Source organism: uncultured Serinicoccus sp. (genome assembly GCF_947500995.1).
Lineage (GTDB): Bacteria > Actinomycetota > Actinomycetes > Actinomycetales > Dermatophilaceae > Ornithinicoccus.
The window spans coordinates 398585-455068 of record NZ_CANMUA010000002.1 but is presented as its reverse complement, the minus strand read 5'-3'; the positions used below and the strand labels follow the sequence as shown (position 1 = coordinate 455068).

At 73.2% G+C, this 56484-nt stretch carries 51 protein-coding genes (2 of these 51 only partly in view); 34 read left to right on the top strand and 17 right to left on the bottom strand.

What is annotated here, in order from left to right; all coding sequences use genetic code 11:
* The 6 genes from Q0967_RS05060 to Q0967_RS05035 form a co-directional block, all read left to right on the top strand.
* On the top strand, positions 1-556 hold the 3' portion of the coding sequence (locus tag Q0967_RS05060; RefSeq protein ID WP_174964972.1) for a heme-copper oxidase subunit III. It extends 41 nt beyond the left edge of the window; only the last 556 of its 597 coding nucleotides appear in the window; its start codon lies off the left edge, out of view; its stop codon occupies positions 554-556.
* Between the two features lie 56 nt (positions 557-612).
* Positions 613-1416 (top strand): c-type cytochrome, encoded by an 804-nt coding sequence (locus tag Q0967_RS05055; RefSeq protein WP_298885408.1) that lies wholly within the window; start codon positions 613-615, stop codon positions 1414-1416.
* Positions 1417-1419: 3 nt separating this feature from the next.
* Positions 1420-2508 carry a ubiquinol-cytochrome c reductase iron-sulfur subunit gene (locus tag Q0967_RS05050; protein ID WP_299449360.1) on the top strand — a complete coding sequence of 363 codons (1089 nt, stop codon included), beginning with the start codon at positions 1420-1422 and terminating at the stop codon, positions 2506-2508.
* Positions 2509-2510: 2 nt separating this feature from the next.
* Positions 2511-4319, top strand: a complete 1809-nt coding sequence (locus Q0967_RS05045) for a ubiquinol-cytochrome c reductase cytochrome b subunit (RefSeq protein ID WP_299449357.1) — start codon at positions 2511-2513, stop codon at positions 4317-4319.
* A 103-nt stretch (positions 4320-4422) separates the two neighbouring features.
* Positions 4423-4758 (top strand): metallopeptidase family protein, encoded by a 336-nt coding sequence (locus tag Q0967_RS05040; protein WP_298885402.1) that lies wholly within the window; start codon positions 4423-4425, stop codon positions 4756-4758.
* Positions 4759-4781: 23 nt separating this feature from the next.
* Positions 4782-5063, top strand: coding sequence for an Lrp/AsnC family transcriptional regulator (locus tag Q0967_RS05035; protein ID WP_298885400.1), 282 nt, complete (start codon positions 4782-4784; stop codon positions 5061-5063).
* Positions 5064-5073: 10 nt separating this feature from the next.
* Here the strand turns inward: Q0967_RS05035 and Q0967_RS05030 are convergent, their stop codons facing one another.
* A complete protein-coding gene (locus tag Q0967_RS05030) occupies positions 5074-6897 on the bottom strand; it encodes a DEDD exonuclease domain-containing protein (RefSeq protein ID WP_299449353.1) in 1824 nt (607 codons plus the stop codon).
* An 86-nt stretch (positions 6898-6983) separates the two neighbouring features.
* Between Q0967_RS05030 and Q0967_RS05025 the strand changes: the two genes are divergently transcribed.
* Positions 6984-7361 carry a hypothetical protein gene (locus Q0967_RS05025; protein WP_299449351.1) on the top strand — a complete coding sequence of 126 codons (378 nt, stop codon included), beginning with the start codon at positions 6984-6986 and terminating at the stop codon, positions 7359-7361.
* 26 nt (positions 7362-7387) lie between these two features.
* Here the strand turns inward: Q0967_RS05025 and Q0967_RS05020 are convergent, their stop codons facing one another.
* Positions 7388-9172 (bottom strand): long-chain fatty acid--CoA ligase, encoded by a 1785-nt coding sequence (locus Q0967_RS05020; RefSeq protein WP_299449348.1) that lies wholly within the window; start codon positions 9170-9172, stop codon positions 7388-7390.
* 82 nt (positions 9173-9254) lie between these two features.
* On the opposite strand from Q0967_RS05020, the gene Q0967_RS05015 reads away from it, so the two are divergent.
* Both Q0967_RS05015 and Q0967_RS17400 read left to right on the top strand, forming a co-directional pair.
* Positions 9255-10211, top strand: a complete 957-nt coding sequence (locus Q0967_RS05015; protein WP_298885392.1) for an ROK family glucokinase — start codon at positions 9255-9257, stop codon at positions 10209-10211.
* On the top strand, positions 10208-11968 hold the full coding sequence (locus tag Q0967_RS17400) for an ROK family glucokinase (protein WP_367181610.1): 1761 nt from the start codon (positions 10208-10210) through the stop codon (positions 11966-11968). The genes Q0967_RS05015 and Q0967_RS17400 overlap by 4 nt, the downstream gene beginning before the upstream one ends.
* Before the next feature lie 52 nt (positions 11969-12020).
* Here the strand turns inward: Q0967_RS17400 and Q0967_RS05000 are convergent, their stop codons facing one another.
* Complete coding sequence (locus tag Q0967_RS05000; protein WP_299449345.1) at positions 12021-12503, bottom strand: hypothetical protein; 483 nt, start codon at positions 12501-12503, stop codon at positions 12021-12023.
* Between the two features lie 120 nt (positions 12504-12623).
* On the opposite strand from Q0967_RS05000, the gene Q0967_RS04995 reads away from it, so the two are divergent.
* The 4 genes from Q0967_RS04995 to Q0967_RS04980 are packed head-to-tail and all read left to right on the top strand — an operon-like array spanning position 12624 to position 16587.
* Entirely contained in the window at positions 12624-13514 is an 891-nt protein-coding gene (locus tag Q0967_RS04995; RefSeq protein ID WP_298885382.1) for a 1-acyl-sn-glycerol-3-phosphate acyltransferase, read from the top strand.
* A 43-nt stretch (positions 13515-13557) separates the two neighbouring features.
* The gene (locus Q0967_RS04990) at positions 13558-14925 is read left to right on the top strand and encodes a class II 3-deoxy-7-phosphoheptulonate synthase (protein ID WP_201023248.1); all 1368 of its coding nucleotides are present in this window, start codon (positions 13558-13560) and stop codon (positions 14923-14925) included.
* Position 14926: 1 nt separating this feature from the next.
* Positions 14927-15997, top strand: coding sequence for a low specificity L-threonine aldolase (locus Q0967_RS04985; RefSeq protein ID WP_299449338.1), 1071 nt, complete (start codon positions 14927-14929; stop codon positions 15995-15997).
* Positions 15994-16587 (top strand): molybdopterin-dependent oxidoreductase, encoded by a 594-nt coding sequence (locus tag Q0967_RS04980; RefSeq protein WP_298885378.1) that lies wholly within the window; start codon positions 15994-15996, stop codon positions 16585-16587. Before Q0967_RS04985 ends, Q0967_RS04980 begins: the two co-directional genes overlap by 4 nt.
* Positions 16588-16626: 39 nt before the next feature.
* Here Q0967_RS04980 and pknB read toward each other — a convergent pair whose 3' ends face one another.
* Both pknB and Q0967_RS04970 read right to left on the bottom strand, forming a co-directional pair.
* A complete protein-coding gene (pknB, locus tag Q0967_RS04975; RefSeq protein WP_299449334.1) occupies positions 16627-18588 on the bottom strand; it encodes a Stk1 family PASTA domain-containing Ser/Thr kinase in 1962 nt (653 codons plus the stop codon).
* Positions 18589-18657: 69 nt separating this feature from the next.
* Entirely contained in the window at positions 18658-19932 is a 1275-nt protein-coding gene (locus Q0967_RS04970) for a LysM peptidoglycan-binding domain-containing protein (RefSeq protein ID WP_299449331.1), read from the bottom strand.
* Between the two features lie 206 nt (positions 19933-20138).
* On the opposite strand from Q0967_RS04970, the gene Q0967_RS04965 reads away from it, so the two are divergent.
* Positions 20139-20444 carry an Rv2175c family DNA-binding protein gene (locus tag Q0967_RS04965; protein WP_058891518.1) on the top strand — a complete coding sequence of 102 codons (306 nt, stop codon included), beginning with the start codon at positions 20139-20141 and terminating at the stop codon, positions 20442-20444.
* 24 nt (positions 20445-20468) lie between these two features.
* Here the strand turns inward: Q0967_RS04965 and Q0967_RS04960 are convergent, their stop codons facing one another.
* Entirely contained in the window at positions 20469-21551 is a 1083-nt protein-coding gene (locus Q0967_RS04960; protein ID WP_299449328.1) for a polyprenyl synthetase family protein, read from the bottom strand.
* Between the two features lie 337 nt (positions 21552-21888).
* Here Q0967_RS04960 and Q0967_RS04955 point away from each other — a divergent pair, with 337 nt between their 5' ends.
* The 9 genes from Q0967_RS04955 to Q0967_RS04915 all read left to right on the top strand — a co-directional run bounded on the left by Q0967_RS04955 (position 21889) and on the right by Q0967_RS04915 (position 31848).
* Positions 21889-22293, top strand: a complete 405-nt coding sequence (locus Q0967_RS04955) for a DUF6504 family protein (protein WP_299449325.1) — start codon at positions 21889-21891, stop codon at positions 22291-22293.
* A 139-nt stretch (positions 22294-22432) separates the two neighbouring features.
* Positions 22433-22876, top strand: coding sequence for an SAV_6107 family HEPN domain-containing protein (locus Q0967_RS04950; protein ID WP_299449322.1), 444 nt, complete (start codon positions 22433-22435; stop codon positions 22874-22876).
* A gap of 23 nt (positions 22877-22899) precedes the next feature.
* A complete protein-coding gene (locus Q0967_RS04945; protein ID WP_299449319.1) occupies positions 22900-26928 on the top strand; it encodes a DNA polymerase III subunit alpha in 4029 nt (1342 codons plus the stop codon).
* 74 nt (positions 26929-27002) lie between these two features.
* The gene (gene dinB, locus Q0967_RS04940; protein ID WP_299449316.1) at positions 27003-28205 is read left to right on the top strand and encodes a DNA polymerase IV; all 1203 of its coding nucleotides are present in this window, start codon (positions 27003-27005) and stop codon (positions 28203-28205) included.
* A 113-nt stretch (positions 28206-28318) separates the two neighbouring features.
* Positions 28319-28744 (top strand): DUF3040 domain-containing protein, encoded by a 426-nt coding sequence (locus Q0967_RS04935; protein WP_298746081.1) that lies wholly within the window; start codon positions 28319-28321, stop codon positions 28742-28744.
* Entirely contained in the window at positions 28714-29352 is a 639-nt protein-coding gene (sigK, locus tag Q0967_RS04930; protein ID WP_298746083.1) for an ECF RNA polymerase sigma factor SigK, read from the top strand. Before Q0967_RS04935 ends, sigK begins: the two co-directional genes overlap by 31 nt.
* Positions 29353-30159 (top strand): anti-sigma factor, encoded by an 807-nt coding sequence (locus tag Q0967_RS04925; RefSeq protein ID WP_298746085.1) that lies wholly within the window; start codon positions 29353-29355, stop codon positions 30157-30159. It begins immediately after the preceding gene.
* A 128-nt stretch (positions 30160-30287) separates the two neighbouring features.
* Positions 30288-31052, top strand: coding sequence for a CHRD domain-containing protein (locus Q0967_RS04920; RefSeq protein WP_298746086.1), 765 nt, complete (start codon positions 30288-30290; stop codon positions 31050-31052).
* A gap of 1 nt (position 31053) precedes the next feature.
* A complete protein-coding gene (locus Q0967_RS04915; protein ID WP_298746088.1) occupies positions 31054-31848 on the top strand; it encodes a class F sortase in 795 nt (264 codons plus the stop codon).
* A 61-nt stretch (positions 31849-31909) separates the two neighbouring features.
* Here Q0967_RS04915 and Q0967_RS04910 read toward each other — a convergent pair whose 3' ends face one another.
* Both Q0967_RS04910 and Q0967_RS04905 read right to left on the bottom strand, forming a co-directional pair.
* Positions 31910-32398, bottom strand: a complete 489-nt coding sequence (locus tag Q0967_RS04910) for a DUF456 domain-containing protein (RefSeq protein ID WP_298746090.1) — start codon at positions 32396-32398, stop codon at positions 31910-31912.
* An 82-nt stretch (positions 32399-32480) separates the two neighbouring features.
* Entirely contained in the window at positions 32481-32696 is a 216-nt protein-coding gene (locus Q0967_RS04905; protein WP_058891508.1) for a hypothetical protein, read from the bottom strand.
* 197 nt (positions 32697-32893) lie between these two features.
* On the opposite strand from Q0967_RS04905, the gene Q0967_RS04900 reads away from it, so the two are divergent.
* From Q0967_RS04900 to Q0967_RS04890, 3 genes are all read left to right on the top strand, one after another.
* Positions 32894-35005, top strand: coding sequence for a type IIA DNA topoisomerase subunit B (locus Q0967_RS04900; RefSeq protein ID WP_298746095.1), 2112 nt, complete (start codon positions 32894-32896; stop codon positions 35003-35005).
* Positions 35006-35231: 226 nt separating this feature from the next.
* Entirely contained in the window at positions 35232-37493 is a 2262-nt protein-coding gene (locus Q0967_RS04895; RefSeq protein WP_299449308.1) for a DEAD/DEAH box helicase, read from the top strand.
* Between the two features lie 66 nt (positions 37494-37559).
* Positions 37560-39125 (top strand): NAD(P)/FAD-dependent oxidoreductase, encoded by a 1566-nt coding sequence (locus Q0967_RS04890; RefSeq protein WP_298746099.1) that lies wholly within the window; start codon positions 37560-37562, stop codon positions 39123-39125.
* Here the strand turns inward: Q0967_RS04890 and Q0967_RS04885 are convergent.
* The 3 genes from Q0967_RS04885 to Q0967_RS04875 are packed head-to-tail and all read right to left on the bottom strand — an operon-like array spanning position 39070 to position 41308.
* Entirely contained in the window at positions 39070-39288 is a 219-nt protein-coding gene (locus tag Q0967_RS04885) for a methionine/alanine import family NSS transporter small subunit (RefSeq protein WP_298746101.1), read from the bottom strand. The two genes, Q0967_RS04890 and Q0967_RS04885, sit on opposite strands and share 56 nt — an antisense overlap.
* Positions 39285-40832: a sodium-dependent transporter gene (locus Q0967_RS04880; RefSeq protein WP_298746103.1), complete on the bottom strand. Its 1548-nt coding sequence runs from the start codon at positions 40830-40832 to the stop codon at positions 39285-39287. The genes Q0967_RS04885 and Q0967_RS04880 overlap by 4 nt, the downstream gene beginning before the upstream one ends.
* Positions 40833-40864: 32 nt before the next feature.
* A complete protein-coding gene (locus Q0967_RS04875) occupies positions 40865-41308 on the bottom strand; it encodes a type II 3-dehydroquinate dehydratase (protein ID WP_298746105.1) in 444 nt (147 codons plus the stop codon).
* Between the two features lie 53 nt (positions 41309-41361).
* On the opposite strand from Q0967_RS04875, the gene Q0967_RS04870 reads away from it, so the two are divergent.
* The 7 genes from Q0967_RS04870 to Q0967_RS04840 all read left to right on the top strand — a co-directional run bounded on the left by Q0967_RS04870 (position 41362) and on the right by Q0967_RS04840 (position 49467).
* Positions 41362-42108, top strand: a complete 747-nt coding sequence (locus Q0967_RS04870) for a DUF429 domain-containing protein (protein ID WP_298746107.1) — start codon at positions 41362-41364, stop codon at positions 42106-42108.
* Positions 42109-42211: 103 nt separating this feature from the next.
* Entirely contained in the window at positions 42212-43699 is a 1488-nt protein-coding gene (locus tag Q0967_RS04865; protein WP_298746109.1) for an aldehyde dehydrogenase family protein, read from the top strand.
* 134 nt (positions 43700-43833) lie between these two features.
* Positions 43834-45129, top strand: coding sequence for an extracellular solute-binding protein (locus tag Q0967_RS04860; RefSeq protein WP_299449301.1), 1296 nt, complete (start codon positions 43834-43836; stop codon positions 45127-45129).
* Position 45130: 1 nt separating this feature from the next.
* A complete protein-coding gene (locus Q0967_RS04855) occupies positions 45131-46105 on the top strand; it encodes a carbohydrate ABC transporter permease (protein WP_298746114.1) in 975 nt (324 codons plus the stop codon).
* Entirely contained in the window at positions 46102-47001 is a 900-nt protein-coding gene (locus tag Q0967_RS04850; RefSeq protein ID WP_298746116.1) for a carbohydrate ABC transporter permease, read from the top strand. Before Q0967_RS04855 ends, Q0967_RS04850 begins: the two co-directional genes overlap by 4 nt.
* Positions 46998-48410, top strand: a complete 1413-nt coding sequence (locus tag Q0967_RS04845; RefSeq protein ID WP_298746118.1) for a GH1 family beta-glucosidase — start codon at positions 46998-47000, stop codon at positions 48408-48410. The genes Q0967_RS04850 and Q0967_RS04845 overlap by 4 nt, the downstream gene beginning before the upstream one ends.
* Positions 48411-48459: 49 nt before the next feature.
* The gene (locus Q0967_RS04840) at positions 48460-49467 is read left to right on the top strand and encodes a LacI family DNA-binding transcriptional regulator (RefSeq protein ID WP_298746120.1); all 1008 of its coding nucleotides are present in this window, start codon (positions 48460-48462) and stop codon (positions 49465-49467) included.
* Between the two features lie 43 nt (positions 49468-49510).
* Here Q0967_RS04840 and Q0967_RS04835 read toward each other — a convergent pair whose 3' ends face one another.
* From Q0967_RS04835 to Q0967_RS04810, 6 genes are all read right to left on the bottom strand, one after another.
* Complete coding sequence (locus Q0967_RS04835) at positions 49511-50323, bottom strand: helical backbone metal receptor (protein ID WP_298746122.1); 813 nt, start codon at positions 50321-50323, stop codon at positions 49511-49513.
* Entirely contained in the window at positions 50320-51714 is a 1395-nt protein-coding gene (locus Q0967_RS04830; protein WP_298746124.1) for a UTP--glucose-1-phosphate uridylyltransferase, read from the bottom strand. Before Q0967_RS04830 ends, Q0967_RS04835 begins: the two co-directional genes overlap by 4 nt.
* A 9-nt stretch (positions 51715-51723) precedes the next feature.
* Positions 51724-52602 (bottom strand): DUF1295 domain-containing protein, encoded by an 879-nt coding sequence (locus Q0967_RS04825; RefSeq protein ID WP_298746126.1) that lies wholly within the window; start codon positions 52600-52602, stop codon positions 51724-51726.
* A gap of 71 nt (positions 52603-52673) precedes the next feature.
* Entirely contained in the window at positions 52674-53612 is a 939-nt protein-coding gene (locus tag Q0967_RS04820; RefSeq protein WP_298746128.1) for a carbohydrate ABC transporter permease, read from the bottom strand.
* Complete coding sequence (locus Q0967_RS04815) at positions 53609-54589, bottom strand: carbohydrate ABC transporter permease (RefSeq protein ID WP_298746130.1); 981 nt, start codon at positions 54587-54589, stop codon at positions 53609-53611. The genes Q0967_RS04820 and Q0967_RS04815 overlap by 4 nt, the downstream gene beginning before the upstream one ends.
* An 84-nt stretch (positions 54590-54673) precedes the next feature.
* Positions 54674-56020, bottom strand: coding sequence for an ABC transporter substrate-binding protein (locus Q0967_RS04810; protein ID WP_298746132.1), 1347 nt, complete (start codon positions 56018-56020; stop codon positions 54674-54676).
* A 338-nt stretch (positions 56021-56358) separates the two neighbouring features.
* Between Q0967_RS04810 and icmF the strand changes: the two genes are divergently transcribed.
* Positions 56359-56484 carry the beginning of a fused isobutyryl-CoA mutase/GTPase IcmF gene (gene icmF, locus Q0967_RS04805; RefSeq protein WP_298747108.1) on the top strand. It continues 3072 nt past the right edge of the window, so only the first 126 of its 3198 coding nucleotides appear in the window; it begins with the start codon at positions 56359-56361; the stop codon falls past the right edge of the window.

The window sequence follows — 56484 nt, the reverse complement described above, 5'->3', positions numbered from 1 at the left end:
CATGTTCTTCGCCGGGCTGTTCGCGATGTACTTCACCATCCGCTCGGTCTCTCCCGACCTGTGGGCCGAGCGCACCGAGTACCTCGACGTCACCTTCGCCACCATCAACACGATGATCCTCGTCATCTCCTCCGTGTGGTGCCAGTTCGGGGTGTGGAAGGCCGAGCGGGGCATCCCGCACCGCACCGGCAGCCTGTTCCACATCGGCAACCCGCTGGGGGACACCGGCTGGGGCATGCGCGAGTGGTACACCCTCACCTATCTCTTCGGCGCGACCTTCATCGCCGGGCAGGTCTGGGAGTACGCCACGCTGACCATGGAGGGCCTGACCCCCACCGCCGACCCCTACGGCTCGGTCTTCTTCATCACCACGGGATTCCACGGCCTGCACGTGACCGGCGGGCTCATCGCCTTCCTCCTCATCATCGGCCGCAGCTTCACCGCCAAGCGCTACACCCACGCGCAGGCCACCGGCGCGGTGGTCACCTCCTACTACTGGCACTTCGTCGACGTCGTGTGGATCGCGTTGTTCGCGGTCATCTACCTGCTGCAATGAGACGTCCGCACCTCCGCCCCCGTCCCGCCGTCCCCGAACCCCGGAAGGACCGCCGAGTGAGCTCCCTCGCCGCCCGCCGTCGCAGCCCGCTGGCGCTGCTCATGCTCCTGTTCCTGGGCCTGACCTTCACGGGCACCGCCTACGCCGCCCTGCAGACCGGCGCGGCACCGGGGACCTCGGCCGAGGGTGCCTCCCAGGAGCAGCTCGGCGAGGGCCGTCAACTCTTCCTTGCCAACTGCGCCTCCTGCCACGGCGCCAACGCCGAGGGCAACGGCGAGGCGGGCCCCTCCCTCTACGGCGTGGGCGCCGCCGCGGTGGACTTCCAGGTGGCCACCGGCCGGATGCCGCTGCCGGCGCCGGGCGTCCAGGCCGAGCGCAACATCTCCCAGGTGCACTTCAGCGACGAGCAGATCGAGGCCCTCGCCGTCTACGTCGACTCCCTCGCCCCGGGTCCCGACGTCCCGGAGGAGCAGTGGCTCGACGCCTCCCAGGGCGACGCTGCCAACGGTGGGGCGGTCTACCGCACCAACTGCGCCATGTGCCACAACTCCTCGGGCACCGGAGGTGCCCTGACCAGGGGCAAGTACGCCCCGACCCTCATGGGCGTGGATGCGCAGCACATCTACGAGGCCATGCTCACCGGCCCGCAGTCCATGCCGGTGTTCAACGACCAGAACATCACCCCCGAGGAGAAGCGAGACGTGATCGCCTTCCTCAAGAGCATCGAGGACGGTGCCAACGACCAGGGCGGCCACACGCTGGGCAGCCTGGGTCCGGCCGGCGACGCCCTCTTCGCGTGGACCATCGGCATCCTGGCCTTCATCGGCGCTGCCGTGTGGCTCGGACGAAAGGCGGCCTGAGGTATGGCGAACCCCCACCACGACGACACCGCACCCGCCATGCGCGACGACGCGGCCGCCCCGGCCAGGTCCGAGACGTTCCAGAACCCGGGTCTTCCTCCGCACGTGCCCCGGCGCGCCGACGGGGACCCCAAGGCCGCCAAGCGCGCCGAGATCCAGGTCGTCGTGCTCTTCACCCTGTCGGCGCTGGCGTCCATCGCGTTCGTCGTCGCCTACTTCGTCATCGACCCGGACCTCAAGGGCTACCTCCTCGGTATCGGTGAGATCAACCTCTTCCACCTCGCGATCGGCGTCACCATGGGGGTGTCGCTCCTCGGTATCGGCCTGGGTGCCATCCACTGGGCCAAGACGCTCATGCCGGACGAGGAGGTGGTGGAGCAGCGCCACCCCCAGGTCTCCGGAGACGACGACCGCGAGGCGGTGGCGCAGACCCTGTCGCACGGCTGGCGCAGCTCCCAGCTCAACCGGCGCTCGGCCCTCCTCGGGTCGGCCGGGGGAGCGCTGGGGCTCTTCGCGCTCCCGATCGTCCTCCCGGTCATCGCCGGGCTGGGCCCGCGTCCGCAAGGGCTCTACACCACCAACTGGGCGGAGGGCACCCTGCTGCGGATCGACCCCTCGGGTGCGGCGATCCGGGCGGGAGACGTCACCCAGGGCTCGGTGTTCCACGTCATGCCGGACGGCTGGGTGGGCCACGAGGCGGTCGAGGAGCACGGGGCCGAGGAGGCGATGATCGCCAAGGCCAAGGACCAGGTGATCGTGGTCCGCCTCGACCCCTCCCTCATCAAGAGCCAGAAGCAGCGCGAGTGGGGCTACGAGGGCATCGTGGCCTACTCCAAGGTGTGCACGCACGTGGGGTGCCCCGTGGCGCTGTACGAGCAGCAGACGCACCACCTGCTGTGCCCGTGCCACCAGTCGACCTTCGACATGACCGACGACTGCAACGTCATCTTCGGGCCGGCCAAGCGGGCCCTGCCTCAGCTGCCGATCACGGTCGACGGCGATGGATACATCGTGGCCGCGGGACCGTTCCGCGAGCCCGTCGGACCGAGCTTCTGGGAGCGCGAGCGCCCGGGCTTGATGGGAGTTGAGTAGTCATGACGACGCACGTTCCCCAGGGCGCCGGTCACCTGCGCACCGATGAGACCCCGCCGGAGCGTCCGGCCAGCCAGACCGACCAGTCCTCGCCGGACGCCAAGTTCCCCGGCGCGCTGGTCTGGGCCGACGAACGGGTGGGGGCGGCCAAGGGCCTGCGCTTCGCCCTGAAGAAGGTCTTCCCCGACCACTGGAGCTTCCTGCTCGGCGAGATCGCGATGTACTCGATGATCATCGCGCTCATCACCGGGACGTTCCTGACGCTCTGGTACGTCCCCAGCATGGGCCACGTGGTCTACGACGGCGACTACGTCCCGCTCAAGGGCGTCGGCATGTCCGAGGCCTACGCCTCCACCCTCGACATCAGCTTCGAGGTCAAGGGCGGACTGCTCATCCGGCAGCTGCACCACTGGTCGGCGCTGTTCTTCATCGTCGGCATCGCGCTGCACGCCGCGCGCGTCTTCTTCACCGGTGCCTTCCGCAAGCCGCGGGAGATCAACTGGCTCATCGGTGTCGTCCTGTCGCTGCTGGCGATCATCGAGGGCTTCGCCGGCTACTCGCTCCCGGACGACCTGCTCTCCGGCACCGGCATCCGGGCGATGAACGGCTTCATGATGTCGGCGCCCGTCATCGGCACCTGGATGACCTTCTTCGTCTTCGGCGGTGAGTTCCCCGGTGAGGCCATCATCCCGCGCCTCTACATCGCGCACGTGCTGCTGATCCCCGCGATCCTCGTCGGGCTCTTCGTGCTGCACCTGGCTCTCGTCGTGGTCCACAAGCACACCCAGTACCCCGGCCCGGGACGGACCAACGACAACGTCGTCGGCTTCCCGATCATGCCGGTCTACGCCGCCAAGGCCGGTGGGTTCTTCTTCGTCGTCTTCGGCATCACCGCGCTGGTCTCGGCTCTCGTGCAGATCAACGGGGTGTGGGTCTACGGGCCCTACGACCCGACCCAGGTGACGGCGGGCAGCCAGCCGGACTTCTACATGTGGTTCTCCGACGGTGCCCTGCGTCTGCTCCCAGGCTGGTTGGAGTTCACCCTGTTCGGGACCGTCTGGAGCTTCAACATCTTCCTCGGGTCGCTGGTCCTGCTGCCCCTCGTGTGGGTGGTCCTGGGTGCCTACCCGTTCCTCGAGGCCTGGGTCACCGGCGACAAGCGCGAGCACCACATCCTGCAGCGCCCGCGCAACGCCCCGACCCGGACGGCGATCGGTGCCGCGGCCATCTCGATGTACCTCGTCCTGGCGCTGGCGTGCGTCAACGACATCCTGGCCATCAAGCTGGGGTTGTCGATCAACGACCTGACGATCCTCTTCCGGACCATGTTCTTCGTGCTCCCGGTCCTGGTGTTCGTCGTCACCAAGCGGCTGTGCCTGTCGTTGCAGCGCCACGACCGCGAGCGGGTCCTGCACGGCAACGAGACCGGGCGCATCGTCCGCACCCCGGAGGGCCGGTTCTTCGAGGCGCACGAGCCGCTGGACGAGTTCGAGCGCTGGGCCCTCGTGGACTACGACACGCCGACGCCGCTGGGTCTCACCCAGGGCCCGGACGTCGACAGCCGCGGCGTCGCCCGTCGGCGCGGCCCGCTCGCGGGCGCGCAGGCGGCGGTGTCCTCCTTCTTCTACAAGGACGCGGTCACGGCGGTGACGCCGGCCGAGCTGGCGGCGGCCCACCACCACGGCGAGCACGACGCGCTGGAGTCGCCATCGATCCCGCAGCTGGGCGCGCCGGTCAACGACAGCACCGGTGACGACGACTTCTCCGAGGGGCACGGCTCCGCGGTCCAGGCACCTACGCACCATCACTGAGCACCAGCCCGAGCGACCGCGCCCTGCCCCGGAGACGGACGGCGGGGCGCCGTCGCGTCCGGGGTCCGAGCACGCCGCGTCCCAGCAGGGGGACCCGCTGGACATGTCGGTGGAGGAGTTCGAGGAGGCCGTCGGGGACTCGCTGGACCTCGTCCCCCCGCCGTTGATGGCCCGGCTCGACAACGTCGTCTTCCTCGTCGAGGACGAGCCCCCACCCGAGGAGCCGGACCTGCTGGGTCTCTACGACGGCGTCCCGCTCACCGAGCGTGACTGGGGCGCCCAGCTGCCGGACCGCATCTTCGTCTACCGGGGTCCGCTGCTGCGCATGTGCGCCGACCGCGAGGAGCTGCTGGACGAGATCGCGGTGACGGTGGTGCACGAGATCGCGCACCACTTCGGGATCGACGACTCCCGTCTGCACGAGCTCGGGTGGGGCTGACCGTTGGGGGCTACAGTGAGCAGGTGATTTCTGCCATCGTCATGATCAAGGCCGAGGTCGGTCGCATCCCCGAGGTCGCCCAGGAGATCGCCGAGATCGACGGGATCCGGGAGGTCTACTCCGTCACCGGGGACGTGGACCTCATCGCGATCGCGCGGGTGCAGCAGCACGAGGACTTCGCCGATGTCATCGCCGACCGTCTCAACAAGGTGGGCGGGGTGCTGGAGACCACCACCCACATCTCCTTCCGCGCCTACTCCTCCTCCGACCTCGAGGCGGGCTTCTCCCTGGGTCTGGAGCACTGAGGCCGACCGCTCAGCCGGGGAGTGCGCCGACCGGTCGGTCGAACGGTCGGGCCTCGCGCCCCGCAGCGGGCTCGGTGGTCGACCAGGACGCCGCACCGGGCTCGAGCAGGGCGCGGCTCGCGCCTGCACCCCCCACGGGGCAGGTCCACTCGCCCTCGAGGTCGACCAGCCGCACACCCGGGGCCTCGAGCCAGCGCAGCACCAGCTCGGTCTCCTCCGCCAGCGCCGCGGGCGCGTCCGAGCCCTCGGGCCGGGAGACCACCTCCGCGGTCTCGCGTAGTGCCTCGACGTAGGGCATGGGGTCCGCGCCACGCGGGCTCAGGGAGGCGCCGGCGAGTCGTCCGTAGCGGACGCAGACCAGTTCCCAGCCTCCCTCCTCGCGCCGTCGGGCGGCGACCACCTCGGAGGAGCGCGACAGCGGTCTGAGCCGCTGGCCCCGCGCCGCGGCCCGCACCAGGGCCATCATCCGGTCCCGCAGCGTGCGAGCCTCCTCGAAGCGTTCCTGCCCGGCCAGCTCGTCCAGCCGCGCGCGCAGGGCGGCCACGACGTCGGTCGTGCTGCCGACCAGCGCCCGTGCCGCCTGCTGGACCACCTGCGCGTAGTCGTCCCTGCTCTGCGCCCCGACGCACGGCCCCCCGCACCGGCCGATCTCCAGCAGCACGCAGGCGCTCGAGCCGGGAGAGCGCTCGGAGAGGCGGCGGGTGCACTGCCGCAGGGGGACGACCTCGTGCAGCGCCGTGACGGCAGCCTCGGCGGTCCGGCGCGAGCCGAACGGCCCGGCATACTGCGCGCGGTCGTCCCGGACCGAGCGGACGACGGACAACCGGGGGAACGGCTCGTCGGTCAAGCGCACCCACACGGCCTTCTCCGGGTGCCGTGACCGACGGTTGTAGCGCGGCTTGTGCTCGGCGATGAGCCGCAGCTCGCGGACCGAGGCCTCCAGGGCGGTGGCGCACACGATGGGGGTCAGGGAGTCGGCGAGTCCCACCATCTCCGTCATCCGTCGTCGGCCCTCCGAGGCCGTGAAGTAGCTGAGCGTGCGGCGCCGCAGGTCGCTGGCGGTGCCGACGTAGAGCGGCACGCCTGCGCGATCGCGGAAGACGTAGACGCCGGGGGCCGACGGCATGGCCTCCGCCAGCACGCGCTTGCGCCGTTGTGCCGGGCTGACCCGCGAGCTGTAGGACTGCAGCTCCTCCAGGGTGTGCACCCCGAGGTTGCCCACCCGCTCGACCAACCCGTGCAGGACGTCGACGGTGGCCCGGGCGTCGTGCAGTGCCCGGTGGTCGGGCGTGGTGGCGGACCCGAACAACCGGGCCAGGCTGGCCAGCTTGTGGTTGGGGGCCTCGTCCTTGTGCACGAGCTGGCGGGCCAGGCGGACGGTGTCGAGCACGGGGAAGGAGGGCCACGGGTGCCCGGTCTCGGTGGCGGCGGCCTTGAGGAAGGAGACGTCGAAGCCGGCGTTGTGCGCCACCAGGACGCTGCCCCGGGCGAACTCCAGGAACTGGGGGAGGACGACCGAGATGGGCGGGGCCTGCACCACCATGGCGTTGGTGATGCCGGTCAGGACCGTGATGAACCCCGGGATGGGCGTGGCGGGGCGCACGAGGGTCTGGAACTCCCCGAGGACCTGCCCGCCCCGCACCTTGACGGCACCCACCTCGGTGATCTGCGACCCCGCGGGCGATCCGCCGGTGGTCTCGAGGTCGACCACCACGAAGGTGACCTCCGACAGGGGGGTGCCGAGGTCGCCGAAGGTCTCCTGCGTGTAGGTCCCCGGGCCTCCCGGGTCGGAGGAGCGGCCCGAGGGGCCACGCCCCGTGTCCAGCGTCTGCATACCGCCGAGGCTAGGTGGGGCCACCGACAGACCGGGGGAGGACGTCGCCACGGGGTATGTCGGTGCCCGCCCCTAGCGTCGTCGGCATGAAGGAGGTGGACCCTGTGAACCCGTACCCGACCACACCACCGCCCCCGCACGACCGGGCGGTCACGCTCATCGACTGCCAGACGTGCCCGGTCCGCGGCCGCCACTGTGGGGACTGCTTCGTGCCGGTCCTCGGTCGTCTCTGGCTCGACGACCCGGCGCCTGCGTCAGCCCCCGGGTCGGCCCCCGGTGCCGACCCGGCGGCGCAGGAGCCACCGGCCGGGGACCAGCCGGTCCAGCAGCACGGGACCGCACGACTGGACACGGACGAGCTGGCCGCCGTCGGTGCCTTCGTCCGTGCCGGGCTGGTCACGCCCGCCGAGGCGCGCGACGCCCGGGCCGCCCTCAGCCCGTCCCGGCGCGCGGCGGCGGGCTGAGGTCGGGGTGGTCGTCCGGGCCGACGTCATCGTGGGCGGTAGATCGCCTCGATCTGCTCGGCGTGCGACGCGGCCACGACGTGTCGGCGCAGCTTCAGCGACGGGGTGAGCGTCCCGGCCTCGACGGTGAAGTCCTCGGCCAGCACGGTGAAGGCGCGGATCGACTCGGCGCGGCTGACCGTGGCGTTGGCCCCGTCCACCGCGGCCTGGATCTCCTGCCGCAGGAGGGGATGCGCGACGACCTCCTCGGGCGGCAGCCCGCCGAGGCCCCGGTGCTCCAGCCAGTCGGGCAGCAGGTCGGCGTCCAGCGTCACCAGCGCCGCGACGAAGGGCCGGGCCTCCCCGACGACCATGCAGTGCGAGACGAGCGGATGGCTCCGCAGCCGGTCCTCCCAGGGGCCAGGGACGACGTTCTTGCCACCGGCGGTGACGATGACCTCCTTGCTGCGGCCGGTGATGCGCAGGAACCCGTCTGCGTCCAGCTCGCCCAGGTCCCCGGTCCGCAGCCACCCTTCCCGCAGGACCGCCTCGGTGCCCGCCGGGTCGTGGCGGTAGCCGCGGAACACCCCCACGCCCTGGACGAGGATCTCGCCGCTGTCGTCGACCCGCACCGCGACCCCGGGCAGGGGCCGCCCGACGGTCCCGATGCGCAGCTGGTCGGGGGTGTTGACGGTGGCGGGTGCCGTGGTCTCGGTCAGGCCGTACCCCTCGAGCACGACGATGCCCGCGCCCCGGAAGACGTGCCCGAGCCGTGCCCCCAACGCGGCCCCGCCGGAGATGGCATAGCGCACCCGGCCGCCCAGCGAGGCGCGCAGGCGGCTCAGGACCAGGCGGTCGGCGACGGCGTGCTGCAGCCGCAGGCCGGGTCCGACCGACCCGGTGTCCACCGCCCGGCTGTGGGTCTCGGCGACCCGGGCCGCCCACCGGAAGACAGCGGCCCGCCCCGAGGCCTGCGCCCGCTGCTCGGCGGCGGCGTAGATCTTCTCGAAGACCCGCGGCACCGCCAGCACGAAGGTCGGGCCGAAGCCGGCCAGGTCCTCCAGCAGGGTGCGGGCGTCCGGGCTGTGCCCCAGGCGCACGCCCGCCCGCAGGCAGACCACCTGGATGAACCGGGCGAAGACGTGCGCCAGCGGGAGGAAGAGGAGGTTCGCGGCGCCCGGGGCCTCGACGACGATGCTGAGCCGTTCGCAGGCGTTGTCGGCCAGAGCGATGAAGTTGCCGTGGGTCAGCTCGCAGCCCCGGGGCGCCCCGGTCGTCCCGGAGGTGTAGATGATCGTGGCGAGATCTCCGCGGTCGACGCTGGTGCGGCGGGCCTCCAGCTCGGCGTCCGCGACCTCGAGCCCTGCTGCGGCCAGCTCCTCCAGCGACCCCGACTCGATCTGCCACACGTCGCGCAGCTCTGGCAGGTCGTCGCGGCAGCGGGTGACGACGGCTCGCATCGCGGCGTCCTCGACGATGATGGCGACCGCTCCTGAGTCCTGGCAGATCCACCTCACCTGGTCGGCGGAGCTGGTCTCGTAGACGGGCACCGGCACCGCTCCGGCGCTCCACAGCGCCAGGTCGGTCACGGTCCACTCCAGGCGCGTCCTGCTCATCAGCGCCACCCGGTCACCCGGGCGGATGCCGGCGGCGAGGAAGCCCTTGGCCAGGCGGTCGACCCGCCGCTGCAGCTCGATCGCGGTGACGTCGTGCCAGGTGTCCCCGTCCCGGGTCGAGGCCAGGACGCGGGACGGCTCCCGGTGCGCCCACCCGAGCAGGTAGTCCACGAGGTTTCCGGTCCCGGACCCGGTCGCCAGGGGAGGGACGGACACCTCGGACACGACAGCAGCTCCCCTTCACGGATCGGCTTCACTCGGGCGGGCTCACCCTACCCTCGCCCGATAAGGTGAACGGGTGAGGACCTGCGTCGGCGTGGACATCGGAGGCACCAAGATCGCGGCCAGCGCGGTCCAGGACGGCACCATCCTGGAGCAGGCGCTGCGCGAGACCCCGGCGCAGGCGCCGGACGACATCGTGACCGCCGTCGCCGACCTGCTGCGCGAGCTGGCGGAGCAGCTGGGCCCGGACCGCCCGATCGAGGCGGTCGGGGTGGCGTGCGCCGGCTTCATCGACCGCTCCGGTGACCTCGTCGTCTTCGCCCCCAACCTCGCCTGGCGCGACGAGCCGCTGCGGGAGCGGCTGGAGCAGGCCACCGGCCTGCCGGTCGTGCTGGAGAACGACGCCAACGCGGCCGCCTGGGGAGAGTTCCGCTTCGGCGCCGCCCGCGACGCCGAGGAGATGGTGCTCATCACCCTGGGTACCGGCGTCGGCGGGGGCATCGTCGTGGACGGTGAGCTCGTCAGGGGCACGCACGGGATGGCGGCCGAGGTGGGCCACATGCGGATGGTCCCGGACGGCCACCGGTGCGGGTGCGGCAACAAGGGCTGCTGGGAGGTGTATGCCTCCGGCAGCGCCCTGGTGCGGGAGGCGCGCGACCTGGTGGCCGGCGGCAGCCCGCACGCCGGCGCGTTGTCGGACGCCTGCGGGGGTGACCCGGCCGCCCTCACCGGGGTCATGGTGACCCAGGTGGCCCAGGGCGGGGACCCGGCGGCCCAGGAGCTCCTCGAGGACGTCGGTCGCTGGGCCGGGGAGGGACTGGCGTCCCTCGCCGCCATCCTCGACCCCGGGCTGCTCGTCATCGGCGGTGGGGTCTCGGCGGCCGGCGACCTCCTCCTGCAGCCGGCCCGGCGCGCCTTCGCCCGCCACCTCACCGGACGGGGACATCGCGACATCACCCCGGTGGTGCTGGCCGAGCTCGGCAACGAGGCAGGGATGATCGGGGCGGCAGACCTCGCCTCGCGCCGGGTGTGAGCGACCCGACCGAGGCCCCCGCGCTCCCGGCCGTCGGTGTCGACGTCGGGGGGACCCACGTCAAGGCAGGCCTGGTCGACGCGCAGGGCCGGGTGACGTCCGAGGCCTACCGCCGGACCCCCGCGCGCACGGCCGCGGCCGCCGTCGTGGAGGGCCTCGTCGTCGAGGTGGTGCAGGAGCTCCTGCAGCAGGTGCCGCCCGGGGTCCGCGCCCGCGTGCCGGTCGGGGTGGGGGCGGCCGGCTTCGTGGACGCCGACCGGGGCCGCGTGGTCTTCGCGCCGCACCTGTCCTGGCGGGACGAGCCGCTGCGGGACACCCTGGCAGCACGGCTCGGGCGCCCGGTGGTGCTCGACAACGACGCGCACGCCGCGGCCTGGGCCGAGCACCGGTTCGGGGCCGGTCAGGGGGAGAGCCACCTGGTCGTGCTGACCCTGGGGACCGGCATCGGCGGTGCCATCCTCACCCACGGCCGGCTGCAGCGCGGGCGCCACGGGCTGGCCGGGGAGTTCGGGCACCAGCAGCTGGTCCCCGGGGGGCTGCCGTGCGAGTGCGGCAACCAGGGGTGCTGGGAGCAGTACGCCTCGGGCCGGGCGCTCGCCCGGCTGGCCCAGGAGGCGCTGCGGGTCGGAGGTCCGGCCGCCGCGGGGCTGCGGGACGCCTGTCCGGGTGGGGGACCGTCCGGGATCACCGGGGAGCACGTCTGGCGGGCCGCGCGCGACGGGGACCCCACGAGCCGGACGATCCTGGCCGAGGTCGGGCGGTGGCTGGGGACGGGTCTGGCCGGTGTCGTGGGCTCCCTCGACCCGGGCACCGTCGTCGTCGGGGGTGGCGTCAGCGGGGCCGGTGACCTCCTGCTCGACCCGGCGCGCGAGACCCTCGCCGGCAGCCTCGTCGGCCGCGGCCACCGGCCGGTCCCACCCGTCCTGGCGGCACGGCTGGGGCAGCGGGCCGGTGTCGTCGGGGCGGCCGACCTGGCCCGCCGCCGCGACCGGGCGACCTTCCCGCGCCGGGCGGGGGGGCCGGTGACCCCGCATACCGGGTCCTCCGGTGGGGTGGGGGAGGATGAACTCATGCCCTTCCTGCGTGTCGCCAGCTACAACCTGCGCGGACTCAAGGACAGCGCGGACGCGGCCGCCGCCGTCGTCCGCGCGATCCGCCCTGACGTCCTGCTGCTGCAGGAGCTGCCCCGTCACCCGGGCTCGGAGTACGCCATCAGCTCCTTCGCCCGCAGCTGCGACCTGCTCTGGTCCGGCCGCACCAGGCTGCTCAGCGGCACCGGCCTCATGACGTCCCTGCGGGTGACCGCGGCCGACTCGGTGGACCGCCGGCTGCGCGTCGGGCTGCGGGAGAACCCGCGCAGCTACACCACGACCCGGGTCCGGCTGCCGGAGGGACCGCAGCTGGACGTCGTGTCCGTCCACCTGTCCCTGCGGGCCGAGCAGCGGGAGCAGCACACCGGCACGGTCCTGGCCGAGCTCGCCGCGTCGCGGGCCGGCTCCGAGGACGTCCCCCTCGTGCTGGGCGGCGACCTCAACGAGGAGCGCGACGGGGCGGCGTGGCGGATGCTGGCCGACGGGCTGCAGGAGGTCAGCGCCGACCGGCCGACGTTCCCCGCCCACCAGCCGCACCGCCACATCGACGCGGTGTTCGCCCGGGGCCACCGGGATGCCCAGCCCGGGGACCCCGCCCTGCTGGAGGGTATGCCGGTGCGCGAGGCCAGCGACCACCTGCCGGTCTGGGTGGATCTCGAGGTCTGAGGAGGGCCCCGACACGGGTCAGTCGGGCGCGAGGTGCGGCGTCCGGCGCGGCTCAGACCCGGGCGCCGTCGTCCCCGTCGAAGGGCGGCCGGCGCCGCGGCTGGCGCAGCACCAGCAGGACGAACCCCCCGATGGCCAGGAGCGCCCCCACGCCCGCGAAGACGGGGTGCAGCAGGGGCACGACCGCCGCGAGCACCACGAGCAGCGGGCCGACGACCAGACCGACGACGATGCCCCAGAAATGCAGGTCACCGGCCGGCAGGGGCTCCGGCGGCGGGGGAACGAAGTGCTCGTCGTCCTCCATCTCCGGTGGCTCGTAGGACCGGTGGTCGGTCGCCATGCCCTCCGGGGTCCGCGGGCCGAGGTGAGTGGGGCGCCCGGACGTCGGCTCGGGGTCCGGGGCGGAGGGCCAGGGCGGGTTGACCGCCCCCCGGTGCTGGGCGTCGGCCTCACCGCGCAGGCCCGCCACGATCTCGCGGAAGACCCGGTCCACGTCGGGGTCGACGGGGCCGTCCTCGGGGCTGCGGTGGCTCACCGCACCAGTCTCGCACGGTGCCCGGGTCGGTCCGACGCGGCGCGGGCCTCCCGGGGGTAGAGTCAGCGCGCAGACCGGCGCCCGCGGCGCGGCGGACGACACGGCCGAAGGAGGACCCCGATGATCTACTGGATCCTCAAGCACCTGGTGGTCGGCCCGCCGTTGAAGGCTGTCTTCCGACCCTGGATCGAGGGCAGGCATCACCTCCCCGAGACGGGCGCGGCGATCCTGGCGAGCAACCACCTGTCGTTCTCCGACTCGATCTTCCTCCCGCTCCTCGTGGACCGCCGGATCACCTTCCCCGCCAAGATGGAGTACTTCACCGGCACCGGCGTGAAGGGCTGGCTCACCCGCCTGTTCTTCACCTCCACCGGCCAGATCCCGATCGACCGCTCCGGGGGCTCGGCGTCCATGGCCGCGTTGGAGCAGGGCCTGCACGTGCTGCGCCGCGGCGAGCTGTTCGGCATCTACCCCGAGGGCACCCGCAGCCCCGACGGCCGTCTCTACCGTGGCAAGACCGGCATGGCCAGGCTCGCGCTGGAGGCCGGCGTCCCGATCATCCCGTGCGCCATGATCGACACCGACAAGGCGCAGCCGACGGGGCAGAAGATCCCCAACGTGGTCCAGGTGGGGGTGCGCGTCGGGCGCCCGCTCTCCTGGCCCGAGCACGCCGGGCGCAGCGAGGACCACGCGGTGCTGCGGCAGATCACCGACGAGGTCATGGCCGAGCTGCAGCGGCTCTCCGGCCAGGTCTACGTCGACGAGTACGCCGCCAGCGTCAAGGAGCGGCTCGCCGCCCGCGCCCGGTCCGGGGTCGAGCAGGCCCGGGTCGGCCTGGAGCAGGCCACGGAACGGGCCAGGGAGGGCCTGGAGCACGCGGGCGAGAAGGCCCGGGAGGGACTGGGCCAGGCCCGTGAGGACATCGCCGGGGCCACCGGGAAGGCGAAGGAGAGCCTCGCCGAGCGACGGGCGCGGCGGCATACCGAGCACGAGGACGCCCCCGAGGCATGACGCGGCGTCAGAACCACCACCCGCCGTCTCCTACCATGGAGCGGTGAGCACCGACCTGACCGGCCTGGCCACCTCCGGGGGCCCCGACATCGACTGGCCCGACCTGCCCGCGCGTCAGCAGCCGACCTGGCACGACCCCGCGGCCCTCGCCCAGACCCTCTCGGTGCTCGGGACCTATCCGCCGCTCGTCTTCGCCGGTGAGTGCGACCAGCTGCGCTCGCGGATGGCCGACGTCGCCGCCGGGCGGGCCTTCACGCTGCAGGGCGGCGACTGCGCCGAGACGCTGGCCGACGTGACCGGGCCCAACATCCGGGACCGCATCAAGACGATCCTGCAGATGGCCGTCGTCCTCACCTACGGGGCGGGGACGCCGATCGTCAAGGTCGGGCGGATGGCCGGGCAGTTCGCCAAGCCGCGCAGCTCGGACACCGAGACGCGCGACGGCGTCACCCTGCCGGCCTACCGCGGGGACATGGTCAACGGCTTCGAGTTCACGCCGCAGGCGCGGCGCCCCGACCCCGAGCGGCTGCTGCGCTGCTACCACGCGAGCTCGGCCACCCTCAACCTCGTGCGCGGGTTCACCAGCGGCGGCTTCGCCGACCTGCGCAGCGTGCACGCCTGGAACAAGGGCTTCCTCACCGGGCCCGCGCAGGCGCGGTACGAGGTCATGGCCGGGCAGATCGACCGGGCGGTCCGCTTCCTCGAGGCCTCGGGCGTCGCCGACGCCGAGGAGATGCGCCGGGTCGAGTTCTACTCCGCGCACGAGGCGCTGGTCCTCGACTACGAGCGACCCATGGTGCGCCGCGACCACCGCACCGGGCTGCTCTACGACACCTCCAGCCACCTCGTGTGGGTGGGCGAGCGCACCCGTGACCTGGACGGCGCGCACATCGACTTCGTCTCCCGGATCCAGAACCCGGTCGCGGTCAAGCTCGGCCCGACCGCCGACCGCGACACCGTGCTCGCCCTCATGGACCGGATCGACCCCGAGCGCACCCCGGGACGCCTCACCTTCATCACCCGGATGGGTGCCGGGACGATCCGGGACGTGCTCCCGTCGCTGCTCACCTCCCTCGGCGAGGACGCCCGACGGGTGGCGTGGGTGTGCGACCCGATGCACGGCAACACCTTCACCTCGCCCAGCGGCTTCAAGACCCGCCGCTTCGAGGACGTCGTGGACGAGGTGCGCGGGTTCTTCGCCGCGCACGCGGAAGCGGGCACCCACCCCGGTGGCATCCACGTGGAGCTGACCGGCAACGACGTCACCGAGTGCGTCGGCGGCACCACCCCGGTCGACCTCGACGACCTCGGGCTGCGCTACGAGACCCTGTGCGACCCCCGGCTCAACCACCAGCAGAGCCTGGAGCTGGCCTTCCTCGTCGCCGAGATGCTGGAGCGGGGCGGTCGCTGAGATGGGTGGGTCCGCCGTCGGCCAGACCGCCGACCTGCGCTCGGACACGCTGACCCGGCCCACGACGGGGATGCGGGCGGCCATGGTCGAGGCCGAGGTCGGGGACGACGTCTACGCCGAGGACCCGACCGTCGCCGCCCTGGAGGAGCAGGTGGCCACGCTGCTGGGGCACGAGGCGGCGCTCTTCATGCCGACCGGGTCGATGGCCAACCAGATCGGGCTGCGCCTGCACGCCGGTCCCGGGTCGGAGGTCATCAGCGACCACCTCGCCCACGTCCTGCGGGCCGAGCTCGGGGCCGCGGCGGCGTTCTCGGGCATCACGACGCGCAGCTGGGTCGCCGACCGGGGGCGGCTGGACGTCGACACCGCGCTCGCGGTCATGGTGCCCGACGGGGGCGCCTACCAGGTGAGCACCGCGTGCGTCGTCGTCGAGAACACCCACAACTTCGGCGGGGGCACGGTGCAGCCGCTGGAGGACCTGCGCCGCCTGCGGGAAGGGACCCGGGCGGCCGGGGTCGGGGTGCACCTCGACGGGGCCCGCCTCTGGAACGCCCACGTGGCCACCGGGGTGGCCCTCGCGGACTACGGCGCCTGCGCCGACACGGTCTCGGTATGCCTGTCCAAGGGGCTCGGCGCGCCGGTCGGCTCGATGCTCGTCGGGTCGGCGGACCGCATCGCGCAGGCGCGGATCCTGCGCAAGCGGATGGGGGGCGGCATGCGCCAGGTCGGCCTCCTGGCCGCGGCCGGACGCTACGCCCTGGACCACCAGCTCGACCGGCTGGCCGAGGACCACCGCCGCACCGCGGCCGTGGCACGGGCGCTGGGCGGTGCCGCTCCCGACGTCGTCGACCCGGAGCAGGTGCACACCAACATCCTCGTGCTCGACGTGGGGGCGGCCGGGTGGGCCGCCGCCGACTTCGTCGCTGCCGCCGGGGAGCGCGGGGTGCTCGGCTACCCCACCGACGCCCGGCACGCGCGCTACGTCTGGCACCTCGACGTCGACGACCCGATGACCCAGCATGCCGAGGACGTCCTGCTCGAGCTGCTGGACCGGGGCGGCGTCGCTCCGTGACCGACGCCGGGGGCGAGCCAGGCAGCCCGCTGCCCCCCGGGCAGCGGGCGACGCGGACCTGGCGGCCCTCGCACTACGGCCGGGTGCCGCGCCTGGACCCCGAGGCCTGGACCCTGCGGATCGCCGGCGACACCGCCGACGGCGGGGTGACCGTGCTGACGTGGGACGACCTGGCCGGGCTGCCCTTCGTCGAGGTGTCGGCGAGCCTGCACTGCGTCGACCGGCACAGCGTCCCGGACCTGCGGTGGGGTGGGGTGCGGATGCGCGACGTCCTCGCCCTGGCCCCGCCGCACCCGGACGCCGGTCACGTCCTGCTCGCCGCCGCCCGGGGGTATGCCGCCGGGGTCCTCCTCGAGGACCTGCACCACCCCGACGCCCTCGTCGCGCACAGCGTGCACGGGGACCCGCTCACCGCCGAGCACGGCTGGCCCGCCCGGGCGGTGCTGCCGCACCTCTACGGCTTCAAGGGCCCGAAGTGGCTCGTCGAGGTGACCTACCACCGGCAGCCGCAGCAGGGGTGGTGGGAGTCGCACGGATACCACCCCCGGGCCCGGGTGGACCGCGAGGAACGCTGGGCGCACCAGGGCTGACCGTCGGGTCGGTCCGCGGACCGCCACCGGCCCGGGGCGTCAGACGACGGCGAGCACGACCACGGTGCCCCGGGGCACCTGCTCGCCGGGTTCGACGGACTGCTCGCGGACCGTCCCGAAGAAACCGCCCCGGACGTTGTCGCGCTCCACGACCAGACCCAGCTCGACGAGCTCCTCCTCGGCCGCGGTGAACTGGCGCCCCACGACCTGCGGGACGCTCACCAGCTCAGGACCCTTCGACACGACGACGGTGACGGTGCTGCCGCGCTCGACCGTGCCCGAGGTGGGGGCCTGGCTCACCACCGACCCCTCGGGCACCTCCTCGTCGAAGACCCGCTCGGGGGCCACGGTCACGGTCAGTCCGGCGTCGACGAGCGCTGCCGTGGCCTCCTGCTCGGTGCGCCCGGCGACCTGCGGCACGGACACCGGGGCGGGCCCGTCGCTGACGACGACCGCGACCTCGCCCCCGGGGGGCAACGGTTCGCCGGCCGCCGGGGTGCTGCTGAGGATGCGTCCCTCCGGCTCGCTCTCGTCGTGCTGGCGGGTCTGCTCCCCGAGCGCGAGGTTGGCGCCGGCGAGCGCCTCCTGCGCCGACTCGACGCTCAACCCGGCCAGCGGCGGCACGGCATACCGCTCCGGTCCCTGGGAGACGACCACCGGCACGTCGGTCCCGTGGCGCACCTGCTGCCCGACCTCCCGCTCGGCGGAGATGACGACCCCGGAGGGGACCTGCTCGGAATAGGCGTAGCTGATGACGGGGTCGAGCTGCTCGGCGTCGAGCACGGCGCGGGCCTGCTCCTCGGAGAGGTCCACGACGGCGGGCATGGGGGAGTGGACCCCCGGCCCGTCCAGCAGCCACCACGCGGCGTACCCGGCTCCGCTGAGCAGCGCGACCAGGAGCAGCGACAGCACGACCCCGCCGCGACGTCGGGAGGGGCGCGGCTGCGCCGGTGCGCGGGTCGGCGTGGTGGGACGGGGCGGTCGGTTGCCGGTGGTGCGGGCGTAGTGCCCCTCGGTGGGGTCCGGCCGGGTGACCGGCAGGTGCCGGGTGGAGTCGCCGACCCCCGCCACGACCTGGGTGAGGTCCGCGTCGGCGGCGTCCCCGGCGGCCGGCGCGAGGGGCGCGGGCGCCGCGTCCAGCTGCGTGTCGTCGAGCTCGCGCAGGCACTCCCGCATCTGCGCCAGCAGGTCCGCGGCGTCGCGGGGCCGGGCGGCGCGGTCGGTCGCGGCCGCCCGGCGCACCAGGGCGTCGACCGGCGCCGGGACGGTCCCGGTGACCTCGCGCGGGGAGGGGATGCTGCCGTGGACGTGCTCGTAGGCGACCCGTAGCGGGTCGCCGCCGGGGAACGCCTTGCGGCCGGTGAGCAGCTCGAAGAGCAGCAGGCCGACGGCATACACGTCGGTCCGGGCGTCGACGGCGTCCTGCTCGACCTGCTCGGGGGCGAGATAGGCGGCCGTCCCCCACAGCAGCTCCGAGCTCGCCTGCCGACCCGCGGCGGAGACCGCCCGGGCGAGCCCGAAGTCGGCGACCTTGACCCCGCTCTCGCGCCCCCCGGCCAGCAGGACGTTCTCCGGCTTGATGTCGCGGTGCACGAGTCCGCGCCGGTGCGCCTCGGCCAGGGCCTCGGCGACGGGGAGCAGCAGGGCCATGGCCCGGCGGGTGGACATCGGCGCGTGGGCGGTGATGACGTCGCGCAGCGTGGGGCCCTCCACGAGCTCCATCGCCAGGAAGACGACCTCCCCGTCCTCGCCCTGGTCGTAGACCCCGACGACGTGCGGGTGCGACAACCGGGCCGCGGCCCGGGCCTCCGCCACGAAGCGCCGCACGAACGCGTCGTCCTCGGCGAGGTCGGGGCGCATGACCTTGAGCGCCACCGGACGGTCCAGGCGCAGGTCGCGGGCGCGGTAGACGGTCGCCATGCCGCCGCGGGCGAGCCCGCCCTCCACCCGGTACCGACCGTCGATGACGCGGTCGAGGAGGGTGGAGGTCGGGGCGGTCACGCCCTCGAGTCTACGGAGCGCGGCCGTCCGACCGTGGGACGTGCGCCGTCGGTATGCCCGTGCCCGGGCTCAGAGGGTCCGCTGGAAGTGCTTGATGTTGCGGACGTACTGCCGGGTGTCGGCGAACAGACCGTGCTGGCGCACGCTGGCCAGGCCCTGGTAGTAGCCCCCGATGGCCTCGTCGGTGCTGTCGGCCGAGCGCAGCAGGGTGCGCATGATGACCACGCCGGCGGTGACGTTGTCCTCGGGGTCCAGCAGGTTGAGCTCGCGCCCCACCAGACCGGAGGCCCACTGGCCCGAGCTCGGGATGACCTGCATGGCGCCGATCGCGTTGGCGGGGGAGACCGCCCGGTGGTTCCAGCCCGACTCCTGGTAGGACATCGCCAGCATGAGGGTGGGGTCCACCCCGTGGCGCTCGCTGGTCCGGACGATGAGGTCGCGCACCGCCGACCGGCTGGGGACGTCGACCTCGGCGAGGTAGTCCCGGTTGGCGGCGGCCGACCGGGCGATGCCGTCGCTGTAGCGGTAGTGCAGGAAGGTGTCCGGCACCTTCTCGCCGGCCCGGTGGTCCCCGATGGTGGACTCGTCGTACGGACGGTCCAGGGCCTTCGGTGCGGTGGTCCCGACGCGGGCGGCCGCGCTGGACCCGCCGAGACGGAGCTTCTGGCCCGGGTAGATGAGCCGGGTGTCGTCCAGGCCGTTGGCCCGCGCGATGTCGGCGACGGTGACGCCGTGCCGTGCGGCGATCCCGGTGAGGGTGTCACCCGCCCGCACCGTGACGCTGCGGGTCTCGGACGAGGAGGTCTGGGGGGCTGTCGTGGCGGGCGCCGAGGTGCCGCCGGAGGGCCGCTGCTCCGCGGCGGCGCCGGGCAGGCGCAGGACCTGGCCGGGGTAGATGAGCCTGCTGTTGGCGATGGCGTTGGCCGCCACGAGGTCCTTGATGCTCACGCCGTGACGCACCGCGAGGTGGGAGAGGGTGTCGCCCGGCCGCACCGTGACCGTGCCCTGGGACGGGGCCTTGGTCGCGGGCGCCGAGGACGAGTCGGGGGCGGGTGCCGGGGCGGACGGGGCCGCCCCTGCGCCGGAGGGGATCCGCAGCGTGGTCCCGGGCATGATCCACCGGCCGCCGTCGGGCAGGTCGTTGGCGCGGACGATGGCCCGGGCGCTGACGTCGTAGCGCGCGGCGAGGTCGTAGACGGTGTCACCGGGGGCGACGGTGTGCCTGGTGTCCTTCTGGGTGCGCACCACCGTGTCCAGCGGTGCGGTGGCGTGCACGCCGGTGGGCGCGACGTAGGCCAGGGACGGCAGGTCGCCCGGGGGCAGGGCGGCGAAGAGGGGGCTCACGTCGTTCCTCCAGTGACGGCTGTGAAGCAAGGGGTGTGGGACGCTCGCGGGACGTGGGGGGACAAGGTGACCCGTGAGGCATGAGGGACAGTACCTTGCGAATCGGACCACCGCCACCCTTTCGGCGTGTCGCGCCATGTGATTGACTAGGAGATGTGGTAAGTGACAGCGATGTAATTTCTGAGTGGTGGACCATCCCCGAGGTGATGGAGCGCACCGGCGTCAGCCTGCAGCAGGCCCGGCGCTGGGTGCAGGAGCGTGATGTCGTCGGGCTGCGACGCGGCCCGGACGCGGTGCTCATGGTCCCGGCCGGCTTCTTCGTCGACGACGGCCCCCTCCCGGCCCTGCGCGGCACCATCACCGTGCTCGCCGACGGGGGCCAGAGCGATGAGGAGATCGTCTCCTGGCTCCACGCGCCGGACGACTCGCTGCCGGGCGGCAGCGCGCTGGCCTCCCTGCACGCCGGGGCGAAGACGGAGGTGCGCCGCCGCGCGCAGGAACAGGCGTTCTGACGTCGCCGGTGGTCTCCGGCCGGCTCAGGTGGAGCGCCGGGTGCAGACCGCCACGAGCTCGGTCAGCGCCTCCCGCCCCTCCTGGGTCAGGTCCGGGGCACCGCTGATCTCCTCCAGGGCGCGCTCCGCACCCCGGTCGACCATCTGCTCGGTGCGCCCCAGGGCGCCGGAGCCCACGAGGACCTCCCGCACCCGGTCCACGGCGTCCTCGTCGAGGTCCGGGTCGCCGAGCGCGTCCTCGACGAGCTGCGCCCCGGAGGGGTCGGCCAGGGCGAGGGCGTGGGCCACGAGCACCGTGTGCTTGCCCTCCCGCAGGTCGTCGCCGGCCGGCTTCCCGGTCTGCTCGGGGTCGCCGAAGACGCCCAGGACGTCGTCACGCAGCTGGAAGGCCTCTCCGAGGGCGGCACCGAAGCGACCGAGGGACCGCCGGGTCTGCCCGTCGACCTGCGCGGCGTCCGCGCCGATGAGCAGCGGCTGCTGGACGGAGTAACGGGCGCTCTTGTAGCGGATCACCGTGAGGCACCGTTCGAGGCGTTGCTCGAGGTCGAGGTCGCGCCAGCCGCGGGCGCCCTCCAGCATGTCGAGGAACTGGCCGCCCATGAGCTGGGTGCGCATGCGGTCGAACTCGGGCCGCGCCCGGTCCAGGGCGTCCTGGGGGAGTCCGCTGGTGGTGAAGACCTCGTCCGTCCAGTTGAGGCACAGGTCGCCGGCCAGGATGGCGGCGGCGTGGCCGAAGGAGTCCGGGTCGCCGGACCAGCGCTGCTCCTGGTGGTACCTCGCGAACCGGCGGTGGGCGGTCGGGTGGCCGCGCCGGAGGTCGCTGTGGTCCATGACGTCGTCGTGCAGCAGGGCCGCGGCCTGGAAGATCTCCATGGCGCTCGCGGCCCGCACGGCGGCCGGGTCGTCCGGTCCGCCGAGGGCACGCCAGCCCCAGTAGAGGAAGGTGGCGCGCAGGCGCTTGCCACCGCTCAGCAGCTCGGCGATCGCCTCCAGCAACGGGGTCATCGGCGGTCCCAGCTCGTCGAGGACGGCACGCTGCCGCGCGAGCTGCTCGTCCAGAGCCTGCTGCACGCGGGGGCGCAGGTCCACGCGGTCCAGGGCCTGCATCACGGATCCTCGTCCCTCGACAGGTCTCTCGGCGGGTGCCGGGAGGGCGGTACGTCCCGGCGGCGCGGGCCGACTCCGAGCCTATCCGTTGCCGGGCGCGGCCCGGGCCGCCCCCTCCTGCGGCCCGGGCCCCCCGGCTCTCATCGTCGTGCGCGGTCCGCCGGCCGCGCAGAAGTTGTCCACAGGGGCGCCAGGGCCGGTGGTGCGGGGGGAGGGGGTTGAGTCCGTCGGTGGCGAGTCGTACATTTGTTCCATCACCAGGATCGAACACAAGTTCGATCGAAGGTCGTCCCGCACGACCACACGCACGACCACACGCACGGAGGAGGTGCCGGCCATGAGCAGGAGCTACCACGAGCCGGTCGAGGTCAGGCTGGGCAGGGCGCAGGAGCACGGCGTGCGGATCGAGACGGCGCTGCCGGCCGGCGCGGGCGACGACCGGGAGGCGCCGGACGACCTCGACCCGCAGGTCCCTGCCGTGTTCCTGTGGCGCGGGCGGCTCCATCTCGTCCGGGCGGTGCTGGGGCAGTGGAGCCTGCGGGTGGCGTGGTGGCGGACGGAGGACCGGGACGGTGCCCCCGCCGCCGGCCCCGACCGGCCCGGCCCCGACGACGGTCCGGGCGATGAGCAGCTGGAGCGGGTCGTCTGGCGGGTCGAGGCCGGCGCGGGCCGCTCGGCAGGGACGGGGGTCTACGACCTCGTCCAGGGCGAGCGGTGGTGGCTGGAGCGGGTCGCCGACTGACGCGGCACCGCGCGGGGCGGCCGGCGCGGAGCAGGGGCAGGAGCAGGGCCGCGGAACCACGAGGACCACCAGGACCACGAGGACCACGAGGACCACGAGGACCACCAGGACCACCAGGACCACGAGAGGACACGACAGGATGACGACCATCGAGACCGGGGCCAGCGCAGGCGCGGTGCTGGACCTGCTGGAGCGCTCGCGCGGGGTGCTGCTGCAGGCCTGCCACAGCGGGACGGCGGCGGAGCGCTACACGCAGGCCCACCTGTCCGCGCTGCGTGCCGGGGCCGCGTTGCTGGCCGCCCGCACGACGCCTGCGCCCGGCCGGCGCGGCCGCCCCCGCAGCGTCTGGGAGATGCTTCCCCCCGTCGCTCCGGAGCTGACCGAGTGGGCCGCGTTCTTCGCCGCGTCCGGGCGCCGCCGGGTGGCGCTGGAGCGGGGAGCGGCCCGGGCCGCGGTGACGACCCGGGAGGCCGACGACATGGTGCGGGCGGGGGAGCGCTTCCTCGAGCTGGTGCGGGCCTCGCTCCACCTGCCGTGCGAGGCCTCGCTGCACTCCGAGCTGACTCCACTGGGCCACGGGTGAGACCGGCCGTGTCGACAGGACCGGTGACGGGAGGTGACGACTTCGTCCACCTGCACGTCGCGTCCAGCGCCTCCATGCGCTACGGCGCCTCCCACCCGGCCGACCTGGTGCGCCGTGCGGCCGAGCTGGGCCAGTCCGCGCTGGCCCTGACCGACCGCGACGGGCTCTACGGCGCGATCCGCTTCGTCCGGGCCTGCACCGAGGCGGGGATCGCCCCCGTGCTGGGGGTCGACCTCGCCCTGGCGGGGTCGCCCTCGCCGCCGGGCGCCGGACGGGGCGCCGCCGCTCCGGCACCCACCCCGTACGTCACCGGGCTGCGCCCGACGGCTCCGTGGGCGCCGGACCGGGTGGCGCCCGGCCGGGGGTGGGGGGAGGGTCTGGACGTCCGACCGGACCGGCGTGCTCCGCGGACCCCGGTCAAGGGGGGCTCGCTCGTCGACGACCAGCAGCCCCGGGTGGTGCTGCTGGCGCGCGGTCAGCGCGGCGGTGCCGAGGCGGGGGTGGGCTGGGCCAGGTTGTGCCGGCTGGTGACGCACACCCATCTGTCCGGCGAGCGCTCGGTGCCGCGGGTCACCCCCGAGCTCATCGCCCGGGCGGCGGCCGGGACGGCCGGGGCCTGTCCGGTCGTCCTGCTGCTGGGGCCGGACTCCGACGTCGGCAGGGCGCTGCTGGCCCGTCGGCACGACCTGGCCCGACGGTTGCTCCTGGGATGGACGAGTCTGCTCCCGGCCGGGGCGGTCCGGGTCGAGGTGGTCTGTCACGGAGGTCCTGAGGGCACGCCGGGGAGCCTCGCCCACGCGACGTCGGCGTGGATGCTGGCGCGGGAGGTCGGGGTGCCCGCCGTGCTCACCGCGGCCGTCCGGCACGTCCACCCCGAGCAGGCGCGGGTCGTGGACGTGCTCGACGCCGCCCGACGACGGGTCGCGCTCGACGAGCGCCACCTCGACCGGGTGAGCACCGCCGGCCACCTCGCGGGGACGGCCGTCATGCACAGGCTGGCCCGCCAGCTGGAGCGGGCCGCAGGTCCCGGTGCCCGGGCCGAGGAGCTCGTGCGGGACACCCTGCAGCTGGCCGCCGACTGCCACCAGGACGCCCGCTCCGACCTCGGGATCGGGGGGGTGCACCTGCCGGAGCCCGAGGTCCTCGGTGTGCGGGGGGTGGGGCAGGCGCACCAGGTCCTCACCGAACGCTGCGCGCAGGCCGTCGGTGGTCGTTACCCCGGTGCGGGGAGGGGGGCCGAGCAGGACATCCGCGACCGCCTCGAGCAGGAGCTGGGGGTGATCGCCGGGCTGGGTTACCCGACCTACTTCCTCACCGTCGCCCAGGTCTGCGACCTCATCCGGGAGCAGGGGGTACGCGTCGCGGCGCGCGGGTCCGGGGCCGGGAGCCTGGTGGCCTACCTGCTCGGCATCAGCGGCGTGGACCCGATGGAGCACGGCCTGCTCATGGAGCGGTTCTGCTCCCCGCTGCGGGCCCAGCTGCCGGACATCGACATCGACGTCGAGTCGGCCCGGCGCACCGAGATCTACGAACGCATCCTCGAGCGGTTCGGGTCCGAGCGGGTGACCTGCGTGTCGATGACCGAGACCTACCGGGTCCGGCACGCCGTGCGCGACGTCGCGGCGACGCTGGGCCTTCCCCCCGGGGAGATCGACGTGATCGCCAAGGCCTTCCCCCACATCCGGGCACGCGACGCCCGGGCGGCGATCCGGGACCTCCCCGAGCTGCGGCGCCAGGGTCTGGACGCCCCCCGGATGCGGGTCCTCATGGAGCTGGTGGAGGCGCTCGACGGGCTGCCGCGGCACCTCGCCATGCACCCGTGCGGCGTGGTGCTGTCCGACACCGGGCTGCTCGACCGGACGCCGGTCGAGGCGAGCTGGTTGGGGTTCCCCATGAGCCAGTTCGACAAGGACGACGTGGAGGAGCTGGGGCTGCTCAAGCTGGACGTGCTGGGGATCCGGATGCAGTCGGCGATGGCGCACGCCGTCGACGAGGTCGCGCGGGTGGACGGGACCCGTCTCGACCTGGACGACCGGGCCCAGGTGCCGCTCGACGACCCGGACACCTTCGCGCTGGTCCAGTCCACCCGTACCCTCGGGTGCTTCCAGATCGAGTCACCGGGTCAGCGCGAGCTGGTGGGCAAGTTCGCCCCGGAGACGTTCTCCGACATCATCATCGACATCTCCCTCTTCCGGCCCGGCCCGGTGAAGTCCGACATGATCCGGCCCTTCCTCCACGCCCGCCAGGGCTGGGGGGAGCCGGAGTACCTCCACCCCAGCCTGGTGCCCTACCTCGAGCAGACCTGCGGGGTCGTGGTCTTCCACGAGCAGGTGCTGCAGATCGTCGCCGAGACGACGGGGGTGTCGTTGGCCCAGGCCGACGAGGTGCGCCGGGCGATGGGCAGCCCGGCCGGGCAGGAGGAGGTGAAGGTGTGGTGGTGTGCCGCGGCGGCGGACCGGGGCTACCGCGCCGAGGAGGTGGACCGGATCTGGGCGGTCCTGGCCGCCTTCGCCTCGTTCGGCTTCTGCAAGGCGCACGCGGCCGCCTTCGCCCTCCCGACCTACCAGTCCGCCTGGCTCAAGACGCACCACACGGCCGCCTTCCTCTCCGGGGTCCTGACCCACGACCCGGGGATGTACCCCAAGCGGCTCATCCTGGACGAGGCCAGGAGCATGGGGGTCCACGTGCTCGGGCTCGACGTCAACGCCTCGGGCGCGACCTACCGGGTCGAGCGCGTGACGACGCCCACGTCGGTGGCCGGGGCAACCGCCTGGGAGGGGGGTCCCTCGCGCGACGCCGCGGCGACCGGCGGGGCACGGGGCACGCTGCGCCGCCCGCCGGACCGGGTCGACGCGGTCATGGCCGACATCGAGCGGCGTGCTGGGGGTTACGGCATCAGGCTGTCCCTGTCGGACGTCAAGGGCATCACCGAGGACGAGGTCGGCAGGATCGTCGCGGGACAGCCCTACGACTCCTTGTCCGACCTGTGGCACCGGGCCCGTCCCAGCCGCCCCACGGCCGAGCGGCTGGTGCTGGCCGGAGGGCTGGACGAGCTGCACCGGGTCGGCCGGTGCAGTCCTCGGACCCGTGGCGCGGGACACCGGGCCACCGGTGCCGGGGGCTCCCCGCGCACGAGCCTGACCCGCCGCGACCTGATGCTCCACGTCCGCGACCTGGAGCGGTGGTCCCGGCATGCCGGTGGGGCGCCGGGGGCCTCCCGCGCCGGACGCCGACGCCCGGCGCCGGTGATCGAGGCGGGAGAGGTCGCCGCCCGGGCGCAGAGCCAGGCGGTGGGCCGACGCTCGTGGCACGGGGCCGGGGGCGCCGCACCGACCCAGCTGACCCTCGAGCTCGGCGACGACCCCGCACCGCTCGTCGGCAGCGGGCTGCCGGAGATGAGCGCCTCCGAGCAGCTCCGGGCCGAGCTGGAGGTGCTCGGCCTGGATGTCAGCAGCCACGTGGTGGGGGGTTTCGGGCCGATGCTGGCCGAGCTGGGGGTGACCCGGGCGCGCGACCTGCTCTCCTACCGGGGCGGCGCCGAGGTGCTGGTCGCCGGTGCCAAGGTCGCCACCCAGACCCCTCCGGTGCGGTCCGGGAGGCGTGTCGTCTTCCTCACCCTGGACGACAGCAGCGGACCGGCCGACGCGACGTTCTTCGAGGACGTCCAGGGCCCGTTCGCCACCACGGTGTTCCACTCCTGGCTGCTCCTGGTGCGCGGCGTCGTGCGGCGCACCGGGCCCAGGGGGGTCTCGATCAGGGCCACCGCCGCCTGGGAGCTGGGCGAGGTGGCGCAGGCCTGGGAGCACGGCGGTCCGGCGGCGGCCCGCGCGCTCATGGAGCGGTCCGTGCAGCAGGCGAGGCTGCTCGCGCAGGAGGCCGAGGCCGTGTCCCGGGAGGCGGCCTCGGCCGACACCCCGCCCGGACGGCGGGTGCTGGTGCACGCCTCGGGTTTCGTGCAGTCTCCCTACGCCGACATCGCCCCGGCCGGCGAGGCGACCCGGCAGCCGGGCGGCAAGCTGTGGCACTCCAGCCCCGGGAGCTCGGGATGGTGAGCCTCACGGTCGCGGCTCCCTCAGCCCCTCCGGCGGGCCCCTCCGGACGGGGGAGCCCGCCGACCACGGGAGAGGTGTCGGACCGGACGGGCCGGGCGACCGGCGACGCCGGTCGTGGCTGGGTGCTCCACGTCGACATGGACGCCTTCTACGCCGCGGTCTCGCTGCTGGACCAGCCGGACCTGCACGGCCGACCGGTGGCGGTGGGAGGTGGCTGGCGCAGCGTCGTGCTGTCGGCGAGCTACGAGGCCCGGGCCTACGGCGTCCGCTCCGGCATGCCGATGGCCACGGCGCGCCGCAGATGCCCTCCGCTCGTGGTGGTCCGGCCCGAGCCCGACCGCTACGCCCGGGTCTCCGAGGCGGTCATGGCGATCTTCGCCGAGGTCACGCCCGTGGTCGAGCCGGTCTCGATGGAGGAGGCCTTCCTCGACATCTCCGCCACCGGTCGCCGGTGGGGCGGCCCGGAGCGCATCGGCAGCTGGATCAGGGACACCGTCGCCGACGAGCAGGGGATCACCTGCTCGGTCGGTGGCGCCCCGTCCAAGGCCGTCGCCAAGATGGCTTCCCGGGCGGCCAAGCCGGACGGCATGCGGCTGGTCACCCGGGACGAGGTCGTCCCCTTCCTGCACCCGATGCCGGTGGGTGCGCTGTGGGGGGTGGGGGAGTCGACCGAGGCCGAGCTGCACCGGCTCGGGCTGCACACGGTCGCCGAGCTGGCGCACGTGCCGCTGGCCACGTTGCGGCGGGCACTGGGGGACCAGCACGCCACCCGGTTGCACACCCTGGCGTGGGGCACCGACGACGACCCGGTCGTGGCCCACCGGCGGGAGCGCAGCGTCGGGTCCTCCGAGACCTTCGCCCAGGACGTCGACGACCCCCAGGTCGTCCGCCGCCAGCTGCTGCACCTCGCCGAACGCACGGCGAGCCGGATGCGGCACGCCGGGGTGCTCGGGCGCACCGTGGTGCTGACCGTGCGGTTCTCCGACTTCACCACGATCACCCGCTCACGCACCGTGGCCAGCCCGACCGACGTGACCCGCGAGGTGCACGAGGTCTCCTGCTCGCTGTATGCCGCGCTGGGGCTGCAGCGGGCTCGGATCCGCATGCTGGGGGTCCGGGTCGAGGGCATCACCGAGGCGGACCGGACCCTCGTGCAGGGCCGGCTCGACGAGCCGGAGAGCGGCTGGCGCGAGGCGGAGCGGGCGATGGACCGAGCCGTGGCCAGGTTCGGGCTGCAGGCGGTGCGACCAGCCAGTCTGCTGGTCCGGCCGCGATGACGGAACTCCGGGTAGTGCTCCGTCCGTTGACGTCTTATCCTGGAACTCAGCAACGTGGTGTCGGTCCCGTGCCGCAGGTCCCCGACCCACCATTCGCACCACCGGAGGTGAACGTGCCGCTCTCAGACCACGAGCAGCGTGTGCTCGAGCAGATGGAGCAGGCCCTCTACGCCGAGGACCCCCGGCTCGCGAGCCAGCTCAAGCGGTCCGCCAGCGCCGGAGGTGCCGCCGGACTCGACCGGCGCCGCCTGGTGCTCGGTGTCCTCGTCGCCCTGGGCGGGCTCGGCCTGGTGGTCGTGGGCGTGATGTCCTCGATGATCTGGATCGGCGTCATCGGGTTCCTCGCCATGGTCCTCGGCGGTGCCTGGGCGGCGTCGCCGAGCCGGTCGACGTCCGCGCGGACCGGACAGCTGGGGGTCGTCGGCAAGAACGGCGCGGTCCGCAAGCCGACCGCGGGAGCCCGCCGGACCCCCCGGCAGGGCACCTTCATGCAGCGGATGGAGCAGCAGTGGGACCGGCGGCGGGAGCAGGGTTCCTGAGTCCCGACACCGCTGGTCACGATCCGGGTCCTGCCCGCGTCGTCGCCGTCCCCGACACCGGGCGCCGCGAGCTCTTCCCGGTCATCCGCAGGATCGCCGACGGCGACCAGCAGGCCCTGGCCGAGCTCTACGACCGGGTCGCCCCGCGCATCTTCGGTCTCGCCCTGCGCATCGTCCGCGACCGCTCGCTCGCCGAGGAGGTCACCCAGGACGTCTTCGTCCAGATCTGGCGGCAGGCCGCCGAGGTCGACCCCGCACGCGGATCGGTCATCGGCTGGATCATGACCCTGACCCACCGCCGGGCCGTCGACCGGGTCAGATCGGAGCAGGCGCAATCCGATCGGTTGCACCGCTACGAATCCCGGCAGACGACACGGCCCTACGACGTCACCGCCGAGGCGGTGACCGACCGGGCCGAGGCGGAGCGGGTCCACGCAGCGCTGGACCGGATCGGTGAGCCGCACCGGACGACGGTGGCACTGGCGTACTTCTCCGGGCTGACGCAGAGCGAGGTCGCGCACCGTCTCGGCATACCGCTCGGCACCGCCAAGACGAGGATCAGGGACGGACTGAAGAAACTGCGTGGGCAGCTGGAGGAGGTGAGCTGAGTGAGTGAGGACGACGTGCGTGACCACGACGTCTGCGACGACGCACGGGGCGACGACGAGCACGCGGGTGCGCTGGCCTACGCGATCCACGCGCTCGACGACGACGAGCAGCAGGAGTTCGAGGCTCACCTGGCCGGGTGCCCGTCCTGCCAGGACGAGGTCGACGCGACGCGGGAGGCCATGGGGATGCTCAGCGAGGACCTGGCCGTCGAACCACCCCCGGGCCTGCGCTCGCGGGTGCTGCAGCAGGTGGCCGCCGAGGCCGCTGGTGCTGCCCGGCAGGACGTGGGCGAGCCAGCCGCTCGCCAGGACGCCGACGTGACCTCCCTCGCGTCGCGACGGTCCCGGTCGAGCGCGCAGGCCGGGCGCAGACCCTCCGTCGGACGCTGGCTCGCCGCGGCGGCGGCGGCCGTGGTGCTGGCCGGTGGGGTGTGGGGGATCTCGCAGACGCTGGACCCCGACCCCACCCGGGAGGTGCTGCAGGCCGACGACGCGTCGGAGCACACCGCGGACACCGAGGCCGGGCCGGTGGCGGTGACCGTCTCCGACGCGGCGGGGCAGGCGGTGGTCCAGCTGCCGGGCGACTTCGCCGCACCCCAGGCGGGCCAGGTCTACCAGGCTTGGTTCGTGGGGCCGGACGGCTCGGCCCGGTCCGCGGGCCTGCTCACGGCGCAGACCGTCTCCGAGGGGCGCAGCCTGCTGGAGGGCGCCCCCGAGGACGCGGTGGCCGTCGGCCTGACGGTCGAGCCGGAGGGCGGCTCCAGCCAGCCCACCAGCGAGCCCTTCGTGGTCGTCCCCCTCACCTGACCGCGACCCCGCGCAGGACGTGACCTGGGTCACATGCGCAATCCGCGGACGGCCCGGGTCCGAATCCTCGATGTTCCACGGCGTCGCGGCACCCGGCTGCGGCGCAGGACAGCGAAGGAGTGACACCGATGAAGCGCACGACCGCACTGGCCGCACTGGCCGCCCCCGCGCTGCTGGCGCTGAGCGCCGCCCCGGCCAACGCCCACGACATCGACAACGCGACCGTCGAGCTGATGGCCCCTCTCGAGGAGCTCAACGACTCCGGTGGCAGCGGTGAGGCCTGGGCCAAGGTCACCGGCAACGAGGTCTGGATCAAGGTGGAGGTCCAGGGGCTGCTGGACAGCTCCCCGCACGCCCAGCACATCCACCTCGGCGGTGCCGGCGAGTGCCCCGACCCCGCCATGGAGGGCAGCGGTTTCGAGGGTGCCATCCGCACCACCGACGCCATCGACAGCTACGGCGAGGTCCGGGTCTCCCTGACCGGGAACGACGCCGACACCTCCGAGGCGGCGGCGCTCGACGTGGCGAACTTCCCGGCCGACGGGACCTACACCTACGAGCGGACCTTCGAGGTCCCGGACGACGTGGCCGAGGGCCTGCACCACGGTGACGGTGTCGTCGTCATCCACGGCGTGGACCACAACGGGTCCGGTGAGTACGACGGCGAGCAGATGTCCGACCTGGACAACAGCCTGCCGTCCGAGGCCACCGACCCCGCCCTCTGCGGGGCCTTCCAGGAGACCCAGATGAGCGCTCCCGGCGGGGGCGTCCAGACCGGTGGGGGGAGCACCAGCGGGATGGAGAACACCGGGCTGATCGCCGGCGGAGCCCTCCTGGTGGCCGCGGGCGCGGGTGCCTTCGCCCTCAACCAGCGTCGCCGCACCGACAGCTGACATGAGCACCGAGCAGCCGGGCCAGGGCCGACGAGGAGCCATCCTCACGGCCCTGGCCGTGCTGGCCGTCGTCGTGGGCGTCGTCGTGCTCGCCGTGGGCATCGGCACCCAGCGACCCGATCCCCCCTCGCCCCCGGCGGCGACCTCGGCGGCCGAGCCGACCGAGTCGTCCGCCGCCGGTCCGGACGACGAAGGGTCGTCCACCATGGACGCCGCGGAAGGGTCGTCTACCACGGACGCCGCCGAAGGGTCGTCCACCACGGACGCCCCGGAGGCGGGACCGACGTCGACCGCGTCCGAGCAGCAGGAGTCGCCCGGACCGGAGGTCGCCGCCCTCGCACCGTCGGAGCCGGTCGAGGTGCGCCTTCCCTCCATCGACGTCACCAGCCCGCTGCACCCGCTCGGGCTGGCCGACGACGGCACCCTGCAGGTCCCCAGCGGGGACCGCTACCACGAGGCCGCGTGGTACGACGGCTCGCCCACGCCCGGCGAGATCGGCCCGACGGTCATCGAGGGTCACGTCACCGGCGCGGGTGGGGTCGAGTCCGTCTTCTTCGAGCTGGGTGCCCTGCGGCCCGGGGACACCGCCGAGGTGGACCGTGAGGACGGGCGGACGGTCACCTACGAGGTGTACCGCGTGGACCAGTTCCCCAAGGACGCGTTCCCGACCGTCGACGTCTACGGGCCGACCGACGTCCCGGAGCTGCGACTCATCACCTGCGGGGGAGAGTTCGACGAGCAGGAGCAGAGCCACGTGGACAACACCGTGGTCTACGCCCGCATGATCGAGGGCTGAGCCGACCGGACCCGCCCCCGGTGCCGTCCGCAGGGAGACCGGCGCCGGGGGTGCCGCGCGCTCAGGCCGGCGTCAGCACCACGGCGCCCACGACGAACATCGCGATGAGCGTGAAGGCCGTCGCCAGCTCGATGAGGATGTTGAGGCCCACGGCGTGCAGGGCGTGCCGGGTGGCCCGCAGGGCCTCGGCGCGGTCCCGGCTCCGGGCCAGGGAGACGAGGAAGATGCCCAGCGGGAAGCCCAGGAACAGCCCGACGACCGGGATGAGCACTCCGAGCACCAGGGCGCAGACCACCCCGATGACCAGGGTCGAGGTCCGGACGCCGGCGCGCCGCATGCGCTGGCCCGGCACCGCCCACTGCAGGCCCACCCCGAGCAGGTAGACGAGTCCGGACAGGCCGAAGACCACCCAACCGAGGGTGGTCTGCTCCTTCAGCGCCCAGGCCAGGGACCCTGCCAGCACCACGACGAGGCCGGGCAGGACCGGGATGACGATCCCGACGACCCCGATGAGCATGAGCACCAGGATGAGGACCTCAGCGACGGACATGAGCCAGATTCTGCCCGATGCAGCGAGACGCCCGCCCACGGCCAGGCCGGGGCGGGCGTCGTCCGCGTCGCGTGAGGGGAGGTCAGACCGCGGGGGTCTCCTCCTGCTCGAGCTTGTGGGTCTCGTCCAGGATGGCGACGTCGTCCTGCGCGCGCAGCTTGTCGAGGTGCTCGCGCCCGTGGTGGGCGCAGAACAGCAGGTGCAGACCGTCACCGAGGCTGGCCCGGATGTAGGCCTGGGCCCCACAACGGTCGCACCGGTCGGAGGTGGTCAGTTCGGGGGTCAGAGTGGCGTTCACGGCGGTCTCCTCTCCGTCGGGCCAACCAGCGGTTGGTCGACCCAGTCAAGCATGCCAACGCCGCAGAACCCGGTCTTTGTGCCCGTGGGGGGAGGTGTTCCGCTCTGCGCGTAAGCCCGTCCACCGGCTCGGTGGACCCGGCCGGGCCCAGCCGCGCCTTCCCGGGGCTGTCGGTCCCACGCGCTAGCCTGCCGGACGTGACCACTCAGGACTACTCCGCCCGGCACCTCCAGGTTCTCGAAGGCCTCGAGGCGGTCCGCAAGCGCCCGGGGATGTACGTCGGGTCCACGGACTCGCGTGGTCTCATGCACTGTCTGTGGGAGATCATCGACAACGCCGTCGACGAGGCCCTCGGCGGCCACGGTGACCGCATCGAGGTCATCCTGCACCGGGACGGGTCGGTCGAGGTGCGCGACCGGGCGCGAGGCATACCGGTGGACATCGAGCCGCGGACCGGGCTGCCGGGTGTCGAGGTGGTCTTCACCAAGCTGCACGCCGGCGGCAAGTTCGGTGGCGGCTCCTACGCCGCCTCCGGCGGCCTGCACGGGGTGGGGGCCTCGGTCGTCAACGCCCTGTCCTCCCGGCTCGACGTCGAGGTCGACCGTGCCGGCAAGACCTACGGCATGAGCTTCCGGCGCGGCGAGCCGGGGACCTTCGACGACGGACGCTCCGAGCCCGACCCCGAGGCCGTCTTCACCCCCTTCGAGCGCAGCAGCGAGCTGGCCGTGGTCGGCAAGGCGCGCCGCGGGGTGACCGGCACCCGGGTGCGCTACTGGGCCGACCCGCAGATCTTCCTGACCAAGGCCGAGTTCGCCTACGACGAGCTCATCGCCCGGGCCCGGCAGACCGCCTTCCTCGTCCCCGGACTGACGATGGTGGTGCGCGACGAGCGCGGCCTGCCCGGCACCCCTGGCGCGGACGGGCCGACCGAGGAGACCTTCGCCTACTCGGGCGGCATCGCGGAGTACGCCGAGTACCTCGCGACGGATCCCGCCGTGACCGACGTGTGGCGGCTGCAGGGGTCGGGCACCTTCACCGAGACCGTGCCCATGCTGGACGAGCTCGGCCACATGGTGTCCAGGGAGACCGAGCGCGAGTGCGAGGTGGACGTCGCGCTGCGCTGGGGCACCGGCTACGACACCACGGTGCGCAGCTTCGTCAACATCATCACCACGCCGCACGGCGGCACCCACGTGGCGGGGTTCGAGCAGGCGCTCATGAAGGTCTTCCGCAAGCAGCTCGAGCTCAACGCGCGCAAGCTCAAGGTGGGCGGGGACAAGGTCGAGAAGGACGACATCCTGGCGGGTCTCACCGCCGTGGTGACGGTGCGGCTGCCCGAGCCGCAGTTCGAGGGCCAGACCAAGGAGGTCCTCGGCACGAGCGCCGTGCGCGCCATCGTCTCGCGCACCGTGGAGCAGGCGCTGACCGAGCGGCTGACCAGCAAGCACCGAGGCGACAAGGCACAGGCCGCGCTGCTGCTCGAGAAGGTCGTCGCGGAGATGAAGTCCCGCATCTCCGCCCGCCTGCACAAGGAGACGCAGCGCCGCAAGAACGCCCTCGAGTCCTCCTCGCTGCCGGCCAAGCTGGCCGACTGCCGGAGCAACGACACCGGACGCTCCGAGCTGTTCATCGTCGAGGGCGACAGCGCCCTCGGCACGGCCAAGCTCGCGCGCAGCAGCGACCACCAGGCGTTGCTGCCGATCCGCGGCAAGATCCTCAACGTGCAGAAGGCCTCGGTCCAGGACATGCTGTCCAACGCCGAGTGCGCGGCGATCATCCAGGTCATCGGGGCCGGCTCCGGGCGGTCCTTCGACCCCGAGATGGTGCGCTACGGCAAGGTCATCATCATGACCGACGCCGACGTCGACGGTGCCCACATCCGCACCCTGCTCCTCACCCTCTTCTTCCGCTACATGCGGCCCCTGGTCGACGCGGGCCGGGTCTACGCGGCGATGCCGCCCCTGCACCGGATCGAGGTCAGCGGGGGCCGCGGCCGCAGCACCGGGCGTGAGTTCATCTACACCTACACCGAGGCGGAGATGCGGCGGACGGTCGCCGCGCTGGAGAAGAAGGGCCGCGTCGTCAAGCAGCCGATGCAGCGCTACAAGGGTCTGGGAGAAATGGACGCCGACCAGCTCGCGGAGACCACGATGGACCCCCGGCACCGGACCCTGCGCAAGATCACCCTCAAGGACGCCGAGCGCGCCGACCAGGTCTTCGACCTGCTCATGGGCTCCTCGGTGGCGCCCCGCAAGGACTTCATCGTGGAGTCGGCCCACGAGCTGGACCGCCAGCGCATCGACGCCTGACCCGACCTGCCGGCCTGGTGCTCCGTCCGGGGTGGCGTCCGGAGGGTCCGGGCCGCGATAGACTGGTCGTTCTCCCCGTGGCGCTGCTCGCCCGGGTGACCCCTCAGGACGATCCGTTCCTGGGGGACGATCGGGCGCCACGTCGAGCGCCTGGAGGTAGGTCCGGTCACGCCGCAGGCGTCGAGGCGAGAACCCACCTCGACCCCCTGTGAAGAGGTAGCCGATCATGGCCAAGCCCAGTAGCGCCGGTGCGTCCGGCAAGAAGCCCCGCCACTCCACGGCCCAGAAGAAGGCCGCCCGCCAGGCGCGGGAGAAGCAGGCCCGCGCCCAGCTCAAGGGCGGGCGCGGAGACCGGCGCAGCGCCTCCCGCGGGGTCGAGGACCGCGGCGCCGACAAGCAGCGCTGGCGGGACCGGGACCAGCGTGACCCCCGTGGCCGGGGTGAGCGGGCCGACCGCCGGGACCGTCCGGAGGACCGGCAGGAGGGCGGCCAGGACCGTCGCCGCCGCGACTGGGAGCCGCGCGGAGCGCGGCCCGTCCGCCGGGAGGACCACCGCCGCTCCTGGGACGACGACCGCCCGCGGCGGGACCGCGACGACCGCGGGTCGTCCCGCAGCACGTCGTCCGGGCGCCGCGAGGACCGTGAGTACCACCGTCGCCCGGACCGCGACGGGGAGCGACGCGGTTACCAGGAGCGCACCTGGCGCTCGCACCGCGAGGAGCGCGAGGGGCGCCCGGAGCGCGGGCACCACGACGGGCGCAGCTGGGACTCCGGTCGGCGGCGCGAGGACCGGGGTGCCGACCGCCGGGAGGACCGTGGTGCACCCCAGGACCGCTGGGACCAGGGCGGCGGGCGTCGCGACGACCGCGGCGGCCGGCAGGGCCGCTGGGACGACCGCGGCGACCGTGGCGACCGTGGCGGCCGGCAGGGCCGCAGGGAGGACCGTGGGGCCGAGCGTCACGGCGGTCGGTCCTGGGGCCGCGAGGACCAGCGACAGACGCAGGACCCCTTCGCCGAGGCGGAGGCCGAGAGGGACGCGGCGGACGCGGCATACCAGGAGCGCCGGTCCGCGATGCAGGCCGAGGACGTCGACGCCGCCGTCGAGGCGGACAACGGCTTCGCCGCGCTGGGGCTGCACGAGCAGCTGGTGGCCACCCTCGCCCGGATCGGCATCACGACACCCTTCCCCATCCAGGCCGCGACCATCCCCGACGCCATGGCCGGACGTGACCTGCTGGGACGCGGACAGACCGGGTCGGGCAAGACCATGGCCTTCGGGCTGCCGCTGCTGGACCGGCTGTCCCGGCGGCCCCGCGCCGTCCCCCACCGCCCCCGCGCGGTCATCCTGACCCCGACCCGCGAGCTCGCGATGCAGATCGTCGTCGCGCTGGCCCCGCTCATGCGTGCCGTCGACCGCCGCTTCGTCCTCGTGGCCGGCGGGATGTCCTACACCCCGCAGCTGCGTGCGCTGGAGAAGGGGGTCGACGTGCTGGTGGCGACCCCCGGCCGCCTCATCGACCTCATCGACCGCAGCGCCGCCGACCTGTCGGAGGTCGAGGTCATGGTCCTCGACGAGGCCGACCACATGGCCGAGATGGGCTTCGTCGAGGCGATCCGCCAGATCCTGGACCTCACGCCGCGCGAGGGGCAGCGGCTGCTGTTCTCGGCCACCCTCGACCACGGGGTGGACCAGGTGGCCAAGACCTACCTCAAGGACCCGGTGACCCACTCCACCGACGACGTGCGCGCCAGCGTCACCACCATGGCGCACCACGTCTTCCTGGTGCACCCGCACCACAAGAAGCCGATCACCGCGGCCATCGCCAACCGCCCGGGCCGCACCGTCGTCTTCTGTCGCACCAAGCTGGGCGCGGACCGGGTCGCCCTGCAGCTGCGCGAGTCCGGTGTCTTCGCCGCGGCCCTGCACGGCGGTCTGAACCAGGCGCAGCGGACCAGGGTCCTGGACGCCTTCAAGTCCGGCACCCTCCCGGTGCTCGTCGCCACCGACGTGGCCGCCCGGGGCATCCACGTCGACGACGTGTCCTTGGTCCTGCAGGTCGACCCGCCCGCCGACCACAAGGACTACCTGCACCGCTCGGGCCGCACCGCGCGGGCCGGCGAGGACGGCGTGGTGGTGACCCTGGCCCTGCCGCACCAGAAGCGCCAGGTCTCCCGGATGCTGGACGCGGCCGGGGTCGAGACCGACCCGCAGACCGTGGCGCCCGAGGACCACGCCGTCATCGAGACCGCGGGCGGGTCGGTGCCCGTCGGCGAGCCGGTGCCGCAGAGCCGGCTGGACGAGGTCATGCGACCCAAGCGCCCCGCCGGTCGACGTCCCGGCGGCGGTGGCCGGCGTCAGGGACCCGCGCCCTCCGGTGGCCGCCGGGGGCCCCAGGGAGACCGGCGTCCCCGTCAGGGTGGCGACCGGCGTCCGGACCGCCGGTCGCGGTCGGACGACCGCCGCTCGGACTGGCGTCCGCGGGACTGACCGCGGCCCCGGTCACGGCCGTGGCGCCCGCCCACGTCGGGCGCCGCGGGCGACTACGATCGGGCCATGAGCTCCACCCACGACGCCGTGGTGGTCGGTGGGGGCCACAACGGCCTCACCGCGGCCGCCTACCTCGCCCGGGCGGGATACTCGGTCCTGCTGCTCGAACGCTCGTCGGCCCTGGGCGGAGCGACGGTCTCCGCGGAGGCCTTCCCGGGGACGGGCGCCCGGCTCTCGCGGTACTCCTACCTCGTGAGCCTGATGCCGCGGCAGATCGCCCGCGACCTCTCGCTGTCGCTGTCGCTGGCCCGGCGTCGCTACTCCTCCTACACGCCGGCGGCGGGGTCGGCGTCAGGTCTGCTCATCGACCACGGCGACCCGGCGGCGACCGCGGCCTCCTTCGCCGCCGTCGGCGCCGCGGCGGACGCCCCGCGCTGGGAGGGCTTCTACGCGCGGGTCGAGGAGCTGGCGCGCGCCGTGTGGCCGACGGTCACCGAGCCGCTGCTGCGTCGTCGCGAGATGGCGCACCGGATCGGGGACCCGGGCCTGGTCCGCGACTTCCTGGAGCGACCCCTCGGTGAGGTGGTCGAGGCGGCCGTCGCCGACGACCTCGTGCGCGGCGTCATCCTCACCGACGGCCTCATCAGCACCTTCGCGGACGCTCACTCGGCGCACCTGCGGCACAACATCTGCTTCCTCTACCACGTGATCGGCGGCGGGACCGGGGACTGGGACGTCCCGGTCGGGGGCATGGGCGAGGTGTCCGGCCAGCTGGAGCGCGCCGCGCGGACCGCGGGGGCGGACCTGCGGACCGGGGCCACGGTCACCTCGCTCGACGAGGGCGCGGTGACCTGGGAGGACGCGGAGGGTATGACGCACCGCGCCACGGCGAGGCACGTCCTGTGGGCGGCGGCGCCCGCGGTGCTCGACGAGGTCGCGGGGCAGCGGGGGACCCCGCCCGAGCGGGTGGAGGGGTCGCAGGTCAAGGTCAACCTGCTGCTGTCGCGCCTGCCCCGGCTGCGGGACACCGGCGTGGCGCCGGAGGCCGCCTTCGGCGGCACCTTCCACGTCCACGAGACCTACTCCCAGCTGCGGCGGGCCTACGACGCCGCCGAGGCGGGCGTCGTCCCGGACCCCCTCCCCGCCGAGATCTACTGCCACACGCTGACCGACCCCAGCATCCTGTCGCCGCGGCTTCGGGCCGAGCACCCGCAGGCGCAGACCATGACGGTCTTCACCCTGCAGACACCCGACCGGCTGCTCGACGGGCGCGGCGCGGACGCCCGGGACGACCTGCAGCGGAGGGTGCTGGACTCGCTGTCCTCGGTGCTGGCCGAGCCCCTCGAGGACGTCGTCCTCACCGGGCCGGACGGGCGGCCGTGCATCGAGACCAGGACCACGCGCGACCTGCAGGACAGCCTGGCCATGCCCGGCGGCAACATCTTCCACGCCCCGCTGGACTGGCCGTGGGCCGACGACGACGACCCGCTCGACACGCCGGCCCGCCGCTGGGGCGTCGCCACGGCATACCCCGGTGTCCTGCTGGCCGGTGCCGGGTCGCGGCGCGGGGGAGGCGTCAGCGGGCTCGGCGGCTACCACGCCGCCCGGGCGCTGCTCGAGACGACGGGCTGACCTCGTCGGCCCGTTGCTCCCCGCCCGGGGCAGCGGCGTCCGGGTCGGGGAGCTCGGCGTCGTCCACCTCGGGGCGAGCCCGCAGGAAGAGCACGCTGGCGACCAGTCCGCCCCACACGACGAGCATCGCCACGATCATCATGAGCACGGCCGACGTGGTCATCGCCGCTCCTCCTCGAGCTCGGGCCAGGCGCGGAAGTCGGCGTCGTCCCGACCCCGCCAGGGGATGAGGGTCAGCACGAGCGCGCCCACCGCGACGACGGCGATGGTGCCCCAGCCGAAGACCAGCAGGTACCACCCCGGGTAGCCCTCGTAGCCCTCGGTGACCAGCGTGCGGACCCGCTGCACGAGCATGGTGGTGAGCACGACCGGCGCCAGGCCGCCGACGAGGACGAACCAGACGCGGCCCACCCGGAACGTCGAGACACGGTTGAGGTGGGCCCGCAGGACCGGGGCCGTGCGGAAGACCCAGACGATGAGCACCGTCATGGCGATGGCCGAGACCACGATGCCGATGTTGTTGGCCCACTGGTCGACGGTGTCCAGGGCGATGAGGCCGGAGGTGGTGGAGAACAGCCCGATGGAGACGATCGAGCAGACCACGCAGACCGTGACGGCCGCGGTGCGGTGGGTCAGCCCGAACTTCTCCTGGACCGAGGCCGCCACGCCGAGCAGGATCGAGATGATCGAGGTGAACCCGGCCAGGACGAGCGCCCCGAAGAAGACGGCGCCGAAGATGGCGCCCCCCGGCATCTCGCTGATGACGGCGGGGAAGGTGACGAAGGACAGGATCGGCCCGGACAGGCCCTCCAGCTGGTCGATCGTCGTGGCCTGCTGGTGCGCCAGGAAGCCCAGGGTCGCGAAGACGCCGATGCCGGCCAGGATCTCGAAGCTGGAGTTGGCGAAGGCGACGACGAGGCCCGAGCTGGTCATGTTGGCCCGGCGTCGCTGGTAGGACGCGTAGGTGACCATGATGCCGAACGCGATCGACAGGCTGAAGAAGATCTGGCTGTAGGCGGCGATCCACACGCCCGGGTCGGCCAGCGCCGCCCAGTCGGGGGTGAAGAGGGCGTTGAGACCGTCGGTGGCGCCCGGGAGGGTGAGCGCCCGCACGACGAGGCCGACGAAGGCGAGGACGAGCAGCGGGATGAAGATGATGTTGACCCGCTGGACCCCCTTGGTGACCCCGAGCGCGATGATGACGAGGACCGCGGCCCACACGAGCACGAGGGGGACGGCCACCCCGGAGACCAGGGTCGTCGAGATCCCTGGATCGCCGACCTGGAGGTACTCGCCGACGAAGAAGGCGGCCGTGTCCTCGCCCCAGCGCAGGTCGAAGGCGAAGACGAAGTAGCTGAGCGACCAGGCGATCACCGCCGCGTAGTACACCGCGATGACGAAGCTCAGCACGATCTGGAACCAGCCGAGCGCCTCGGCGGGCCGGGCCATCCGGCGGTAGGAGAGCGGGGCCGCGCCGCGGTAGCGGTGCCCGACGGCGTAGTCGAGGAAGAGGATGGGGATGCCCGCGGTCAGCAGCGCCACGAGGTAGGGGATGAGGAAGGCGCCGCCGCCGCTCTCGTAGGCCACGCCGGGGAAGCGCCAGATGTTGCCCAGTCCGACCGCCGAGCCGACGGCGGCCAGGATGAACCCGGTCGAGCTCGTCCAGGTCTCGCGCTGCGGTGCCGCTGCGTCATGGTGGGGGGCCACGCCTGCTCCTTGGTCGTCTGGTGCGCGTCGGGTCAGCCGTCGGTGGCGGCGAGGTGGTCGATGGCGTAGCCGTAGCCGCGCAGGCCGGCCCCGGCGACGACCACCTCGGCCACGGCGGAGATGAAGGAGGTGTGCCGGAACGGCTCGCGGGCGTGCGGGTTGGACAGGTGCACCTCGACCACCCGGACCCCGGTCCCCTTGATCGCGTCCAGCAGCGCGACCGAGGTATGCGTGTAGGCGCCGGCGTTGAGCACGACCCCGACGACGTCCGGGTCGGCGCCGGCCTCCTGCAGGGCGTCCACCAGGTCGCCCTCGTGGTTGCTCTGCCGGCAGGAGACGTCCAGCCCGTGGGAGGCGGCCCGCTGCGCGCACCAGGCCTCGACGTCGGCGAGGGTGTCGGTGCCGTAGACGTGCGGCTCGCGGGTGCCGAGCAGGTTGAGGTTGGGTCCGTTGAGGACGACGATGCGCCGCGCCATGGGGCATACGCTCTCACACCGCGGTGGCGCCGCCGACGAACTAGTCTGCCGCCATGGTCCTGGGCGAGCCGAGCGACGGCGGGGCAGGCGCCGGGCCGTCGGGGCCGGTGCGCCTGGGGGGCGGCGTGCTCGGCGTCGACGCCTGCCGGGCCGGCTGGGTCGGCGCGTTCCTGGGCCCCGAGGGCCGCGGGGCGGCGACCGTCGTCGTGGCGCCCACGGTGGCGCTGCTCCTGCAGCTGGGGGGAGCGGTCCCGGTGGTGGGGGTGGACATCCCCATCGGCCTGCCCGACAGCGGCCGGCGTGAGGCGGACGTGCGCACCCGCCGCTTCCTCGGCGGCGTCAAGTCCTCCTCGGTCTTCACCACGCCGACCCGGGCCGCGCTGCAGGAGGCCGATTACGCCGTGGCCAACGCCTGCAACCGGGAGCGCGCGGGGATGGGGCTCTCGCGCCAGGCGCACGCGCTGCGGGAGAGCATCCTCGAGGTGGACGCCTGGCTCCGGGGCGGCACCGGCTGCCGGGTCGTCGAGGTCCACCCGGAGGCCAGCTTCGCCATGATGACCGGCGCCGCCCTGCCCACCCGCAAGCGCACCCCCGAGGGCCAGCGGGAACGGCGGGCGGCGCTCGCCGGCCACGGCATCCGGGCCCCGTCGGCGGCGCCGCGGGGCGCCGGCCTCGACGACGTGCTCGACGCCTGCGCCGCGGCCTGGAGCGCCCACCGGGTCCGGACGGGGCTCGCCCGCACGTTCCCGGACGAGCCCGAGGTCTTCGCCGACGGCATCCCGGCGGCCATCCACGTCTGACGGCCCCGCAACGACAACGACCCCCCCGACGCCACCCGCACCGGTCGCAGCAGGATGGACCGGGAACGACCGCCACCGCCACCGCCACGACCCAGGAGCCCCGATGAGCACCCACACCGTCCCGACCGTCGAGGCGAGCGCGCCGACGGCATACCGCATGCTCGTCGGGGGAGAGTGGGTCGAGGCCGCCGACGGCCGGACCCTGGAGGTCATCACCCCCATCGACCGCGGGCGGGTGATCGCGACGACCCCGCGGGCGGGTGCGCCGGACGTCGACCGGGCGGTCGCCGCGGCCCGTCGGGCCCAACCGGGCTGGGCGGCGCTGCCCTTCACCGAGCGGCAGCGGGCGCTGCTGCGTATCGCCGACGACCTCGACGCCGTGGCGGAGGACCTCGCCGCGCTCACCGCCCTGGACACCGGCAACGCCCTGCGCACCCAGGCGCGGCCGGAGGCGACGCTGCTGGCCTCCTCCTTCCGCTACTTCGCCGGGCTCGCCGGCGAGCTCAAGGGGGTCACCCTGCCGAGCGGCACCGACGCCCTCTCGCTGACCCGTAGGGTGCCGGTCGGGGTCGTGGCCGGCATCCTGCCGTGGAACAGCCCGCTCATGATCGCCGCCTTCAAGCTGCCGGCGGCCCTGGTCAGCGGCAACGCGATGATCCTCAAGGCCGCCGAGGACGCCCCCACGACGATCCTGGAGCTGGCGCGCGTCTGCGAGCGGCACCTGCCCCCGGGGGTCCTGGGGGTGCTCACCGGCTACGGCTCGGAGGTCGGCCAGGCGCTCGTGGAGCACCGCGGGGTGGACAAGGTGTCCTTCACCGGGTCGACCGCGACCGGGTCCGGCGTGGCGGCCGCCGCGGGGGAGCGGCTGGCGCACGTCAGCCTCGAGCTGGGTGGCAAGAGCCCGTGCATCGTCTTCCCGGACTCCGACACCGACGAGGTGGTCGAGCAGGTGCTGCTGGCGACTCGCTTCGCCCGCCAGGGGCAGAGCTGCACCTCCGGGTCCCGGCTGTTCCTGCACGAGTCCGTCCACGACAGCTTCCTCGACCGGCTGGTGGACCGGGTCCGCGGGCTGCGGGTCGGCGACCCGCGGGAGGAGGCCACCGACATCGGGTGCATCATCAACCAGCGTCAGTGGGACCGGGTGCAGGGCTACGTCGACGACGCGCTGGCCACCGACGGCATCCGGGTGGCCTACGACGGGCGCGACGCGCTGACCGTCGGCGAGCCCGGGTTCTACCACGCCCCGATGATCCTCAGCCAGGTCGACAACGGGTGGCGGATCGCCCGGGAGGAGATCTTCGGCCCGGTCCTGTCGGTCATCCCCTGGCGGGACGAGGACGAGGTGGTGGCCATGGCCAACGACAGCCACTACGGGCTGGCCGCGTTCGTCTTCGCCCGTGACCTCGGTATGGCGTTGCGCACCGCCCAGCGGGTCGAGTCCGGGTGGGTGCAGGTCAACCAGGGGGGCGGTCAGCAGGTGGGTCAGTCCTACGGCGGGATGAAGGCCAGCGGCCAGGGCCGGGAGTTCTCCCTGGAGGGCATGCTCGAGGGCTTCACCCAGATCCAGCAGATCAACGTGCGGCTCACCTGAGCCTCCCTCCCACGGGGCAGGTCACGGAGCGGTCTCGACCGCGAGCAGAACCTTGACAGCCGCTCCGCCGGCGTGCACAGTACGTGAGAGCGCTCTCACGACGCGGTGCGGAGCGCCCCACCAAAGGAGTTGGCATGCACAGCACGCGACGCAGGATGCTTCTCGCCACCACCGCCGCCGCCACCCTGGCGCTCGGCGCGTGCGGCGGGGGCAGCGACGAGAACGGCGACGGCGACGGCGAGGCCGGCGGCGGGGGCGGGGACATCACCCTCTCGGTCGCCACCTTCAACGAGTTCGGCTACGAGGACCTCTTCACCGAGTACGAGGAGCAGAACCCCGGGGTCACCGTCGAGCACATCAAGGCCGACACGGCCGACAATGCGCGGGCGGCCCTGCGCAACAGCCTCGGTGCCGACTCCGGCGCCGCGGACGTCGAGGCCATCGAGGTCGACTGGGTCACCGAGTTCCAGCAGTACCCCGACAAGTTCGTCGACCTGTCCTCGGAGGAGGTCGAGGGCCGGTGGCTGGACTGGAAGACGGAGGCCGTCACCCTCGAGGACGGGATGCTCCTCGGCTACGGCACCGACATCGGCCCCGAGGCGGTCTGCTACCGCGCCGACCTCTTCGAGCAGGCCGGGATGCCCACCGACCGCGAGGAGGTGGCCGAGCTGCTCGAGGGCGACTGGGACACCTACTTCGAGGTCGGCCAGCAGTTCGTCGACGAGACGGGCATCCCGTGGTACGACTCCGCGGGGGCGCTCTGGCAGGGGATGATCAACCAGGTCGAGCAGCCGTACGAGACCCCCGAGGGCGAGATCATCGCGCTCGACAACCCGCAGGTGCGCGAGCTCTACGACCAGGTCCTCGCCGCCTCGGTGGACGACGGCCTGTCCGCCGGGCTGGGCCAGTGGAGCGCCGACTGGGCCTCGGCCTTCCAGGGCGAGGAGTTCGCGACGATGCTCTGCCCCGCCTGGATGATGGGCGTCATCGAGGGCAACGCCGAGGGGGTCGAGGGCTGGGACGTCGCCAACGTCTTCCCCGGCGGTGGCGGCAACTGGGGCGGGTCCTACCTCACCGTCCCCGCACAGGGCGACCACGTCGAGGAGGCCACCAAGCTCGCCGCCTGGCTCACCGCGCCGGAGCAGCAGATCAAGGCCTTCGAGGCCAAGGGCACCTTCCCCAGCCAGCAGGAGGCGCTGGACTCGGACACCCTGGCGGAGTCGAGCAACGCGTTCTTCAACGACGCGCCGACCGGGCAGATCTTCGCCGAGCGCGCCGAGGCGGTCACCGTGACGCCGTTCAAGGGGCCGAAGTACTTCGAGATCAACACCGCCATGGCCGACGCCATCACCCGCGTCGACGTCGACAAGACGGACGACCCGGACAGCAGCTGGGACAAGTTCGCGGCCGCCGTCGAGGAGCTCCGCTGACATGACGGTCACCACTCCCACGCCGGCCCCGGCGCCGGCCCCCGTCGCCGACCGCCCGGGCCGGCGCGGGGGCGGCACCGGCCGGTGGGGGCGGTGGGACCACCGGGTCTCGCCCTACCTCTACATCGCCCCGTTCTTCCTTCTGTTCTTCGTCACCGGCCTCTTCCCGCTGGTCTACACCGGCTGGGTGGCGGTCCACGACTGGGACCAGATCATGGGCCAGGGCGAGTTCGTCGGGGCGGAGAACTTCGTCAGCGTCCTCACCAGCGACGACTTCTGGCGGGCCCTGGTCAACACGGTGAGCATCTTCGTGCTCTCCTCGGTCCCCCAGGTCCTCGCCGCGCTGGCCATCGCCGGCCTGCTCGACCACCATCTCCGGGCCGCGACCTTCTGGCGGATGGGCGTGCTGCTGCCCTACGTCGTCGCGCCGGTCGCGGTCGCGCTCATCTTCTCCAACCTCTTCGCCGACCGGTTCGGGCTCATCAACGCCCTGCTGGACACGGTGGGCCTGGAGCCGGTCCGCTGGCACTCCGACCGGCTGGCCAGCCACGTCGCCATCGCGACCATGGTCAACTTCCGCTGGACCGGCTACAACGCCCTCATCCTGCTGGCGGCCATGCAGGCCATCCCGCGGGACCTCTACGAGGCGGCCGCGATCGACGGGGCCAGCGGCCTGCGCCGCTTCGTCTCGATCACCGTGCCGCTGCTGCGGCCGACGATGATCTTCGTCATCATCACGTCCACCATCGGGGGCCTGCAGATCTTCGACGAGCCGAAGATGTACGACCAGTTCGGCCGCGGCGGCGCCGACGGCCAGTGGCAGACCCTGACCCTCTACCTCTACGAGCTGGGATGGACCCGCGCCGACTTCGGCCGGGCCTCGGCCGTGGCGGTGCTGCTGTTCCTGCTCATCGTCGTGATCGGGGTCGTCAACTTCGTCATCAGCCGCCGGATCGCGAGCGAGGAGAGCCGATGAGCACCACCCCCGTCCCGGCACCACCCGACACCACCTCCCCGGGCCCGGCCGTCCGGTCCACCGGCCGGCGGCGCCGCTCCGGCGACCGCCCCTCCTGGGTGGTGTACGGACTGCTCGCCGCGGTCGTGGCCGGGAGCATGTTCCCGCTGTGGTGGTCCTTCGTCATCGCCAGCCACGACTCGACGGTGCTCACCCGGACCCCCTTCCCGCTGCTGCCGGGCGGCAACTTCCTGCGCAACGCGGCCAGCGTCTTCGACACCGTCGAGTTCTGGCGGGCGACGGTCAACTCGATCATCGTCTCGACCACGGTGTCCGCCTCGGTCGTCTTCTTCTCGACCCTGGCGGGGTATGCCTTCGCCAAGCTGCGGTTCCGCGGCGCCGGGCCGCTGCTCGTCTTCGTCGTCGCCACCATGGCGGTCCCGACCCAGCTCGGTGTCGTGCCGCTCTACCAGGTGATGGCCGAGCTGGGCTGGACCGGTGAGCTCACCGCGGTCATCGTGCCCGGACTGGTCACCGCGTTCGGCGTGTTCTGGATGACGCAGTACCTCCGCCAGGCCGTGCCGACCGAGCTCATCGAGGCGGCCCGGGTGGACGGCGCCAGCATGTTCCGCACCTTCTGGCACGTCGGCGTGCCGGCGGCCCGCCCCGCCGCGGCCATGCTGGGCCTGTTCACCTTCGTGGCGACCTGGACCAACTTCTTCTGGCCCTTCATCGTGCTGGGCCCCTCGAACCCGACCCTCCCGGTCGCGCTGCAGCAGCTGCAGGCCGCGCACTACGTGGACTACTCGCTGGTCCTCGCGGGAGCGGTGCTCGCTACGGTGCCCCTGCTCATCCTCTTCGTCCTCGCCGGGCGCCAGCTGGTCTCCGGCATCATGCAAGGAGCCGTCAAGCAATGACCACACCGATCACCTTCCCGTCCGGCTTCCTCCTCGGGTCGGCCACGGCCGCCTACCAGGTCGAGGGGGCCGCCCACGAGGACGGCCGGGGCGACTGCATCTGGGACACGTTCTCGGCGACGCCGGGCGCGGTGGTCCACGGGCACACCGGCGCGGTGGCGTGCGACCACTACCACCGGATGCCGCAGGACGTGGCGCTCATGCGGTCCCTCAACCTCGGCGCCTACCGCTTCTCGGTGTCCTGGGCACGGGTCTGCCCGGACGGCAGCACGGTGAACGAGAAGGGGCTGGACTTCTACTCCCGCCTGGTCGACGAGCTGCTCGCCGCCGACATCGTCCCGTGGGTGACGCTCTACCACTGGGACCTCCCGCAGGCCCTCGAGGAGGCCGGGGGCTGGCCCGCGCGGGGCGTCGTCGACCGGTTCGTCGACTACGCGCTCGCCGTGCACGAGCGGCTGGGTGACCGGGTGCGCCAGCTGACCACCCTGAACGAGCCGTGGTGCTCGGCCTTCCTCGGGTATGCCGCGGGCGTGCACGCCCCGGGCCGGACCGACCCTCAGGACGGCCTGCGCGCCGCGCACCACCTGCTGCTCGCGCACGGCCGTGCGGTGCAGGCGCTGCGCGAGCGGGACCCCGGCCTGGAGCTCGGGCTGACGCTCAACTTCACCGAGATGCAGCCGCAGGACCCCGCCTCGGCCGGTGACCGGGACGCCGCGCGCCGGCTCGACGGTCTGGCCAACCGCTTCTTCGTGGAGCCGCTGACCCGCGGCGCCTACCCCGAGGACGTGCTGGAGGACCTGGGCGAGCTCTGGCCGCAGGACCTGGTGCACGACGGCGACCTGGCCGACATCTCGACCCCGATCGACGTCCTGGGCGTCAACTTCTACACCGGGTCCATGGTCACCGGCCCGGACCCGGAGGCGGCGCCGGAGGCCGCCCGGCAGGCCCGCGCCTACGACGCGCCCTCGCCCAACGTGGGGTCCGAGCACGTGGTCGTGGTGCGCCGCGGCACCCCCGTCACCGACATGGGGTGGGAGATCCGGCCGCAGGCCCTGCGCGACCTGCTGCTGTGGTTGCAGCGTGACCACACCGGCCCGGCCGGCACCCGGCTCTACGTGACCGAGAACGGCGCCGCGATGCCGGACGACCCGGACGGGACCGGGTTCGTCGACGACCAGGACCGCGTCGCCTACCTGGACGGCCACCTGCGCGCCGTCCACGAGGCCATCCAGGGCGGCGCCGACGTCCGGGGCTACTTCGTGTGGTCGCTCATGGACAACTACGAGTGGGCCTACGGCTACACCAGGCGCTTCGGGATCGTCCGGGTGGACTACGACACCCAGGAGCGCACGCCGAAGGCCAGTGCCCGCTGGTTCGCCGACGTGGCAGGATCTGGGGCCATCGGCTAGCCAGGGAGGAACCCATGCCAGCAGCGGCGTCAGCGCGAGGACCACGCCGGTGAGCACCCGTCGGGCGCCCACCCTGGAGGACGTCGCGGCGCGGGCCGGGGTGTCCCGGGCCACGGTGTCGCGGGTGGTGAACGCCGACCCCCGGGTGCGGGCCACCGCCCGGGAGGCGGTGTCCAGGGCGGTGACCGAGCTGGGCTACCGGCCGAACCGGGCGGCCCGGGCCCTGGTGAAGAGGGCACCGGACTCGGTGGCGGTCGTCGTCCCGGAGACCGACCAGCGGGTGTTCTCCGACCCGGTCATCATGGAGATGCTGCGCGGCATCAGCGAGGGGTTGGAGGAGACCCCGCTGCAGATGGTGCTCGTGCTCGGGCGGGCCGGCCGGGACACCGACCGCCTCGAGCGGTGGCTGCGGGGCGGCCACACCGACGGCGCGATCGTCCTGAGCGCGCACCTCGACGACGGGGTGACCTCGGCGCTGAGCGAGATCGGTCTGCCGACGGTCATGATCGGTCGGCCTCCCGGGCCGGAGCAGGGGCTGCCCTTCGTCGACCTCGACAACGTCGACGGGGGCCGGCAGGCCACCGACCGGCTGGTCGCCCGTGGCTGCCGCCGGATCGGCACGGTCGCAGGCCCCGTGGACATGGCGGCGAGCCGGGACCGATTGGCGGGATGGCGGGAGTCGTTGGACGCCGCGGGGCTGGCCGACGACGCGGTCGAGCACGGCGACTTCTCCTCCGAGGGGGGCCGTCTGGCCATGCGTCGGCTCCTGGCGGCGCACCGCGACCTGGACGGCGTCTTCGTCGCCTCCGACCTCATGGCGGCCGCGGCCGTCAGCGAGCTGCAGGCGGCCGGTCGCGCGGTGCCCGGCGACGTGGCCGTGGTCGGCTACGACGACTCCCCGGCCGCGCAGCTCACCGTGCCCCGGCTCACCACCGTCGCCAACCCGGGGGACCGGATGGCGCGGGAGGCCACCGTCATGCTGCGCGAGCTGCTGGCGGGCCGTCCGGTGTCCTCCCGGGTCCTGCCGACGCACCTCGTGGAGGGCGGCACCGCCTAGCACCGGCCCGGGGCCGGCCCGAGGCCCCGGGCCAGGACCCGGGCTAGGACCCGGCCGGCCCGGCCGCGGCCTGGGCGCGCACCTCGTCGAGCAAGGCGCCGGCCGCCAGCATCGAGGGGCCGTACCAGGTCAGCAGCCGCCCGCTCACCAGCCGGGTCGGGGTCCGGGCGAAGGCCTCGGGGCCGTCCTCGTCGGTGAAGACGTAGGGCTCGTCGGGCAGCAGCACCAGGTCGGCCCCGCTGCCGTCCAGGTCGGCCACGTCCACCCCCGGGTAGCGGTCCTCGGAGCGCCCGTAGACGTTGGCCACCCCGCCGCGCGCGAGCAGGTCGTCGGTGAAGGTGCGCCCACCCACCACCATCCACGGGTCGCGCCAGATCGGGACGGCCACCGTCGGTCGTGCGCCCCCCGTGCCGTCACCCCCTGCCGACGGCGGCGCGGGCGCCCACCGGTCCTCGACCTCGGTCAGCCATCCCGGCACGCCCCAGCCGAGCACGTCGTCGAGCAGGGTGCGCAGCACCCGCAGCGCGTCCTCGACCGACTCCACGACGCCCACCCAGACGGGCACGCCCTCGGCCCGCAGCCGCCAGACGTCCAGCTCCCGGTTCTCCTCCTGCACGCACACCACCAGCTCGGGGCGCAGCGCGGCGACCGCTCGCCGGTCGGGGTTCTTGGTGCCGCGCACGCGCGGCACGTCCAGGTCAGGTGGGTGCGTGCACCACTCGGTCGCGCCGACCAGGGCCGACCGGCGGGTGGCCGCCAGCGCCTCGGTCAGCGAGGGCACCAGCGAGACGACCCGCCGGACCGGGCCCTCCGGCAGCGCGGCGACGCCGCCCAGGTCGTCGCGGACGCTCCTCACGAGCGCCCCAGCGTGGCCCCGTCCTCGACCTGGCCGCCCTCCGGGCCGAGGCGGGCGACGCCGCGCACCCGGACCCCGGCGCCGAAGCGCCAGTCGCCCCCCACCTCCAGGCGCTCGGCGTCGACCAGCGAGGGGACGCCGTGCGGGAAGCGGTCGTCGAAGTCGCCGATCATGCCGTAGTAGGTCTTCGCCAGGTCGACGACCGGCGCCGGGTCGACGGTCCGGCCGAGCAGGAAGGACGTGCCGTCCACGGCATACGCGTCCGAGCGCAGCAGCGCGAGCTCGTTGGTGGTCTTGACCGGGACGAAGCGGTCCCGGGTGACCGCGATGGAGGCGGCGTCGTCGAAGAGCTCGACCGCGCTGCCCATCGCCGACTCGATCTGGATGACGGGGGTGGAGCCCTGGTCGGTCGGGTCGACGGTCTTGGCGTTGCGGATGAGCGGCAGCTCCATGACCCCGTCGCGCTCGGTCAGCATGTCCCGCAGCCGCACGAGGTCGAACCACAGGTTGTTGGTGTTGACGTAGGGGTGCTTGTCGCCGTCCATGAAGTGGACCATCTCGTCCTCGGCGGTCTGCGCGGTGTCGCGCAGCACGAGCCGGCCGTCGGCGCGGCGGCGGACGAGGTGCCCGCCCTTCTTGTCCATCTCGGTGCGGCGGCACACCTCGGCGGCGAAGCCCGCGCCGCTGGCCGCGAACCACGCCGCGACCCGACCGTCGGCGACCGCCCCGAGGTTGTCGACGTTGGAGACGAAGGCGTACCGGAAGCCGCCGTCGAGCAGCTGGTCCAGCAGGCCGCTGGCCAGCAGCGAGGGGTAGAGGTCTCCGTGCCCGGGAGGGCACCACTCGAGCCGCGGGTCGGCCTCCCAGGTGATCGGGGTGAGGTCGTCGGCGCGCAGCTTGGGCTCCTGGCTCTGCACGAAGTCGAGGGGTATGCCGTCCGCGGCCAGGTCGGGGTAGCGCTCCAGCACCTCCAGGGACGCCTCGCGGGTGGAGAAGCTGTTCATGAGCACGAGGGGGAGGGCGACGTCGAAGCGCTCGCGCAGGGCGAGGACCTGCCGGACGGTGATGTCCAGGAAGGTGAGGCCGTCCCGCACCGGCAGCAGCGACTTGGGCCCGGCGAGGCCCATGGAGGTCCCCAGGCCGCCGTTGAGGGTGAGGACCGCGGTGGCGGCGAGGGCCTCGCGGGCCTCGTCCTCGCCCACCTCGACCTCCTCGAGGTGCGCCGCCGGCATCGCCGGCTCGACGTCCGCCTCCGCGATGAGGCCGGTCTCGCCGGCCGCGAGGTGGTCGTAGTGCCGGGCGAAGGTGTCGCGGGCGGGCTGGCTCACGCCGGCCTCCGCCATCCGGTCCAGGGCCTGCTGACGTCCGGGTGCGCTCGCGCTGGTGCTCATGGGACCAACCTACCGACGGTGCTCCTCCCGGGCGGCCCGACCCGACCGGACGGGGAAGAAGACCGGGGTCCGCGCCTTCCAGGCCTCGTAGTCGTCGAGCCCGCCCCACCGCTCGTCGGCGCGTCGCTCCAGGGCGGGCACCCCGCTGCCGAGGCGCAGCAGCAGGTAGACGAGCACGGGGGAGAGGAGCGTGACGTGCTGCCAGCCGACGAGCGGCGCCGCCGCGACCAGGGCCACCCCGGTCCACACCAGGACCTCCCCGACGTAGTTCGGGTGGCGCGACCACGACCACAGACCGCCCCGGACGAACTCGCCCTCGTGGCGCGGGTCGGCCCGGAAGGCCGCCTTCTGGGCGTCCGCGAGGGCCTCGACGGCGAGGCCGACCACCCAGACCACGACCCCGGCACACGCCAGGACACCCAGCGGGGCACGGTCGCCGGAGGTGATCGCCGCCAGGGCCGCACCGGCCGTGGAGGTCACCCACAGCGCCTGCACCGTCCACGCCATGAGGAAGCCGGACCAGCTCTCCTTGAGCTCGTCGAAGCGGCCGTCCGTGCCGGCCCGGGTGATCCGACGGAACAGGAAGGTCCCCAGCCGCGCGGCCCACACCAGCACCATGCCGGCGAGCACCCAGGTGCGCGCGTCCCGCTCGGCGGTGAGGACCAGCGCGAGCACCGTCACCAGCCCGAAGGTGAGCGACCCGGTGAGGTCGAAGAAGCGCTCGGTCCGGCGCAGGAAGGACGGGACGTAGACCACCCAGTTGAGGGCGTAGGCCACCACGACGAGAGCCAGGACGAGGGGGAGCCCGCCCGGGAGCCGCTGCCCGCCGTCCGCGGCGGCGAGGGCGAGCAGCAGCCCCGCGACGGTGGCCAGTCCGGCCAGCGACACCTGTCTCACGGTGACCTCGGCCGGTGCCGGCGCGGGCCGCCTCGCGCGCCGGGCTGGTGGTCGGGCAACCCTCAGCCCTTGACGCCTCCGGCCAGCAGACCGCGCACGAAGTACCGCTGCAGCAGGAGGAAGACCGTCACCGGCACGACCATGGCCACGAACGCGCCCGCCGAGAGCAGGTGCCACGCCGTGCCCCGCGTGCCCGTGAGGTCGGCCAGCCGGACGGTGAGGGGCGCGACCTCCTGGGCGGAGCCGAAGACCAGACCGACCAGGAGGTCGTTCCAGACCCAGAGGAACTGGAAGATGCCGAAGGCCGCGATGGCCGGGACGAGGAGCGGCAGCAGCACCTGGAAGAAGATCTTGACGTGGCCGGCCCCGTCGACCCGTGCCGCCTCGATGAGGGACCGGGGGATGTCCATCATGAAGTTGTGCAGCAGGAAGATGGCCAGCGGCAGGGCGAAGATCGTGTGCGACAGCCAGATCGGCCAGAAGGACCCGACGATGCCCCAGTTGTTGTACTGCGTCAGCAGCGGGATCATGGTGATCTGGATCGGCACGATCTGCAGCGCGAAGACCGCCACGAACAGCATGTTGCGCCCGGGGAAGTCCAGCCAGGCGAAGGCGTACGCGGCCAGCAGGGCCAGCGTGATCGGGATGATCACGGCGGGCAGGGTGATGACGATCGTGTTGACGAAGACGTCGATGAAGTTCGTCGAGCCTCCGTAGAGGACGGCGTCGTAGTTGGCCCACGTGACGGCCGGGTCGCCGAAGAAGGTCCACCAGCCGGAGGTCCGGATGTCGATCTCGGGCCGGAACGAGGTCACGAACAGACCGAGGGTCGGGACCGACCAGAGGATCGCGATGACGATCGCGATGACGCTGGCCCACGGCGAGGACAGCCGCGTCTTGGCGTCCACCGCCCGCTGCTCGGCCTTGGTGAGCTTGCGCGGTCCGGTGCTCTTCGTCGGTGCCGGTCCGGGGACGTCCGGGACGGTGGTCGCCTGGCTCATCGCTGCTCCTCTGCAAGCTTCATCTGGCGGACGTTGTAGACGACGATCGGGATGACCATGACGAACAGCAGCACGGCCAGGGTGGCGCCGATCCCGCCCTCGCCCCGCACGAAGCTGCGGGTGTAGAACTCGTTGGCCACGATCGAGGTGTCGAAGTTGCCCCCGGTCATGGTGAAGACGATGTCGAAGACCTTCAGGGTGGCCATGGCGATGGTGGTGATGACCACGACCACGGCCGGTCGGATGGAGGGGACGGTGACCGAGCGGAACATCTGCCAGTTCGTCACCCCGTCCAGCTTGGCCGCCTCGATGATGTCGTCCGGGATGGCCTTGATGGACGCGGACAGGATCGTCATCGCGAAGCCGGACTGGATCCAGACCATGACCGCGATGAGGAAGAAGGTGTTCCAGGGCCAGGTCAGCAGGAACTGCTGGCTGTCGAAGCCGAGCCAGACGAGCAGCTGGTTGGCCAGGCCCGTCTGGGGGCGCTCGGTGGGCTTGAAGTCGTAGACGAACTTCCAGATGATGCTCGCCCCGACCATCGAGATGGCCATGGGGAGGAACACCAGCGTCTTGGCGAGCTTCTCGAAACGGGTCCGGTCCACGAGGACGGCGTAGACCAGGCCCACGGCGGTGGAGACCAGCGGGACGAGGACGACCCAGAGCACGGTGTTCAGCAGGACCAGGCGCAGGGCCGAGTTGCCGAAGACGTCACCGTAGTTGGCGAGGGCGACCCACTCCTGGCCGTTGTCGCTGCGGAACGAGTTGATGATGGTGCGGATGGCCGGGTAGACGAGGCCGAAGACGACCAGCACGGCGGCGGGCCCGAGGAAGGCCAGCACGGTGATCCACTGCGGCATCCTCGGCCGGTCGGTGAGGAACAGGACGATGGCCATGACTGCCACGAAGAGCAGGATGGCGATGCCCATGACGATGAACTTCTCGACCGGCGTGCCGGTGTTGAGCAGGAACTCCATGGCGTACGTACCTCCTGGTGGGGACCAGGACGGCGCGGGGGCGGGCGATGAGATCTGCCGCCCGCCCCCGTCACCGTCGACCGGTCAGTCCCAGCTGTTCTCGATCGAGTCGAGCACGGACTGGGTGTCCTCACCCGTGATCCAGTTGGTCATCCCGGTCCAGAAGCTCCCGGTGCCAACGGCGGCCGGCATGAGGTCGGATCCGTCGAACCGGAACGTCGTCGCCTCGTCGGTCAGCAGCTCGTAGGCCAGCTGGTCGATGGGGGACTTCAGGTTGGCCGGGTCGAGCCCGGAGTTCGCCGACACCCACCCGGGAGGGGAGACCTTCGCCTTGGCGTTGGACCACTCCGGGCTGGCGAGGTAGGCCTGCAGCGCCTGCACCTCGGGGCGGTCGGCGAACATCAGGGTGAACTCGCCACCGCCGAGCAGCGGCTGGGACTCGGTGTCGTTGCCCGGCAGGTAGAAGGCGAAGACGTCGCCGTCCTCGGCCACGTTCGTCCCCTCCGGCCAGTTGGCCTGGTAGAACGACGCCTGGCGGTGCAGGAAGCAGGACCCGTCGAGGATCGGCAGGCCCGCCTCGCCGAACGGCGTCGTGGCGATGGACTCGACACCGCCCAGCCCGCCGTTGACCATGTTCTCGTCCTTGAGGACCTGGCCGGCCATGTCCAGCGCCTCCGCGACCTGGGGGTCGTTGAAGGGGATCTCGTGCTCGACCCACTGGTCGTAGACGTCGGGGCCGGCGGTCCGCAGCATCATGTCCTCGAGCCAGTCCGTGGCGGGCCACCCCGTCGCGTTGCCGGACTCGATGCCGGCGCACCACGGCTTGGCGTCCGGGTGGTCGGAGGCGATCTGCTCGGACAGGGCCATGAGGTCGTCCCACGTCTCGGGCACCTCGTAGCCGTTCTCCTCGAAGGCGCCGGGCGAGTACCACACGAAGGACTTCGCGTTGGCGCCCAGCGGGGCGGCGTAGTAGGTGCCGTCGACGGTGCCGTAGCCCTTCCAGGACTTGTTGTAGTACTCGTCGACGTTCGCCTCGGCCTGCTCCCCGACCGGGAAGACCGAGTCGGGGAAGTCGGTGACGAGGCGCTCCACGAGGCCCGGCTGCGGGACGTAGGCCATGTCCGGGGCGTTCCCGGACTCCAGCCGCACCGGCAGCTGGGTCTCGAACTGCCGGGACCCCTCGTACTCCACCGTCACACCGGTGCAGTCCTCGAAGGGGATGAAGGCGTCGATGTGGGCCTGGTCCTCGGGGGAGACGATCGAGGTGTAGACACTCACGGAGGTGCCCTCCAGGTCGCCGTACTCCTCGTACGGCTCGCAGGCCACGTCCACCGAGGAGAGCGCCTCGTCGACGTCCTCCCCGCCGCCGGAACCGCCGCCGGAGCCGCACGCCGCCAGCGTCACGCCGGCCAGGCCGAGTGAGGTGGCCATCGCCAACCTCCGGGTCGTCTTACTGCGCATCGTCGCGCCGTCCTTTCTCACAGGGAACAGACCACGGCCCAGGGGCGACCCCGGCCCTGTGGTCATCCCAACATCCCCGGACCGGCCGATCAAGGCTCTGGCGTCACGTCTGCGTAACGATGCGGCGCGCGGAGGGGGGCCTGACCTTGACGGGCGCGTCAATCACGCGTGCGTCCTCCACTACCATCGAGGAGCACGGCACCCGCTCGACGAGGAGATGCACGGTGAAGAACGACCACGGCGCGGCGAGCGCCGCCGACGCGACCAGCGGGCCCCCGGCGCTCCGGAGCCCGGAGCACCCGGTCCGGATCGTCACCGCGGCGAGCCTCTTCGACGGCCACGACGCCTCGATCAACATCATGCGCCGGATCATGCAGAGCCAGGGCGCCGAGGTCGTCCACCTCGGGCACAACCGGTCGGTCGCCGAGGTGGTC

Excerpts from the sequence above, each read along its gene's own strand:
- Q0967_RS04815 (WP_298746130.1), bottom strand. The coding sequence starts at position 54,589 with ATGGAGTTCCTGCTCAACACCGGCACGCCGGTCGAGAAGTTCATCGTC.
- Q0967_RS04960 (WP_299449328.1), bottom strand. The coding sequence starts at position 21,551 with ATGCAGGCCCTGGACCGCGTGGACCTGCGCCCCCGCGTGCAGCAGGCT.
- Q0967_RS05040 (WP_298885402.1), top strand. The coding sequence starts at position 4,423 with ATGTCGGTGGAGGAGTTCGAGGAGGCCGTCGGGGACTCGCTGGACCTC.
- Q0967_RS05025 (WP_299449351.1), top strand. The coding sequence starts at position 6,984 with ATGAAGGAGGTGGACCCTGTGAACCCGTACCCGACCACACCACCGCCC.
- Q0967_RS05045 (WP_299449357.1), top strand. The coding sequence starts at position 2,511 with ATGACGACGCACGTTCCCCAGGGCGCCGGTCACCTGCGCACCGATGAG.
- Q0967_RS04965 (WP_058891518.1), top strand. The coding sequence starts at position 20,139 with ATGGAGCGCACCGGCGTCAGCCTGCAGCAGGCCCGGCGCTGGGTGCAG.
- Q0967_RS04920 (WP_298746086.1), top strand. The coding sequence starts at position 30,288 with ATGAAGCGCACGACCGCACTGGCCGCACTGGCCGCCCCCGCGCTGCTG.
- Q0967_RS04910 (WP_298746090.1), bottom strand. The coding sequence starts at position 32,398 with ATGTCCGTCGCTGAGGTCCTCATCCTGGTGCTCATGCTCATCGGGGTC.
- Q0967_RS04860 (WP_299449301.1), top strand. The coding sequence starts at position 43,834 with ATGCACAGCACGCGACGCAGGATGCTTCTCGCCACCACCGCCGCCGCC.
- Q0967_RS04955 (WP_299449325.1), top strand. The coding sequence starts at position 21,889 with ATGAGCAGGAGCTACCACGAGCCGGTCGAGGTCAGGCTGGGCAGGGCG.
- Q0967_RS04810 (WP_298746132.1), bottom strand. The coding sequence starts at position 56,020 with ATGGCCACCTCACTCGGCCTGGCCGGCGTGACGCTGGCGGCGTGCGGC.
- Q0967_RS04995 (WP_298885382.1), top strand. The coding sequence starts at position 12,624 with ATGATCTACTGGATCCTCAAGCACCTGGTGGTCGGCCCGCCGTTGAAG.
- Q0967_RS04950 (WP_299449322.1), top strand. The coding sequence starts at position 22,433 with ATGACGACCATCGAGACCGGGGCCAGCGCAGGCGCGGTGCTGGACCTG.
- Q0967_RS04820 (WP_298746128.1), bottom strand. The coding sequence starts at position 53,612 with ATGAGCCAGGCGACCACCGTCCCGGACGTCCCCGGACCGGCACCGACG.
- Q0967_RS04830 (WP_298746124.1), bottom strand. The coding sequence starts at position 51,714 with ATGAGCACCAGCGCGAGCGCACCCGGACGTCAGCAGGCCCTGGACCGG.
- Q0967_RS05050 (WP_299449360.1), top strand. The coding sequence starts at position 1,420 with ATGGCGAACCCCCACCACGACGACACCGCACCCGCCATGCGCGACGAC.
- Q0967_RS04875 (WP_298746105.1), bottom strand. The coding sequence starts at position 41,308 with ATGGCGCGGCGCATCGTCGTCCTCAACGGACCCAACCTCAACCTGCTC.
- Q0967_RS04855 (WP_298746114.1), top strand. The coding sequence starts at position 45,131 with ATGACGGTCACCACTCCCACGCCGGCCCCGGCGCCGGCCCCCGTCGCC.
- Q0967_RS04895 (WP_299449308.1), top strand. The coding sequence starts at position 35,232 with ATGGCCAAGCCCAGTAGCGCCGGTGCGTCCGGCAAGAAGCCCCGCCAC.
- Q0967_RS04985 (WP_299449338.1), top strand. The coding sequence starts at position 14,927 with ATGGGTGGGTCCGCCGTCGGCCAGACCGCCGACCTGCGCTCGGACACG.
- Q0967_RS04845 (WP_298746118.1), top strand. The coding sequence starts at position 46,998 with ATGACCACACCGATCACCTTCCCGTCCGGCTTCCTCCTCGGGTCGGCC.
- Q0967_RS05030 (WP_299449353.1), bottom strand. The coding sequence starts at position 6,897 with ATGCAGACGCTGGACACGGGGCGTGGCCCCTCGGGCCGCTCCTCCGAC.
- Q0967_RS04865 (WP_298746109.1), top strand. The coding sequence starts at position 42,212 with ATGAGCACCCACACCGTCCCGACCGTCGAGGCGAGCGCGCCGACGGCA.
- Q0967_RS04850 (WP_298746116.1), top strand. The coding sequence starts at position 46,102 with ATGAGCACCACCCCCGTCCCGGCACCACCCGACACCACCTCCCCGGGC.
- Q0967_RS04890 (WP_298746099.1), top strand. The coding sequence starts at position 37,560 with ATGAGCTCCACCCACGACGCCGTGGTGGTCGGTGGGGGCCACAACGGC.
- Q0967_RS04915 (WP_298746088.1), top strand. The coding sequence starts at position 31,054 with ATGAGCACCGAGCAGCCGGGCCAGGGCCGACGAGGAGCCATCCTCACG.
- Q0967_RS04885 (WP_298746101.1), bottom strand. The coding sequence starts at position 39,288 with ATGACCACGTCGGCCGTGCTCATGATGATCGTGGCGATGCTCGTCGTG.
- Q0967_RS04870 (WP_298746107.1), top strand. The coding sequence starts at position 41,362 with ATGGTCCTGGGCGAGCCGAGCGACGGCGGGGCAGGCGCCGGGCCGTCG.